Genomic DNA, 41,285 nt, shown 5'->3' on the forward strand with positions numbered 1-41,285 from the left:
CAGCATGCAATTCCCGCGTGACCCCGGCTCGGCCGGCGCTTAGAAACGCCGCCCAGGGTTCGCCATCGAGAGTGACATAGTGCTCCCCCTCCTTGAGTACCGCGTTGCCGTTGAGGCTTCCTAACGGCGCTGCCTGAGCAGGGGAGATGAATTGGCGTGGCGAGGCCTCGTCGGCATAGCCTTCGACCCGCTTGACGTTGGAGTAACCGATATCGAGGCCCACTACGTACGGAGCGGCGTTCTGGGATTTCTTACTCATGCATGCACTCGCTTGAAAGGGTTCGCAACGCGTCACGTCCCGCAATGGTCAGCCAGGCGTCCTGGAGGACGCCTGGCGCAAGCACGCCCTGGCAGGGCATTCGCCAACCCCAAACCGCCGCGCAGGCGTCCTGTAGGACGCCTACTGGTCAATTCGGGAGCACCTCGCTTCGCCCTCCTCTCTGTAGGCGTCCTGCAGGACGCCTACAGAGCACGTTGACCATTGCGGTGGGCAACGAGGCGTCCTACAGGACGCCTCGGACAAGAGTGCCTATTGCTTCTTTCCTTCTTTTCCCAATTCACGCCCTCAGTGGGCGCGAATTCGCTAAAGCCATGCTGATTGGGGTGCTTGAATGGCGGTATGCCCTATTGCAAGACATTCGTATGGGTTGTTTGTAAAGATCGGAGTTAACCAAACCGGACTTTTCCATACTTAATGACTATACAAACGGATGTATTGTTTTTTCACTGGTCTCGGCGTGATATCTCATCCAGCCATACTTAATGACAATACAAACGGATGTATTGGCTTCTTGAAATGTAGCAAAGCAGGTAACAAATCAGCCCTCCGAAGGCCTCTCAAAATGGTAGCTAAACGCAAGAAATTTCAGATCTCCACCGACATTGTCAATAGTATTGCCAATCTCAATGCTTCCCCAAAAAAAACAGCTCAGGGCTTTCCGTGGGAAGACTGGAAACGGTCATATTTCCCATACTTATTTACAACCTAAACGGATGTATTGTCTTGCTTCTCCTTATTGACAACCCAAACGGATGTATTGGCTTCGCCGATTCCATCCGCTAGACCAGGACGCTCCCATAGTTATTGACAATACAAACGGTTGTATTGGATTCCAAGAATAAGGCGGGATTGCTAATGGATTCGCCATACTTAATGACAATACAAACGGATGAATGGGTCTCGCGACTTAGTGCTCTTCAAAGTCAGATGTGCGCAGAAACCGCTTAAACCACCGTTCCGCCGATCCGCATGCTGAGTGACATCCGCCGAGTTTTTTACATACTTAATGACAATACAAATGGATGTAGTGTGATTCCTGTGGCCCGAACTCAGCTAAACGAGAAAAACCATATTTAATGACAATCTATACGTCCATATTGGTTCTCGTTAAAAAGCCGCTTTTATGACCCCCTTTTTCCAGTCGTTCGCTAATGACAACCCGAACGTCCTCCTTGTAAATAGATAGGATATGACAATGACCCCTTCAATCGACCCCCAAACCAGCAACGGCCTAATTTCCCGTCTTTATGGGCAGGCTATAACCTCATTGGATGAGGCCCATGAAGCCCTGCGTGATGAGGCTTTGCGGCTAAGGGACGAATACTTCCAAGCGGCCAAAGCCAGAGCCGATGGAAAAATCATCTATCGACTGATCGACGTGCGTGGCAATGGCAAGGGATCTGTGTCGATTGCCTGGTGCAAGGTCTATTTCTTCAACGGCGAGGGGGGGAAGAAAAAGCATGCACGCTCCCCAATCGCTAAGGGGTTGAGCCATTCCTATGCCGCCAGCACAGTCACGTTCGGAATGGAGACGTGGTTCGTCGAACTGTTCCATCTGTATGAGCCCAAGCTGGCCATAATCAGGGAGCAGCTCCTGAACCTTGGCAAGGTGCGAAAGCAATTGCTGATGCAGCAGCGCAAGGTGAACGCCAACCCGCCGGTTGCCTAGTTGCGTTTCCAGAAGTACCGGTACGGTGATCCTTTTCCAGACAGCAAGGACCGGTTTATGAAACGTCCACCAGAAATGGATCACCCCGTCATCGTCGATCGTGTCGACCTGGACATGTGGGCCGACCTCTACTTTCAAGCCTATTGCGGCCAGCCGAACGCGGTGGCGCTATCAGACTTTCTCAAGCAGCCCTACGCCTACCTGCACGAGGCCGGCCTCCTACAGGTAGATCAGCAAGAGCCGGAGTATCCAGTCTTGCTGCCGGTCCGCACGAACATCGCCCGGCAGATCCAGGATGAGTGGGCAGCGGAGCAAGAGACGAAGCTGGCGCGCAGCTCGGCGAGGCGCCATCTCACACTCATACGCGGTTCGATGCGCTGACACCGTGGTCGCCAGGGAGGTAACTGGAAAGGGGCCGGCAGCTTGCTGCCGGTAGCGGGGCCCCGGCGTCTGCCCATGTGAACGGTTCAACTCTGCCGGGCTGTGCGATCGACGACCGGCATCGGGTGTGAATTAACATCCAGTCAGCAGCCGCGAGTGCCATCCTCTCTCTCTCAGAGTTGGGGGAAGACAGATGGCGGTACGGTCCGTAGCGCGAACGACGGTGGGCACTGGCCTCGTGGCGGTGGCATTTGCCATTGTCTGCGAAGGTGCCCGATGGCTTCATGCAGCCAGAAATGGACTGCTACCTGCTGACCTCCCTGCGCCGTTTGATTCGGACCCTGTGATCGCCCTTCTCACCGCAGCCAGTTCCATCGCGACGCTGCTGCCTGGCTGCATACTCATTGCTCGCCACACCGGTTAGCTGAAATCAGGCACCAGCGTGCGATCACCTTCCTGAACGAAAGAATCTTTCGCTTCGTCTTCCCTGCCGTCCGTCGCTGTCAAGCTTGCTGGATCGTTCCTCCCTGATTACTGTCTATTTATACAGTACCCCTAAAGGAGGCCATCCCATGTCCATTTCTCCCCGTATCCCTCGTCTCTGTCACCGCTGTCCCGATCGCTCTGTTGAGTACCAGAAGGTCATGGCTTCAGGGATTGAGCAGGTGGGCCGCTATGGACATGCTTGGTGATGAGCAGGACAGCTTCGAACAGCAGCAGTCCCTGTTCCGTCCCACGGAGCTGACGTACTGCCGTAACCTCGTTGATCTGCTGACTGAAGAACTGGACCAGGTACGTCAGTGCCTGGGGCAAGCCCAACGCGCCAATCGCGTTCTGGTCGCTGAGCGGGATGTCCTGACGGCGGAGGTACAGCGCCACCGACTGCGCTACGTCCAATTCGTCCAAGAGGAAAACCAGCGCCACGTGCCCCGGGGTGACCGGCTCATTCCGGACGACCGCGACGATCCCCTCTCGCGTGCCCAGCGTCATATCCTGCGGCTAGAGTCGATGAACTCCGTCCTGCATGCAGATCTGTTCAAATTGCGTGCGCAGCTGCAGGTCATGCTCACCGAGCGCGGCAGCTCGCCGTCGGCGCCGACGGGGGTGCAGCATGGATAACGCGGCCACCAATGTCGTTGCGCTCGACTCTCTGCTCGACAGTCGCCGTGTGTGGCGCGGGCAAAGTCCGCATGTGGACGACGCCAGCACGCAGCCAACCGGACACTCGGCGCTCGATGCCCAACTGCCGCTCGGCGGGTGGCCTGATGCAGCGCTTACCGAAATCCTGAGCGCTCGACCGGGCCTAGGTGAGCTCACGCTCGTGTGGCCGACATTGGCACGCCTCACTGCCGCCGGCGAACGCGTCGTGCTGATCTCTCCCCCGTATCTGCTCTACCCGCACGCCTGGCTGCAGGCCGGCGTCGACCTCGGCCGGCTGAGCGTCATCCAGGTCCAGGGCAAGGACGTGCTGTGGGCCGCTGAGCAGTGCCTGCGCTCCGGTAGCTGTGGTGCGGTGCTCTGCTGGCCCAGCCGGGCGGACGATCGCGCGCTGCGCCGGCTGCAGGTGGCTGCCGAGACCGGACAGACCCTTGCCTTCGCGTTCCGCCACCAGCGGGAAGCGGTCAACGCGTCACCTGCAGCGCTGCGCCTGGTGCTTGAGGGTTCACCTCAGCAGTTGCGAGTGCTCAAGTGCCGCGGCGGCAATCCACCGGCAACGGCGCTTGCGCATCGGGTCTGGCATTGAGGGACGACTGCCATGAAATGGGCCTGCATTTTTTTCCCCCAGTTCGCGCTGGACGGTGTGCTGCGCAATTGTCCTGACCCGGACGAACCCCTGGTACTGCTCCACGGGCCGATACAACGCCGGATCATCAAGGCGGCGAACCCGGCGGCGTTGGCGCTCGGCCTCCGGCCGGAGATGACCTACACCGCTGCTCAGGCGATCTGCCCGCAGTTTGCGACGGTGGAGTACGACGAAGCGGCGCTACGGCGCCAGCACGAGCTGCTGGCGGCCTGGGCCTATGGGTTCAGCTCGCAGGTGAGCCTGCATTTCGCCGACGCCCTGGTGCTCGAGGTGCAGTCGAGCCTGCCGCTCTTCGGGCCCTGGCCAAGATTTGAAGCGCGCCTGCGCCAGGAGCTCACGGCGCTGGGCTTCGGCCACCGGATCACCCTTGCGCCCAATCCAGCCGCCGCCCGGGTACTGGCCAACGCCGGCGACAGCCTGGCAGTTCGGGATGAAGCAGGCCTTGCCAGCGCTATGCGCACGCTGCCGGTGGCGCTTCTGGGCTTCGAGCCGGAGATCGTCCAGGCCTTGAGTCGCATGGGGCTTCGGCAGCTCAGCCAGGTGTTGGCGCTGCCCCGGGCGCAGCTCGCCCGGCGCTTTCCGCTGAGTCTGCTCAATCACCTCGATCAGATGCTGGGCAGCAAGGTCCTGCCCCTGGAGTTTTTCCTGCCTCCGACCACCTTCAGGCTGCGGATCGAGCTCAACTTCGAAGTCGAGTCGACCCAGGCCCTGCTATTTCCCCTGCGTCGCTTGACCTCGGATCTGGCCACCTACCTCGCCGGCCGGGACATGGGCGCCCAACGCTTCACCCTGCGTCTCGAACACCGTGAGGCGCCGACAACCGAGATTGTCGTGGGTCTGCTGGCACCCGAGCGGGACCCTGCGCTGCTGTTCGAATTCGCCCGGGGGCGCCTGGAGCCTACCCAGGTGGTTGAACCGGTACTCGCGATCGGCCTGGTCGCTGACGAACTGCCCTCGTTCGTCCCTCAGCACCGCGGCCTGTTCGATGAACGTCCGCAACAGACCGTGAGTTGGGAGCAGCTGCGCGAGCGGCTTCGCTCTCGCCTGGGCGACGACGCGGTCTATGCGGTGGGCGCCCAAGGCGATCACCGGCCGGAGCGGGCCTGGCGGCGAGACACGCCTTCGCTGGCGCTCCAGGCATTGGGACCGAATCGGCGGCCAGGGTGGCTGCTACCGGCGCCGGAGCCCCTGGATGTCGATCAGTCACGGGTCCTGAGCGGGCCCGAGCGGATCGAGAGCGGGTGGTGGGACGGTGAGGATGCCCGTCGGGACTACTACGTGCTCGAGCTCGCCGACGGGCGTACGGCCTGGGCCTTCCAGTCGCCTGCGGAGGGGCCGGGCTGGTGGGTGCAGGGGTGGTTTGCGTGACACCCGGCTATGCGGAGCTGCACTGCCTGTCGAACTTCAGCTTCCAGCGCGGTGCTTCCAGCGTCGATCAGCTATTCGAGCGTGCCAGGGTCATGGGCTATGAGGCGTTGGCCATAACCGACGAATGCACTCTCGCCGGCATCGTCCGCGCCTGGCAGGCATCGGAGAAGCATGGCGTCCGGCTGATCGTGGGCGCGGAGTTCCAGGTCGCCCAGGGCCCCAAGCTCGTGCTGCTGGTGCAAGACCTGCAGGGCTACCAGCAGCTGTGCCGGCTGATCACCCTGGCCCGTCGGCGCGCGGACAAAGGCAGCTACCGCCTGCTGCGCGAGGACCTCGACCAGGTCGCCGGCCTTATCGCGCTCTGGGTACCGGAGCGCGACGCCGAGGCAGAGTCAGCGCGCTGGCTCTTGGAGGTGTTCCCCGGCCGGCTGTGGATTGCCGCCGAGCTCCACTTCGATCAAGACGACCAGGTGCGGCTGCAGCAGCTCCAGAGTCTGGGTGCGACCTTGGGCGTAGGGCTGGTGGCCGCCGGCGACGTGCACATGCACTGCCGCGGGCGCCGGGCCCTGCAGGACACCATCACCGCCATCCGCCATCACGTCCCGGTGGCGGAAGCTGGCCAGCTGCTCTTCCCGAACGGGGAGCGCCACCTACGAACCCGTGAGGCCTTGGCTAGGTGCTATCCGTCCGAGCTGCTGGAGGAGACCCTGCACATTGCCGAGCGCTGCACCTTCAACTTGGCGGAGCTCCGTTACCAATACCCCAGTGAGGTGGTACCCGAAGGACACACCGCCACCAGCTGGTTGCGTGTGCTCACTGAGGAGGGCTGCGCCTGGCGCTGGCCGGAAGGTCTGTCGCCTCGGCTACGTGCCCAGATCGAAAAAGAGCTGCAGCTGATCGCCGATAAGTCGTACGAGAGCTACTTCCTGACGGTGCACGACATCGTCCGCTTCGCACGGCAGCAGGGAATCCTCTGCCAAGGGCGCGGCTCGGCCGCGAACTCTGCCGTCTGTTTCGCCCTGGGCATCACCGAGCTGGATCCGACCCGGATCAACCTCCTGTTCGAGCGCTTCATCAGCCACGAGCGCGATGAGCCGCCGGACATCGACGTCGACTTCGAGCATGACCGCCGGGAAGAAGTCATCCAATACATCTTCCGCCGTTACGGCCGGCAGCGCGCCGCGCTCACCGCGGTGGTGTCCACCTATCACGCCGCAGGCGCTGTGCGGGACGTGGCCAAGGCCCTGGGCCTGCCTCCGGATCAAATCACCGCGCTGGCGGACTGCTGCGGCCGCTGGACGGACAACCTGCCGCCACCAGAGAGACTGCGCGAATCGGGCTTCGACCCTAATAGCCCCCTGCTCCACCGGATCCTGGTGCTCACCGGCGAGCTAATCGGTTTCCCGCGGCACCTGTCCCAGCACCCGGGCGGTTTCGTCATCGCCGACCAGACACTGGACACCCTGGTGCCGGTCGAGAACGCTGCCATGGAGGGCAGGACGGTGATTCAGTGGGACAAAGACGATCTCGACGCGATGGGCCTGCTCAAGGTCGACATCCTCGCCCTGGGCATGCTCAGCGCCCTACGCCGCTGCTTCGACCTGGTCAAAGGCTACCGAGGTGAGGAGCTGACCCTGGCTACCGTGCCTCAAGAGGACAAGCCGACCTACGCGATGATTAGTCGGGCCGATACGCTCGGGGTGTTCCAGATCGAGTCACGTGCCCAGATGGCCATGCTGCCGCGGCTGAAGCCACAGACCTTTTACGACCTGGTGATCGAGGTGGCCATCGTCCGCCCGGGCCCCATCCAGGGTGGCATGGTCCACCCGTACCTGCGCCGGCGGACCGGTCAGGAGGAGATCAGCTACCCGCCGGAGCTGGAGCGCGTCTTCGGCCGGACCCTGGGTGTCCCCTTGTTCCAGGAGCAGGTGATGGAGCTCGCCATCCTTGCCGCCGACTACACGCCGGGGGAAGCCGATCAGCTGCGCCGCAGCATGGCGGCCTGGAAGCGCCACGGCGGGCTTGAGCCGCACCGGCAGCGGCTCACCTCGCGCATGCTCGCCAACGGCTATACCGCGGAGTACGCCGCGGACATCTTTCGGCAGATCGAGGGGTTCGGCAGTTACGGCTTTCCCGAGTCCCACGCGGCCAGCTTCGCCCTGCTCACCTACGCCAGCTGCTGGCTCAAATGCCATGAGCCGGCAGCGTTCGCCGCGGCGCTGATCAACTCTTATCCCATGGGTTTCTACAGCCCCGACCAGATCCTACAGGACGCCCGGCGGCACCGGTTGCAGACCCTGCCGGTGGACGTGACCTGCAGCGACTGGGATTGCAGCCTCGAGCCTGTTGCTGAAAGCCCGCAGCCGGCGATCCGGATGGGCCTGCGGATGGTGCGAGGCCTCGCTGAGAAAGCCGGGCGCGCGGTTGAGCAGGCCCGCCGGCAGCGACCATTCCGCGACGTCACCGACCTGTGCCTGCGCGCAGGCCTCGATGCCAAGGCCCGGGAGTGCCTGGCGGATGCAGGTGCACTGAAGGGCTTAGCCGGGCACCGGTTCCAAGCACGCTGGGCGATGGCCGCAATCGAGCCGCAGCTGCCCCTATTCGCTGAGGGCGCTGTCGTTGAGGAGGAGATCCAGGAGCTAGTCGCCCCGACCGTGGGTGAGGACCTCTATTCGGACTATGCCTCCCTGGGTACCACCCTGGGGCCGCACCCGCTCACCTTGCTGCGGCCGGAGCTGTCGGCCCGGCGGCTGATGAGCTCGCATGAGCTGAAGGAGCGGCGTCATGGGCAGCCGGCCCGGGTTGCTGGCCTGGTGGTCGGCCGGCAGCGTCCAGGCACTGCCAGCGGCGTGACTTTCGTAACGCTTGAGGACGAGTACGGGATGGTGAACGTGGTGGTGTGGCGAACCCTGGCGGAGCGCCAGCGGCGGGAGCTGGTGGCGTCACAGTTGCTGCGAGTGGATGGAACGGTAGAGACGCGCGATGGCGTGCTGCACATTGTGGCCGGCCGCTTGGAGGACATCAGCGAGCTGCTGCAGGGTCTCGATACGCGAAGCCGAGATTTTCATTGACCGCATCTTCGATGCGGACAGGTCTCGAATAGGCAGAATGCGCGAGTGACGTGGAGCCGTAGGCGATGCTTCAAGGGCGGAAGTATACCGCCTGGGATACTTCCGCTATACCGCCTGGCGCGGGGTGTCTCCAGGGCATGTGAATCTTGCTTGCCCTGGTGGACTGCCAGGCGTGAAGCCTTGCTACTGAAGGCCTATAGGGTCTCGCCCGACCATCGCCATTCACGTGGCGCTTCCGCCTCCCCGTAGTTAGCAGCGAGCACGTCTGCGAGGTGAGACGGGGTGCAGGGCGTGTCGTACGTTGGCGCAGCCATCCAGCGCTCCAAGGCACTCTGCAGTTCGGCAAATTCATCGGCGCCGATGCCGTCGAAATCCTCAGGCCGGAAGATGTTGCCATCGACGGCCGTTGGGGTGAGGTCTGCGGACAGGAACATCGCCAGAGCACCATCCACCGGCGCAACGAACAGAGACTCGCTGTCGACTTTGGCAATGGTGCCGGCCGGCGCCGCAGCGAGGATCGGCGCCACCTGGTTCCAAACCACAAGTAGCTGCTGGAAGGCTGGGTCTTCGGCTCTGGAGTAATAGCGGTGGACGCACAGCTGTAGCGGCAGAGCCGGAGTCGAGGAGGTGTTGGGGGTCTGCATGGGAAGCTCCGTCAGCATCGTTGAATAATGCTGGCCAACGTCCCATAGGTCTTCAGATACGCAAGCCGCGTCGGGCCGCCGGCTCGGTTTGCGGATTCGGTGCTACATTCTGGAAGTACCCAGACCGAGATTAGTCTGGGAGCAACCAACCTAGAGCCTTTGCTGAAATGCAGCTGATAGCCAGAAGCCAAAGAAACTCTCGGACCTTAAATAAAGATCCACGACGCAAAGCAGAGCGATGCCACTCAGGGAAAGTAAACCCCTAAATCTGAATTACTCACTTTGATTACGCACCCACTCACTACTTAAGCAAAGTACCTAAGGAGCTTCCATGGCAGGATTACAGCCTTTACTTATTTTTAAGTCAGAAGTTGCTCGCGTGAATGAGCTTTATTGGTCGTCCGCCTATGCATATAATCGCACATCCAAAATTTTAAGTTTCCTGGAAAACAGCGGCAATTGCGGCTCCTCCGACCCTTTGGTCAAAGAAATTTGGGGTGCAAAAGAGTACGCACTGGATCGCGTGTCGAAAAAAAATCTGTCAGATTTTTCTGACATCTTGTTGGTAAAAAACCTCGAAGCATTGAGGACAAACTCAATTCTTCACTTATGTTCCGCCTTCGAGAATGCACTCTCTGGATATTATTTCTTGTGCTCTTTATACGACGGGCGTAAAGGTGATCCGAGCTATACTGGTGATGATGTCCCCGCACTCCTAAAAAACACCCCAATATTTGAAAGCCGCAAAAGGCAAATCTTAAAGATCCTGGATTCGCCGAGCTCTCCACTTAAAGGAAGGTACAAACAAAGATTAACGTTATTTAGCAGTACTTGGGGAGTCACGCTGTTCTCCGGCGTAAGCTCCACAAGGCTCCACGGGTATTATCAAACTCGTAATAAGATTGCGCATGATCAAGGACTAGGATCGCCGGACAATCCAGAGCACAGTGCTGCAGAGGTATTGAGTAACCGCGTTTTACTTACCGAGGCAAAATGGAAACGGATGATTCATGATTTCCAGGAAGTACTGGAATTCTTGGACGATCAGGTTTCACTCGGAGTTGTCAAAGACAAAGGGTTAGCACTAGCGGTTTATAGAACATTGCACCGAGATGGTCCTATGATGACTACAGATCTTATGAAAAAGCTATCTACGGAATGGCGTCTTGGGCAGATCCGAAAAGATCGGCTCAAGAAAATTGTTGAGGACCTCGGCGGAAAGTTTACTCAAGTGAGCGGAAACAATTTCCAAGCCTCCTTGTGAGTTTTTACAAATAACAGCCAGACGCAGTGGACTCGGTGTCGGCTTATGGTCGATAGCTGCCATCCGCTAAGGCCTGTTTTGGATCAATAGCAGCCCCTAGGCTGTGCCCATACCTTAGGGGCCATTCATGAGTTTTTCCGGAAGGTTCTGCAAGCGGTTGTAGCTATTTCAAACAGAAATCGGCATGGTCGCGTGAATCGCAACCAATAAGCGCAAAGTTATTGAAGTCTATAGCTGACGATTAAGGCATTCGCCGGCTTAGGGTCACCATTGTCGCGGCAACCGATACCCGCCAGATTCATTGACACCCTCCACGCCTCGTTGCAGCAGACTTCAGATCCCGTCGTATCCTGCGGTACCGGACCTGAACGGCTTCCACTCTTCCTCCGGCGCGCCGAGCTTGCAGATAGCCACGGTGACCTTCTGGCCAATGGCTGGGTCCGGCGGTTTGACGGCGAGGTGGCGGTAGGGGGTGTAGTCGGGCACCCACATACTGGAGCTCTGGCTCCGGTGGTATTCCCAGATGCCGTACCCGTTGACGGTACTCACCGAGCGCTCCAGGTTGATTACTCGACCACTTTCAAGATGGATCACCAGCATTGCGCACGCCTCACGAATTGAGGCGTGATGATACCGCGCGGTGCCGGGATGGCCGGTAGCAGGTCGTCAGGTGACGTAGAGTACGACTACAGATTACGGCTCGCCGCGCGTTGGGGTACCGTGCCGTCCGGCGCTGGCCGGTATCTGCCAGGCAGCAGGCGTGGCAGACGACTACAGATTCTGGCCGGCGGGACAGGCGTAGGAAATGAACTCGCCGCCCACCCACTCCTTGCCCATCTCGCCCGGTACCAAGGGGATGCCCAGCGTCGCGAAAACCGGCCGAGCACCGACACATTCCTGGACGTACAGGACGGTGTACGCATAGCCCTTGGCATCCGCGATTTCCGCCAGTTCGTTGATGGACACGAAGTGGTCAGACTGGAACGAGTAGTCGAGGCAGGAACAGCCATGGCCATCGATCTTTCGCGGCCGGGCGTCTGGGGCAGCAAAGCGTTTGAAGGCGGTGGCCAAGGTGTTGTCCCGGGCGACCCTGTCCTTGAAGTCGAGGTAGCACAGGAGCGAACAATTCCCGTACCAGAGCGCCTTGATCTGGAAACCCTGGCGCCAGTTGACCCAGCCTACCTGGCTGGTGATCTGCGGGCTCCACTTCGGAAGTTGTTCCACCGCGGCTTTGAGCTGTTCAACCGGTACCATGTTCGGGTCTCCATCAGGTGATGGCCTACCCTCTCACCGATCCGGAAAACGCAAGGCCTGCCGTGGTCCGGCTGGTGCCATGCCGCTAGACTGGCATGTGCTGCAGATGCTGTGAGTTGCGATGAAGATCTGGACGGATGAGATGATTGCCCTGCTCGGCACCGAGAGCGATACCGCCCTGGGCGACCGGTGGGGTATGTCGCGCATGACCGTGGCGCGCAAGCGGCAGACGCTGGCCATCGCGCCCTACGACCTGAAGCAGGGCGGCTTCCAGCGCGAGACGCTGTTCCGGTGGAGCCCGGAGAACCTCGCCCTCCTTGGACAGGAACCCGATGCGACCGTCGCCAGGCGGCTCGGCATCAGCCGGCGCGCGGTCTACCTGATGCGCCTGCGCCAGGGCCTGGCCCCGGCGAAGCGGGCACCGCGGGTGCACAGTCTGCCCCCGGAGGCCGTGCCGCTACTGGGCAAGTTGCGAGACGCCGAGCTGGCTCACCGGTTCGGGATTCCTGACGATTTGGTGTACCGCGAACGCAAACGGCGCGGCATTCCAAAGCTGCACGTCGAACAGCCTCTGAGCGAAGCGCTACTGGCTGAGCTGGGCACCGATAGCGACCGGGCAATTGGCTTGAGGCACGGCCTGCACTACAGCAAGGTGAGAGAGCTGCGCCTGAAGCGCCAGATTCCTGCGTATAAGCGACCCAACCGCAAGAAGATGGCCGCCGGCGGTAGCGCCACTGTCGGTGGCCACCGTCGCTAGCCCGCCGCCGCTTATAGCCGCCTTTCGCTCCTCTGTCCGCTTCTGCCCCGCATAGACCCTGCCCCTCATCCGCACCGCCGCTACACTCCCGCGTCGGCGTCACCGGCAGTACGGAAACGCAACAGCGCCCGCCCGGTGATACCGGACCTTCCCCCTTACAACGGATCTGAGACCTCATATGCTTCGGCAGCTAGCAGTAGCCCTTGCGTTGACCCTCCCTACCCTCTCCTTCGCTGAAACGATCGACTGCCGCGTGGTGGGCGTGCACGACGGTGACACCCTGACGTGCCTGACCACCGCCAAGCAGCAGATCAAGGTTCGGCTTGCGGAGATCGACACCCCTGAGAGCAAACAGCCCTACGGCAACCGCGCCCAGCAATCCTTGGCGGCCATGGTCTTTTCGAAGGCTGTCCGCCTGGACGTCCAGGACACTGACCGATACGGCCGGCGGGTGGCCCGCGTGTACCAGGGCAATACGGACGTGAATGCCGAGCAGGTGCGCCAGGGTGCCGCGTGGGTCTATCGCCAATACCTGAAGGATCGATCGCTGCTGGACCTGGAAGCACAGGCCAAGGCGCAGAAGCGTGGCCTGTGGGCGCTACCGGAGGCGGAGCGGGTACCGCCGTGGGAGTGGCGCCACGCCGCGCGTGATCAGCGTCAAGACGCGCAAGCTGGAGAGGGCGAGCCGCCGGCGGCAGTACCGCCGAAGCGACCCACGTCCTTTTCTCAGTTTGGCGGATCGGAGGGCGCCATCGCCGCGGGATCCTTCAGCTGCACACCGCTAAAGGCCTGCAGGCAGATGGCGAGCTGTGCGGAGGCGAAGTACCAGCTGCAGCACTGTGGCAACAGCCGGATCGATGGCGACCACGACGGTGTGCCGTGCGAAGCCATCTGCCGGTAGTTGGTGACTAGCGGGCCCGGATCGGGCCTTCGCCCGGATGCTTCGCGGTATGGGCCGCGATCAGTTGGTCGAGGAGGGCGACGACGTCCGGACGGCTGAGCAGCTCACGCCCCACGACCGCTGCCGGCTTGAACACGCGGCCGGCCTTGCGGGTGTTCCAGTCACCGATCATCACGTGGATGCCCTGCACCTGGCCTACCGGGGGAAGCATGCCCCAGGTCTTGGTGTGGCTGGCATAGTTCAGCAGGGCGCCCGCGAGCTCTTCGTGCAGCGCCAGGCGAGCCGCGTGATCCTTGGCCGCCTCGTAGTTGGTCAAGGCGTATTGCAGCACGTCCCACGCTTGGATGCCCTTGGGCAATGGCAGCCCACCACGCTGACACGCGGCGCGGTAGCCCTCGACCGAGAGCTGTGTGACCAACCGGGCGCCGTGCTCCGGATTCACCGAATAGATCCAGACCGGCACCGTGTTGGTGGGGTTGCCCTGCACCACCGCGTTCCAGTCCGCCTGCTGGGTGGCCGCCTCGAAGCGCTTTCTCTCTGCTTTCTTGATGTCGTCCATTACCAGGCCCCCTACTCGTCCAATCCAGTATCGCCGGCGCCTTTCCACAGCCGCTCTGCGACCTGGCGGATCAGCACGAGATCGTCCTGTGTGCTTGCCGAGTCGGGTAGGTGACCGATGAACGCCAGCTGCGCGACTTCGCGGCAGAAGTCCGGGCGCGAATAACCGGATGCCAGTAGGCCCTGGTAGGAATTTTTTCCGAGCAGCCGCTCGGCCGCGGCGTCGAAGTGTTTCTGTGTTGCCATGTTCCGAATGCCTCGAGAGTTGTGAGAGATCCGTTGCACGCTATCGAGAATTTGAAAAATGCAACTCGGTACCGGCTGCGGCTCGATGCAAGCCGCGCAGGCGCCGGTTGCCACTCCTGGCAGCACAAGTTGGGTTCGCCCTCGGCCAATCCCTGGGGTCTAGCCATCCAGTATCGGGGGTTGTGGCATCCAGGGCCCCCAAAAAAGGCCGCCGGGGCGGCCTCATGTGTAGGGCCTGATTTCACGTAACGGCTACTTATCGGAAGTCGGCGGTGTTACGGCCAAATAGTAATGTCGCGATCCAGCCAGATAGAAATGTCCCGATCACGTATGGCAGCTAGCCTAGCGGCTTTGCAGCCGATGCGGAGCGATCAGGATGTCAGCCTACGAGCGGATCACGATGAGCCTACGCGAAGTCGATCGCCTCAAGGTCATCCAGGCGGTGACCGAGGGTTTCCTTACGCCCACACGCGCTGCCCAGCGCCTGCAGCTGACAACACGGCAGGTTCACCGCCTGGTGCAGCGTTACCGGGACACCGGCGTATCAGGGCTGATCTCTAGAAAGCGCGGCCAGCCCAGCAATCACCAGTTGCGTCCCGGCCTTGAGCGGCGCGCCGTCACCCTGATCCGCACGCATTACCAGGATTTCGGTCCCACGCTTGCTGCCGAGAAACTGGCCGAGTGCCACGGCTTGCGTCTAGCCAAGGAAACGGTTCGGCGCATCATGATGGATGCCGGCTTGTGGACGCCGCGTCGGGCACGACCGCCTAAGGTGTACCAGCCACGTAATCGCCGAGCTTGCCTCGGCGAGCTGATCCAGATTGATGGCAGCGATCATCGCTGGTTCGAGGATCGTGCGCCGGCGTGCACCCTCTTGGTCTACATCGACGACGCCACCAGTCGCCTGATGCACCTGGCGTTCACCCGTAGCGAATCGACCTTCAGCTACTTCCAGGCCACCCGTGCCTATCTGGAACACCATGGCAAGCCTGTCGCCCTCTACAGCGACAAGGCCAGCGTGTTCCGGGTCAATAGCAAGGATGCCCAGGGCGGTGCTGGTCACACGCATTTCGCTCGGGCCATGTTCGAGCTGAACATCGATACTTTCTGCGCCAACTCCAGCCAGGCCAAGGGGCGCGTCGAGCGTGCCCATCTCACCCTGCAGGATCGCCTGGTCAAGGAGCTGCGACTACGAAATCTCAGCACTGTCGAGGCGGCGAACGCCTATCTGCCGTTGTTCATGGCTGATTACAACCGGCGCTTCGCCAAACCGGCCCGCTCTGATTTCGATGCCCACCGCGCAGTACGTGACGACGAGGACCTGACTCTAGTCTTGACGTGGCGAGAGCCGCGTCGAGTGTCGAAAAGCCTAACGCTGCAATACGACAAGCGCCTCTATGTTCTGCACGATACGCCGCAAACCCGAGCATTGGCTGGCCGCTACGTAGAGATCTATCACTACCCGGACGGCCGGATCGAGGTGCGATCGGAAGGCGCTGCCTTGCCTTACGGCATTCTCGATCAGCTGCCTGAGGTCAACCAAGGCGCTATCGTCGAGAACAAACGGCTGGGGCACGTCTTGCAAGTGGCGCAACTGATGCAAGAGCAGCGCGACAATCGGCGCTCTCATTCGGTACCTGGCAATCCAAGGCCTACTAAAGCCCAACGCTCAGAGCCGGCGAAGAAAAAAGCAAAAGAGTTGATGCCAGAGGACCTCCTAGCTGCTCTTCACAAAAGCCCACTACCAAAGCGTAACCGTCATGCGTCAGTCGATTAGCGCTGAGGGCCTGGCCGCCCTGGTTGCAGCCGGGGCCGCTTGGGATGTGCGTGCTAGTCCAGGCCCTGAAGGGCACGGATGGCAGCTACAGGTGCGCTACAGCAAAGAAAGCCGACATTTTCCTCTCCGCTCCCGGCGCGAATTGGTGAGGGTGTTTCGGTCATTGAATGCGCTCAACCGGTACGCGCAAAGTGTTGGAATACGCAGGTATAGGGTGGAGAACTAGGGGACTCGGCTGCCAACCCAGGGAGCGACCGGGGAGACCTGCCTTTGCATTCGCGGTCACTTCGGCCGGATAAGCACCTTCCAAAGGCTCGAATACATCTGTAAATTCGAATATTCGAAATCACAGATATAAAGGCTGCCCATGTACCTTCAGCCGCACACCTTTTTCAAATGCCTCGGTGACGAAACCCGAGCCCGGATCATGCTCATGCTCGCCGCTGAGGGCGAGCTATGCGTTTGCGAATTGATTTGGGCGCTCGACGATAGCCAGCCGAAGGTCTCTCGCCACCTGGCTCAACTCCGCGTCTGCGGTTTGCTGGAGGATCGCCGTCAAGGTCAGTGGATCTATTACCGCATTCATCCCGAGCTGCCTCAATGGGCAATGGAAGTGCTCCAGGCAACGCTCGAGGCGAACCGCTCTTGGCTTGGCGAAGATCAGGGCCGCCTTGCTTCGATGGAAGGTCGTCCGGTACGCCGGGTTTCCTGTTGCTAAGTGACTTCGGAGACCTGACATGCTGTTGGCAATTTCAATTTTTCTCATCACGCTGGTGCTGGTGATCTGGCAACCTCGCGGGCTTGGCGTGGGCTGGAGCGCGTCGGCTGGAGCGATACTCGCCTTGCTGACGGGTGTGGTTATGCTCAGCGACATTCCATTGGTCTGGCACATCGTGTGGAACGCCACCGCGACGTTCATCGCGGTCATCATCATCAGCCTTCTGCTGGATGAGGCGGGCTTTTTCGAGTGGGCTGCACTTCACGTGGCTCGCTGGGGCCAGGGCAGCGGTGCGCGCCTGTTTGTGCTCATGGTGCTCCTCGGGGCAGCCGTCTCAGCGCTATTTGCCAACGATGGCGCAGCCTTGATTCTGACCCCCATCGTCATCGCGATGCTGACTGCGCTGCGCTTCAGTCCGGCAGCAACCCTGGCTTTCGTTATGGCCGCTGGGTTCATTGCCGACACGGCCAGCCTGCCCCTGGTTGTCTCAAACCTGGTGAACATCGTCTCCGCGGATTTCTTCGACATAGGGTTCGCTCGATACGCCTCGATCATGTGGCCGGTGAATCTGGTAAGCGTAGTGGCGACCCTGGGGATGCTCTGGTGGTTCTATCGAAAAGAGGTGCCACCTTCGTATTCACCGGAGGTGCTACGCCGACCAGAGCAGGCGATCAGGGATCGCCCTACGTTTATTGCTGGCTGGTGGGTGCTGTTGCTCCTACTGGTCGGCTTGTTCGCTCTTGAGCCGCTTGGCATTCCTATCAGCGCTGTTGCCGCCGCCTGTGCGTTAGTGCTGCTGATCATTGCAACGAAGGGTCATGTGATCTCGACACGTAAGGTGTTGCTAAATGCGCCCTGGCAGGTCGTGCTGTTCTCACTTGGCATGTACCTAGTGATCTATGGGTTGAAAAATGCCGGGCTGACGGAGGGGCTCAGCTCGTTGCTTGCCACCTTTGCCGATCATGGCCTGTGGGCTGCCACGTTGGGCACCGGCTTCACCGCTGCGCTGCTGTCCTCTGTCATGAACAACATGCCCAGCGTGCTGATCGGCGCTTTGTCGATCCAGGGCAGTGGCGTGACCGGACTGGTGCATGAAGCCATGGTGTACGCCAACGTCATTGGCTGCGACCTGGGCCCGAAGATCACGCCTATTGGCAGTCTGGCAACGCTGCTGTGGTTGCATGTCTTGGCTCAGAAAAACATCCGCATTACCTGGGGTTACTACTTCAAGGTTGGCTGTGTCCTCACCTTTCCCATTCTGCTCACGACGCTGGCAGCCCTTGCCGTGCGTTTGAGCATCACTGCTTAGGAGTCACCTTATGAAGATCCTGTTCATGTGTACGGCCAATAGCTGCCGCAGCGTTCTTTCCGAAGGGTTGTTCAACCAGATGGCGCCGGCCGGCTTTACGGCTATCAGTTCGGGAAGCTTCCCGAGTGGCAAACTCAATCCACGAGCGGTAAGCACTTTGCAAGGCTTGGGCATCGACACGTCGGGCCTGTACAGCAAGGGATCTGAGGTGTTCGCCGACACTCCCCCCGATATCGTCATCACCGTATGTGACAAGGCTGGCGGTGAACCTTGCCCGGTGTATTTTGGCCCAGCCATTAAGAGCCACTGGGGACTATCTGACCCCTCCGATGTAGAAGGCAGCGATGAGGCTATCCAGGCCGCTTTCGACGCAACTGTTGAGCACATCAAAAGGCGATTCGCAGCATTCTTCGCGCTGGATCTAGTAGCGCTTCAGGGCGCGGAGCTGAAGCAGGCGCTGGATCGGATCGGAGCACTGTGATGAGCGATTTAGAGATGGAATCTGCCGAGACCTTGCCGGCCCTCGATTTGTCGCTGCTGGATCTGCCCAGCACAAACAGGTTGGGGCTTTCAGACACCTCTGATACCAAGCCACGAATCCTTCTACTCTATGGGTCGAACAGGGAGCGTTCATTCAGCCGCCTGCTGACGCAAGAGGCCGCACGTCTGCTCCAGCTCATGGGCGCCGAGACCGTGATCTTTGATCCATCCGGGCTACCACTCCCCGATGACGCACCGGTCGACCACCCCAAGGTGCAAGAGCTGCGCGACCTGGTGCTCTGGTCAGAGGGGCAGGTGTGGTGTTCGCCGGAACGTCACGGCGCCATGTCTGCGGTACTCAAGGCGCAAATCGACTGGATTCCCCTGACCCTGGGCGCCGTACGGCCCACGCAGGGCAAGACACTCGCCGTCATGCAGGTTTCCGGTGGCTCTCAGTCGTTCAACACGGTGAACCAGATGCGGATTCTCGGGCGGTGGATGCGCATGCTGACCATCCCGAATCAGTCGTCTGTGCCGAAGGCTTATCTAGAGTTCGACGACGCGGACCGAATGAAGCCTTCCGCGTATTACGACCGTGTGGTCGATGTGATGGAGGAATTGGTGAAGTTTACTTTGCTGGTTCGTGGCCGTGAGGATTACCTCGTTGATCGCTACTCGGAGCGAAAAGAAAGCGCGGACGCTTTATCGGCCAGGGTCAATCAGCGCTCTATCTAGCCCCGAGCGAATGGAATGATCGCTGGGCGCTAACCAAGCTAGCCCAGCGCAACGGCAGAAACTGAGTCCAGGTCTGTTCGACTGACCTCTTGTTTTGACATTTCTACTTGGCCGGCGCAACGACATCTGTACTGAGCCTTGAAACGGCGTGTTACGGCCAAGTAGTAATGTCGCGATCCAGCCAAATAGAAATGTCCCGATCACCTGTGGTCGCTAGCCTACCGGCTTTGCTAGCGATACGGAGCGATCAGGATGTCAGCCCACGAGCGGATCACGATGAGCCTACGCGAAGTAGATCGTCTCAAGGTCATCCAGGCGGTGACCGAGGGTTTTATCACGCCTACCCGCGCTGCCCAGCGGCTGCAGCTGACAACACGGCAGGTTCACTGCCTTGTGCAGCGTTACCGGGACACCGGCGTATCAGGGCTGATCTCCAGAACGCGCGGCCAGCCCAGCAATCACCAGTTGCGTCCCAAAGCGCAACCGTCATGCGTCAGTCGATTAGCGCTGAGGGCCTGGCCGCCCTAGTTGCAGCCGGGGCCGCTTGGGATGTGCGTGCTACTCCAGGCCCTGAGGGGCATGGATGGCAGCTACAGGTACGCTACAGCAAAGAAAGCCGACATTTTCCTCTCCGCTCCCGGCGCGAATTGGTGAGAGTGTTTCGGTCGCTCGACGCGCTCAATAGGTATGCACAGAGCGTTGGGATACGGGGCTTCAGAGTAGAAAGCTGAAATGGGTGCTCATGCTGCTGCTCAGTGTCTCCCTGCAGAGTTCGGATATATCCAATGTGGGCTCAAGGCTCACTAGTCCTAATAGGCCCTGGGGTATGGAAAGAACAATCCGCTAGCCCTTGCAGAATACCGCAGGACTCGATGGGGCGCGCTCCACCGCACCTTTCACGTAAGGCAGTCATGTGCTGCTTTAGCTGCAGTAATGCCACGATCCGCGCCTCCACCTGCTGGAGATGGGAATCCAGCAGCGCGTTGACCTCGCTACAGTCCTGCTTTGGGTTTTCGCGCAGGCCCTGCAGGGCACGAATCTCGGCATGCGTCATGTCCAGCGTGCGGCAGTGCAGAACGAACTGCAATTGCTCAAGTGTGCCTTGCTGTACAACCGGTAATTCCCGGCGCTACGTGCTGGCTCCGACAACAGCCCTTCCTTCTCGAAGTAGCGGATGGTCACAACTTCGCATCCTGTGAGCCGGGCTAGCTCCCCAATCCTCATGTCCACTTCGGCCGCCTTGAGTGCTTGACTCTATAGTAACTATAGGGATTGTAATGCTCCCCATTCAACGGTGAAAGTGGGGGCTGACATGAGCGATTGCGGATCAAAGGGGTGCGGTTGCAGCTCGGCTGCGTCAGGCCCTCTTCTTACGCCCGAACCGACGGCCAGCGCCCTGGCCGAGGCTAGGGAAGCTCACTACCTTATTCAGAATATGGACTGCCCCACAGAGGAAGCGCTCATTCGGCGCAAGCTGGGGGGCTTGTCCGGCGTTGTCGGCTTGGAATTCAACCTGATGAAGCGCACGCTGATCGTACGGCACAACCTGCCTTCGCTGACCCCATTGGAAGAAGCCTTGTCAGCGGTCGGTATGCAGGCGGTGCGTCAGGGAGACGACCCGAGCACGCAGATTACCCGTCTTGGCATAGCCCAGATGGATTGCCCTACCGAAGAGACCCTGATTCGGAAAAAGCTCACCCTTCTTCCTGGTGTAGTTGATCTGGACTTCAATCTGATGCAGCGCACATTGACTGTGCGTCATACCGCCAGCGCGCTAGCCAAGGTACTCGATGCGATCCAGTCGCTAGGCTTCGAAGCTCAGGAGCTGGACACCCAGAATTATCGCACTCCACCATCAAGGGCCTATAGCGACTCGACGCCGTGGCTGCCGCTCGGCTTCTCTCTTGCTGCTGCAATAGCCGCTGAGGGCATGTACTGGTATCTAGGTGGCAATCATTGGTCGGTCCTGGTACTGGCGTTGATTGCCATCTCCCTGGGTGGGTTGTCCACTTACAAAAAGGGCTGGATAGCGCTTAAGAACCGCAATCTCAACATGAACGCCCTAATGTCGATTGCCGTCACCGGGGCCATGTTGATCGGCCATTGGCCGGAAGCGGCGATGGTGATGGTGTTATTCGCCCTCGCCGAGGTCATTGAGGCCAAATCGCTGGATCGTGCCCGCAATGCCATCCGGGACCTACTCGATCTAGCCCCCGAACAAGCCACGGTGCAGCAGCCTGACGGTACTTGGCTCGATGTGGAGGCCAAGCAGGTCGCTATCGGTAGCCGGGTGCGGGTGCGGCCGGGCGAGCGCATCGCGCTCGATGGTGTGCTGCTAGAGGGCGGCTCCACCGTGAGCCAAGCGCCGATCACTGGGGAAAGCCTTCCCGTTGAAAAGGCCCCCGGCGATCCGGTCTATGCCGGCACTATCAACGAGTCTGGATCCTTCGAATATCGCGTCACGGCGGTGGCCGGCAACTCCACCTTGGCACGCATCATCCAAATGGTGGAAGAGGCGCAAGGCAGCCGCGCTCCAACCCAGCGCTTCGTCGATCAATTCGCCCGCTGGTATACGCCTGCCGTTTTCGTGCTAGCAATTGCCGTGGCGGTACTACCTCCCCTGCTTCTGGGCGCAGCTTGGATGGATTGGCTCTATCGGGCCCTGATTCTGCTGGTGGTGGCCTGCCCCTGCGCCTTGGTCATTTCCACTCCGGTCACCATCGTCAGCGGACTGGCTGCCGCAGCACGCCAAGGCATCCTCATCAAGGGTGGCGTTTATCTGGAGGATGGTCGCAAGCTGCGGTGGCTAGCCTTGGACAAGACCGGCACGCTCACCCACGGCAAACCCGAGCAGACCGACGCTATCTCCTTGAACAGCGCCTTGACCGATAGCAGTCGCAGCATTGCAGCGAGTCTCGCTAGCCGCTCTGACCATCCGGTATCCAAAGCCATCGCGAAAGCCGCCGTTGGCGACGGTGTGGTGCTGCGAGAGGTCGGGGAGTTTGCCGCGCTGCCTGGCCAGGGCGTACGCGGTGTGATCGATGGACAGACCTATCATCTTGGAAACCATCGAATGGTCGACGAATTGAGGGGGTGCTCCTCGGACCTGAAACAGCGCATCACGGCGCTCGAAAGCGAGGGCAAGACCGTGGTGATGCTGGTAGGGGCTGACGATGTACTGGCGATCTTCGCTGTCGCCGACACCATCAAGGACAGCAGCCGCAATGCGATAGCCGAGCTGCATGCGCTGGGTATCCAGACCGTGATCCTGACGGGCGATAATCCACATACCGCCCAAGCGATTGCTGCTCAGGCCGGAATAGATCGCGCCCAAGGTAACCTGCTACCGGCCGACAAGCTGCGCGAAGTCGAACAGCTTGCCCAGTCCAGTAAGGTCGGCATGGTAGGAGACGGTATCAACGATGCCCCGGCATTGGCACGCGCCGACATTGGCTTTGCGATGGGGGCTGCGGGCACCGACACGGCCATCGAGACAGCAGACGTGGCCCTCATGGACGATGATCTGCGCAAGATTCCAACCTTTGTGAAGCTCTCTCGCGCCACCGCTCAGGTGCTCTTGCAAAACATCGTGCTTGCACTTGGCCTAAAAGCCGCTTTTTTGCTGCTGACCTTCACTGGGCAAGCAACCATGTGGATGGCCGTATTCGCCGATATGGGAGCCAGCCTCTTGGTAGTGGGCAACGGGCTAAGGTTGCTGCGCCAATAAGCTGGCATTCCTCGTTGATGACCGGGAGGGTTTGAAAGGTGTCCCACGGCAAATCCTCGCGCCAATCACAACTGCAGTTACTGGGTTACCCAGCCTTCGGGCAGGCCGTAAGGTCTGCTTCAGCACCTCGATCGTTTCGGGCGAGATAAGCAGCTTCATGGGCAGGGGTATGTGTACATTCGTATATGCGTAAAAACGAATAAACAGGTTGCCCGAGTATCCTCGCGCTGCTTGCTGCATTGGAAGACGTTGTAGTTCGTCTGCAGAAAGACGCTGGTCGGGAAGTCCTGCATATGCAGCCCTGTCTATAACAGCTCCGGGTTAGTTATTGACATGTCTACGCTGCCATATCGACCAGCATCGTGCTCACACCTATCTATTGGTGGGGGAACAAAGCGCTTCCGCTTCGCCTTGTTCATCAAAGTTGGTTACGGGCGTAATTGCTGGAGGAAATGTCAGCGTGAAGCGCGTCATTCCATTATGAGATTCGGCCTGCACCAGGCCCCGGTGAGAAATCATAATCGCGCGGACGATCGCCAACCCTAATCCACTGCCGCCTGTAGGTTGATCGCCAGCCCGGTAAAAGCGATTGAAGACATTCGATAACTCATCCGGATCTATGGGAGATCCTTGGTTTATCACAGCTGCCCATCCACCACCTTCCTCTTGCGCGCCAAGCTCTACTATCACAGCCGTTCTTGGATAAGCGTGGCGAATAGCGTTTGATAGCAGGTTCGATAGCGCACGCTGGATCATCAACTTGTCGCCCTCGACTTGAAGCTGTCCTTTGACTACTAGCTCTATTTCGCGCGCTTCGGCATAAGCCTCAAACAGGCTACAGACCTTAAGTGTCTCTTGCTCGACGGCCACTTGGCTCAGTGAGGTTAGCGGTTCGTGGCTGTCCAGACGCGCGAGGAGGAGCATGTCCGCGACAATACGGCTCAAGCGGTCCAGTTCGTCTAGGGAGTCCTCCAAGGCCTTTTGATACGTGGCCTCGTCACGCTTCCGGCTAAGTACCATCTGCGTTCGACCTATGAGGATCCCGAGCGGGGCGCGCAATTCATGGGCAACGTCGTCTGCAAAGCGGTCTAGTTGCTGCACGCCCGTATTGAGGCGCTCCAACATCGTGTTCAGCGCGATGGCTAGATCAGCTACTTCTGCAGGCAGATTGGTGTCATCCACTCGCAATGTCAGCTGCCGGGTAGTAATCGCACGGGCAGTACGGCGGAAGTGGCGTAACGGCGCAAGGCCCTGATAACCCGTCCACCACGCCGCGGCGCCAATCAGCAGTAGCAGAATCGGCAGACTTATCAAGGCTGCACGTAGGAAAGCATCCAACAAAAATCTATCACTGCTGCGGTCCTGGCTGAGCAGTAGCTGTAGTGGAGGCAGCGATGGGATGGTCAGGCTAGTCCGGATAGTTAATAGATCGTGGCCGTCATCAGAATGCCAGGCCAACGTCTGGGCGTCTGGCCAACGGCCCGGCCGTAGCTCATCGGCATAGGCATGGGAGCCAAGCCCATACAGGGGTGTGTCCTCTTCCGCCGAAAGCACGGTGACCGACAGCTCATCGTGGCCGAGCAGAGCGTCAGCTAGTACGTGCTGCCAAGGCGCTTTGGTAGGATTTGCAGGACGCTCTTCCAGGCTGTGCTGGATCTGCCCTAATTTGGCTTGCAGCTGGTCAACAGCACGCTTATCAAGCTCCCGCTCTAGAACGCTGTACACCATAACGACCAAGATGATAGCCAGCAGCAAGCCCACGCTCGTGACGATCATCCCCAGGCGCAGGGCGAGGCTCATGGGTCTCATGAACGGCGCTCCATCACGTAGCCAACGCCTCGTACTGTATGGATAAGCGCCTCCCCGAAGGGCTCATCGACCTTCATCCGCAAGCGTCGAACGGCGACTTCCACCACATTGGTGTCACAGTCGAAATTCATGTCCCAAACGCGCGAGATGATCTCGGTGCGGGAGAGCACTTCGCCCTGGCGTTGCATGAGCAGGTGAAGCAGCGCGAATTCCTTGCTGGTCAAGTCGATGCGCTGGTCCCCGCGAAACGCACGATGGCGAAAGGGATGCAGCTCAAGATCGGCCAGGTGCAGGGTATCACTGACCACTCGCGTTTCGCCGCGTCTGAGCAACGCGCGGATGCGGGCGAGCAACTCCGGAAACTCGAACGGCTTGGTCAGATAGTCGTCAGCGCCGGCGTCCAGTCCTCGGACGCGCTCGCTGGTTCGGCTCTGGCCCGTTAGGAGCATCACGCGGGTCTGCTTGCGTCGCCGCAGCAATTCCAGGACCTCCAGACCGTCCATAGTCGGCAGATTAATGTCCAGCAGGATCAGGTCGTAATCCTGCTGCAGAGCCAGATGCAGACCATCAATCCCGGTCGCGGCGCGATCAACCACATAGCCATTCTCCGTGAGGCCTTGCTGCAGATAATCCGCGGCGCGGGCTTCGTCTTCCACTATCAGTAAGCGCATCGTCTGTATCAGTCGTGTCGAGGATGTTGCGGAGGCTGAAGCCTGTAGCCGCTAGAGAGTCAAGCGATCAAGCGTGCCGGTATACCTGGACGGCGGCAACTTCCTTACAGCTTTGTAATGTTGGCGTCACCGGAGCGATAGGTGGCGCTCCCTAGAGTCGGCTCCGCTATCACGCGACGATCTCTTCGAACGTCGCGCCTTCTGCACAGGAGTCGCTGCAGTGCCGTTATCCCTTCCATGTCGATATCCCGCCCCATGGCGCCTGATGGGTCTGGCGCTGGGGCTAGGTCTGCTGCTCGCCGGCGGACCGGTCCAGGCCTCATCGCTGACCCTGGAGCAGGCGCTGGCCCAGGCCCTGCGCGACAATCCCGACTACCTGGCGGCCCGCCAGGAGACCGCCGCGGCCGCAGGTGCACGGCAGCAGGCAGGCCTCCTGCCCAACCCGGAACTCGCCTTCGAGGTCGAGGACACGCGCTCTGCCAGTCAGACGCGCAGTCTCACGCTCACCCAGCCCTTTGAACTGGGTGGCAAGCGCGCCGCCCGGGTGGCGGTGGCCGAGGCCAACGCTGGCGTGGTCAATGCGGACCTCGAGGCGCGACGCTATGCCCTCCGGGCGGACGTCATCCAGAGTTTTTACGAGTTGTTACTGGCCGCTGAAGGGGTGCGGCTCGCCGAGCAATCGCAGGCACTGGCACAGCGCAGCCTGGACAGCTCAGGGGCGCAAATTCGAGCGGGCAAGATTTCACCGGTATCGGGTACCCGCGCGGAGGTAGAACAGGTCACCCAGCGGCTGGAGCTGAGACGCGCACTGCAGCAGCGTGACAACGCGCGGGTGAGTCTTGCCCGCCAATTGGGTGTCTCCGTGACAGAGCTCGGTGAGCCGGTCGGTGACCTGGATCGTCTGCCCGCACCTCCCGGCGAAGCCCTACTGCTGCAGGCGATCCGCCAGACACCGGCGATGCTCAAGGCGCGGCGGCAGGTAGCCGCCGGGGATGCCGACGTCGATCTGCAGCGCAGCCAGCGCTATCCGGACGTGCGGGTGAGCCTGGGCAGCCAATACGACGAGCTCGAGGGGGAGCGGGTCAATCTGGTGGGCTTCTCGCTCCCGCTACCGCTCTTCGATCGCAACCAGGGCAACCTGCTCGCCGCGTCCAGTCGCGCTGACCAGGCCCGGGATCTACAGCGAGCGACCGAGCTGCAGATCCAGGCCGAAACCCTGCAGGCACTGCGCGACTGGCGTAGTGCATCAGCTGACGTCGACGACTTGCGCAACCGGGTTTTGCCGGCGGGCCAGCGTACGGTCGATGACCTAACTCGCGGCTTCTCGCTGGGACGTTTTGCCCAGCTGGATGTGCTGGAAGCCCAGCGCGCCCTCATTGCCGCTAGGGGGCAGTACCTGCTCTCTCAACGTGCGCAGATCAATGCCTGGGCCCGCCTCGAACGCCTCCACGGCCCGCTCTTCACCTCCCCATGACGCTACAGATCCCGGTAATAAATCGGGTGCGGAGTTCTTGCATGACCATGACTTCATTCAGGCCGAGACTGCTGCGGCCGCTGCTGATTGCAGTAATTGGCGGTGGGCTGCCATTCAGTACCATTCAGGCGGGTACCGGTCACGACCACCCCGAACCCGCTGCCCCCCTAACGAAATCGGCAGATGCCAAGGCTGAGGCGACCCAGCCTCGCCCTGATCTGGACGAAGGCAAAGACGGCCATGACGCGAACGAGGGCGCCCATGGCGACGGCGAAGAGACGCATGCCGAAGGCGAAGTCGAGCTGAGCGCAGAGCAGATTCGAGCAGCCGGCATCGAAACCCAGGTGGTCACGCCGGTGAGCGTTGGCGCCTCTTTGAGTCTTCCGGGCGAGATTCGCTTCGATGAAGATCGTACCGCTCACGTGGTGTCCCGTACGCCCGGCGTCGTCGAGGAGGTGAAGGCGAATCTTGGAGACCGGGTGCGCAAGGGACAGGTGCTAGCAGTCATTGCCAGCGAGCAGCTTTCCGAGGTGCGCAGCGAGCTGGCGACCGCGCAGCAGCGGCTGCAACTGGCGCGCACCCTGTATGCCCGCGAGCAGAACCTCTGGCAGGAGCGGATCAGCGCCGAGCAGGATCTACTGCAGGCGCGGCAGACACTGCAGGAAGCCGAGATTGCTGTACGCAACGCCCGTCAAAAAGCACAGGCCTTGGGTGGAGCAGCCTCCGCTCAGGGCGGCAGTCGCTACCAGCTGCGCGCGCCCTTCGACGGCGTGGTGGTGGAGAAGCACCTGGTCCTGGGTGAGCGGGTGGACGAAGCCAGCAACCTCTTCACGCTCACCGACCTGTCCCGCGTCTGGGCCACGTTCGCCGTTCCTGCGCGTGACCTCGATCGAGTCACCGTTGGCCGAAAGGTGGAGGTACTCGCGGGTGAGCTGGATAGCCGCACCGAGGGCACCGTGGCGCATGTTGGCAATCTGCTGGGCGAACAGACCCGGGCGGCGACCGCGCGCGTCACCCTAGCCAATCCGGCGGGCGCCTGGCGCCCGGGTCTGTTCGTTACGGTGCGGCTCGATGACGAGCGACAGGCCAAGGTACTTGGCGTGCCCAATGGCGCCGTGCATGTCGTGGAGGATCGCACCGTGGTGTTCGTCCGGACGGCAGACGGCTTTCAGGCGACACCCGTGGTCACCGGGGTCCGGGACGGTGAGCGCACAGAGATTCGTCAGGGCTTGAGCGCCGGCCAGGTAGTGGCCGACCGCGGCAGCTTCATTCTCAAGTCGGAACTGGGCAAGGGCTCGGCCGAGCACTCCCACTAAGGGCGCATCATGTTCGAACGTATTCTTCGCTTCGCCATTGAGCAGCGCTGGTTGGTGCTGCTTGCCACGCTCGGCATCGCTGCACTCGGGATCTACAGCTATCGCCACCTGCCCATCGATGCGGTGCCGGACATCACCAACGTCCAGGTGCAGATCAATGCAGAAGTACCGGGCGCCTCGCCGCTGGAGGTCGAGCAGCGGGTCACCTATCCGCTGGAAACAGCCATGGCCGGCCTGCCGGGACTGGACCGGACCCGTTCGTTGTCGCGTTCGGGCTTTGCCCAGATCAGCGTCATTTTCGCCGATGGGACGGATCTGTACTTCGCTCGCCAGCAGGTGAGCGAGCGCCTCCAGGGTGCGCGCGAAGCCCTGCCAGAGGGTGTGGAGGTCAACCTGGGTCCGCTGTCCACGGGGCTTGGGGAAATCTTCCTCTGGACGGTGAAGGCCGCGCCCCAGGCGCGCCGCGCTGACGGCGAAGCCTATACGCTCACCGATCTGCGGGAGATCCAGGACTGGATCGTCAAACCCCAGTTGCGCACCGTGCCCGGGGTGGCGGAAGTCAACACCATTGGCGGCTATGCCAAGGAGTATCAGATCGCGCCCGATCCCAAACGGCTGGCAGGCTATCGCATCACCCTAGAGCAATTGGCGATGGCGCTCGAGCGGAACAACGCCAATGTCGGCGCCGGTTTCATCGAGCGCGCCGGGGAGCAGCTGGTGATTCGGGTACCGGGGCAGCTCGCCTCCGTCGAGGATATCGCCACCATCGTGCTCGCTACCGTGGACGGTACTCCGGTACGGATCCGGGATGTGGCCACGGTCGGGGTCGGGCAGGAGTCACGCTCCGGAGCAGCTACCGAAAATGGCGAAGAGGCGGTGCTTGGCACCGTCTTCATGCGGGTGGGTGAGAACAGCCGCGAGGTGGCCCTGGCAGTGGCCGAGCGCCTGGCGCAGATCAACCGCAACCTGCCGGAAGGCGTGCAGGCGGTCGCCGTGTACGACCGCACCACGCTAGTGGACAAGGCGATCGCTACGGTACGCAAGAATCTTGTGGAGGGTGCGCTGCTGGTCATCGCCGTGCTCTTCGTCTTCCTCGGCAATCTGCGCGCGGCGCTGATCACCGCGCTGGTGATCCCGCTGTCGATGCTCTTCACCTTCAGCGGCATGGCCGCGAATCGGGTCAGCGCCAACTTGATGAGTCTGGGTGCGCTCGACTTCGGCATCATCGTCGATGGCGCCGTGGTGATCGTGGAGAATGCCATTCGCCGGCTGGCTCATGCCCAGGAACGGCACGGTCGGGCGCTCGATCGCCGGGAGCGCTTCCAGGAAGTGTTCGCCGCCGCCCGCGAGGCGCGGAGACCCCTCATCTTCGGGCAGCTGATCATCATGGTGGTCTATCTGCCGGTGTTCGCCCTGACGGGTGTGGAAGGCAAGATGTTCCATCCCATGGCCTTTACCGTGGTGATCGCCTTGGTGGGCGCCATGCTGCTGTCCATCACCTTCGTCCCTGCGGCCGTGGCGCTGTTCGTCACGGGTCGCGTGCAGGAAAAGGACAATCGACTGATGAGCGCGGCGCGGCGCGGCTATGCCGTCGCGCTGGATGCAGCCATGCGCCGGCGGCCACTGGTGTTCGCCGGCGCTGGCCTGAGCGTGGTGCTGACGGTGCTGCTGGCGCTGCGCCTGGGCAGTGAATTCGTACCCAGCTTGAGCGAGGGTGATTTCGCGCTGCAGGCGCTAAGGGTGCCCGGTACCGGCCTGGGGCAATCGGTGGATATGCAGCAACGCCTGGAGCGCTCCATCCTGGATCAGGTACCCGAGGTGGAGCGGGTATTCGCGAGGACCGGCACCGCCGAGATCGCCGCGGATCCGATGCCGCCGAACATCTCCGACAGCTATGTGATGCTCAAGCCGCAGGCGCAGTGGCCTGATCCAGGCAAGTCTCGCGAGCAGCTGATGGCTGAGCTGGAAGCAGCGGCTGCGCGTGTACCCGGTAGCAATTACGAGCTGTCGCAACCGATCCAGCTGAGGTTCAACGAGTTGATTTCCGGGGTGCGCAGCGATGTGGCGGTCAAGGTCTTCGGCGATGACATGGCGGTGCTGAACAAGACCGCTGCGGACATCGCCAGGGTGTTGCAGAAGGTCACCGGCGCTGCCGAGGTGAAGGTGGAGCAGACCAGTGGGCTGCCGCTGCTGAGTGTGCAGATCGATCGTGAGCGAGCCGCACGCTACGGCCTCAATGTCGGCGACATCCAGGATGTGATTGCCACGGCGCTCGGCGGACGCAAGGCCGGCACGCTCTTCGAGGGCGATCGCCGCTTCGATCTGATGATCCGCCTCCCGGAAACCCTGCGCAGCGATCCGGCGGTGCTGGCGCGGTTGCCCATTCCATTGCCAGCGGTGGAAGGCCGCGTCGAGTTCATTCCCCTGGCCGATGTGGCGCGCCTGGAAACGGTGCTGGGGCCGAATCAGATCAGCCGAGAAGACGGCAAGCGCCTGGTGATCGTCAGTGCCAATGTGCGCGATCGGGACCTGGGTAGCTTCGTGGCGGATGCCACTGCCGCCATCACGGACCAGGTGCGAATTCCCGCAGGCTACTGGACCAGTTGGGGCGGCCAATTCGAGCAGTTGCAGGCCGCCGCCGCCCGCCTGCAACTCGTGGTGCCGGTGGCCTTGCTGCTGGTGTTCGTGCTGCTGTTCATGATGTTCGGCAATCTGCGCGACGGCCTCGTGGTCTTTACCGGCATTCCCTTCGCCTTGACGGGCGGGGTATTGGCGTTGTGGTTGCGGGACATTCCCTTGTCGATCTCGGCCGGTGTGGGCTTCATCGCACTGTCGGGCGTCGCAGTGCTCAATGGCTTGGTGATGGTCTCCTTCATCCGTGGCCTGCTGGAGGAGGGCAAGCCGCTGGATATCGCCGTGCGCGAGGGCGCGCTGGTCCGCCTGCGGCCGGTGCTGATGACTGCGCTGGTGGCCTCGTTGGGCTTCATTCCCATGGCCTTGGCCACCGGCACCGGGGCGGAGGTACAACGCCCGCTAGCGACCGTGGTGATCGGCGGCATCCTGTCCTCCACTGCCCTGACACTGCTGGTCTTGCCTGCGCTCTACCACAGCGTCCTGCGCCGTCGCGAACAGCCCCCGGCAGGATGACAGGATTGTAATGCGCGGCTCATCCTGGCGTTAGCCGCGCCCCTCTAGAGTGGCTCTCATACCCACGCTGCACTCTAGAAGGAGAAACACCATGACGTTCCTTAAAATTGCCCTGTTTGCCGCCACCCTCGCCGTTGCGAACCTCAGCTATGCCGCAGACGGCAGCGAGCGCTCGATCTCGCACAACCAAGATTTCCGCGATAGCCAGGCGGCGCTCCAGGAGCATCGAGAGATGCATGAAACGCTGGCACAGGAAGGGCGTCAGCCAGATAAAGCATCCAACGTCAAAGCGACCAACTGAGACTACGCATCTGTTTGGCCGTAGACGATCGATGCCGCGCATCTGAGGCTCGAACAGAAAGCGCCATGTGGCGCTTTCTGCATACCTAAAAATATACTGCCCTGGAAAAACAGCTTCACCGGCACCACTTGCCCCCCTTTTGCCCGCGCTCCACCTCCCTACCCAGTCGCCCCGCGCGCGCGACAGTAGGAAAAGGAAAACTCGAGCCAGAATCTAAAGCTTTAGAAAAAACCGCGGCCCAGCTCAACTTCGAACGCGGAGGTAGGCGAGGCGAATGTTTTAATTGCTTTCAGGCACTCATCTTCCCCTTGTAGCAAGTTGAGCAGCCCGAATCGAACACCACCTACCACCACCCAGCGCGTTGAACGTTGCTACCGTGACCTGCACAGTGGACGTTTGCGCCTGGGCACTTTCGTCAGCGGTCCACAACAAGATTACTGCGCCGGTGAGACAGACATTTCTACTTAGTCACCAGAGCGACATTTCTATTTAGCCTTGACACGCCTTGCGGCGGTACTGGGTCTTGAAGCACCCCAGCGCATCGGTGCCGAGCGCGGCCAGCTCGGCGTCCCTCACAGTCCGGCGCTCCAGCTGCCCTGCCGCCTCCAGGCGCTCGCAGCGGTAGGAGGGCCTATTGATCGACGCGTGCCGGACGTCGAACCAGCCCTCTTGGGGCAGGTTTTTCAGCGCGGCCAGGTCGGCAGCGGTCAACGGTTTCATGGGGACTCCTGCCGGCTGCGCCGGGGTTGGGTGGGTGGTGGAGAGGGTTCAGCCTTCGCGCAGGGGGAGCATCAGCTGGACCTCCTGACTCTCGATGCCGAGCAGCAACATGCGGGTCTCGGTGGTCATTCCGGAATTGTTGTCGTAGGCCAATTTCACCAACGTCTCCAGGGCCACGGAATTGTCCACGAACGTCTCCGCATCCTCGTCCGTAGCGGTGCCCTGCAGGCGCTTATCGCGGTATCGCTCGGCGACGATCAGACAGTCTTGGGCCATCTGCAGGATGGTTTTTTCGAGCTGTGGAATATCCACGATTGCGGCGGTAGTGGTGCCCATGGCTAGATCCTCGCCGGCAGCGCCGGGGTGGTGGTGGGGAGGGTTCTGAAATCTGGTCAGCCGCATTCGGCGCGTACCAGGTGGGCAAATCGGTTAAAGACGTGCGCGCTCTCTATTTCACAGATACCCGCTACCCGCGCGCGCTCGGCTTTCTCGGCCTTGTTCAGGCCGCCGCCGGGCAGGGCCTTGTGGTAGCTCTTTGCATCTCCTGGATTACGCTCACTCGTAGGATTTTAGCAGTCGGGACAAGCCCTCGGGTTCTATCCCCCATCCCTCCCCCAGCGTGAAAGTCGGGCGACCGTGAAAACGATCAACCTTGCCCATGCTGACACTCATGGCTTCACCGGTGACTCCATGGAAATCGCTAGAGTCGTCATAGTCGACGGAGATCTCCGCGTCGTATCGCTGGAGGAGGTCTCGTAGTTCGGTGAGGAATGCAATCCGTGTGGTGTGATCCATCAGTTCGACTCCTGTACCCTCGCCCTGGGCCTGCTGCCCGGCTTTGCCTTTGACCTGGGGATCCTCGACGAGGCGCACAAGACAGCCGGCGCCGCCGGCCGGCGCAACAGCTTCGCGCTGAACGATCACCCTACCCTGCGCATCGACAGGCGCCTTTTCCTCACTGCGACGCCGTTGGCCATCGCTGAGGAGGAAGGCCCCGCCTGTACCGGGCCCACCTACTCCATGACGGACGAGGCCGTCTTCGGTCCCGTCGCCTACGAGCTCAGCTACTCCGCCGCTGTCGCCGCGGGAATCATCTGCGATTTTCGCGTCATCATTTCCGTGGAGGAAGCGGACGACGAGCAGCTCGCCGAAGCGCTGGACGATGAGGAGCGCCGCTACGCGGTGCATGCCCAGGAGTTGCTGCGGGCGATGACCGACGTCGGCGCCCGCAAAGCCTTCGCCTTCTACTCGCGGATCTCGCAGTCGAAGCGCTTCGCGACGGCGCTGCGGGAAGCCGTCGGCGAGGGCGAGTTCTGGGCGCGCCACATCGATGGCTCGTTCCCCTCGTGGCAGCGCACGCGGTTGCTGCACCAGTACGGCCGGGCCCCGCGCGCAGCGCTGTCGTGCGCACGCTGCCTGGCTGAGGGGGTAGACGTGCCGGATACCGATCTGGTCGCCTTCATGCACCGGCGGGAAAGCCACGTCGACATCGTCCAGGCACTCGGCCGCGCCGTGCGCAAGGCGCCGGGCAAGCGCTACGGCTATGTCCTGATACCCCTGCGCCTGAAGCGGAGCTCCGGCGAGTCCCTCATCCAGGCCGTGGCGCGCAGCGACATGTCCACGGTCTGGCGGACCCTGGCGGCGCTTGCCGAGCAGGACGACGCCATGCTCAACGAGGTGCAGCGCGCCGCGGTGGACCAGGGCGAAACCGGACAGCCCGCCTCCCCCGACTGGTTCAACAAGCTGCACGTCATCGCGCCTGCTGGCCGTCCCGACGCCGGCGCCTGGGCCGCCAGCCTCAAGGCTGTGCTTTCAACGGAGCTCGTTGGGCGGATCGCCGGCAGCTGGCCGCACTTTTACGGGCTCCTGCGCGCGTTCGTGACTGACCGCGGCCACGCCCGGGTCGCGCGCAGCTATCGCACACCGGGTGGGCACACCCTGGGCGCCTGGTGCTCACGCCAGCGCGCGCTCCACCGGCTAGGCCGGCTTGCGCCTAACCGTGCCGAGCAGCTGGAGGCCATCGGTTTCGAGTTCGATCCGCGAGAGCATGCCTGGGAGCGAGGGTACGAAGCCTTGCGCAGCTATCTGGCTGACACTGGATCGCCCTCCCCCGCCGTCGACGTCGTCACCGCAGACGGGCTCGCCCTGGGCCACTGGTGCAGCGAGCAGCGCAAGGCCTATCGCCTCGGCCGGCTGGCGCCGCGGAAGAAGCAGCTGCTTGAGGCCCTGGGCTTCATCCTGAGCCCCTTCGACGACGCCTGGGAGAAACGGTATCAGGCGCTGGTGGCGTTCAAGGAGGAGCATGGCCACCTGCGCGTTGCTCAGCGCCAGGTGCTGGTAGACGGTACGGATCTGGCCGACTGGTGCCGGAACCAACGCAGCCGTCAGATCGACCTGTCCAGGCGTGATCGGCTGGCCGCCCTAGGCTTCGACTTCGACGCTGGCGTGCTGGATGCCCGCTGGGAAGCCGCCTATACCGCGCTGGAGGAATTTGGCGCACGGCAAGGCCATGTGAATGTGCCGCTAGACTTCGTGCTGCCTGATGGGACAGCGCTCGGTACCTGGGTAGGGAATCAGCGCGCGCGCTACCGCGACGGCCAAATGGAGCAGCAGCGAATTGAGCTTCTGAACCAGCTGGGTTTTGTGTGGGAGATGTTCGGTGCGGCCTTCGACCAAGGCCTACGGCACCTGGAGCAGTTCAAGGCCGCACATGGCCACTGCAATGTACCGATCGCCTACATGACCATCGACGGTTACAAGCTCGGCAGGTGGTGCTCCAACCAGCGCACGCGGCTGAAGGACAAACCGGACGATCCGGATCACGGCAGGCTGCTGGCCGCTGGATTTTCCTTCGATCCTGCGGAAGCTGCATGGCAGCAGCACTATGCAGCGCTCCAAGACTACCTGGCCGCTAATGCCGGCGGCTCAGTACCGGTGAAACACGTGACCGCCGACAGGCTGCGACTGGGCTCGTGGGTATCCCGACAGAAAACCCTGCTGAAGGCCGGCAAGCTGGCCGATGCGAAGCAAGCCGCGCTGCGCGGATTGGGCGTTTTCTAGTAGTAGCCTTAGCAGCGAGATAGCTCACACCTGCCGGCAGCCTTTTATGGCTCACGTTTAAAGGTAGAACGCTGGAGCTCCCGAATGGCCTCACCAATACCGTATCCGCGGTCGTGTACGCACTTACGCACTTACGCACTTACGTATGCATGCGCTTACCAGCATAGGGATGGCCTCGCTTTCAAAATTTCAACAGCCGAGGTACACGCCCTGACGTGTGCAGATCATTTTCTAACAGGAGCCGTGGCTTCCAGCAAATCCGGGATTCACGTGCGATCTCAGATGCGTAGCGCTTAAGTGCGTACCTGCCTAAGCACGCACTTAAGCATTTAAGTGAGCATCTAGCTCATTTCGATAATGGAGTGTTGATGCCGCTGCCAAGGGCACACGCTATCCCCGAGTGATTACCCAAGCACCCAAGCACCCAAGCACCCAAGCACCCAAGCACCCAAGCACCCAAGCACCCAAGCACCCAAGCACCCAAGCACCCAAGCACCCAAGCTTGTGCAGTGGTCGCCATTCTTGCAAGCGTATTGACCACCCGCCTCTATGAGAACGACGAACGTGCCCCCCCGCAGCAATCCCGGTGCAGGCACCGTTACCAAGAGGCGCCCTAACGATGCTCGTTATGGCTTACATCTACCAAGCCTCACCAGTCAGCTACTTCCGACTTCCGCCCTAAAATACCGCTTCTGGCACAGATGCTTAAATAAGCAAATGCTTGGTTACGCAATCAGAGGGCATCGATACGGGGGGCGTCATAGCTGATTTGCTCCAAGCGCCCAAGCGCCTACATAGAAATCGCCAGAGAGCACATGGGTATTTAAGCATTTAAGCGTTTAAGCGCATGAGCGCGCAAGCGCTTACCTACGCACGGATATGCTTGAGCGTGCGAGCATGCAAACGTATACTCAGGTAATCTACTTGCATGAACGCTTGCGTAAGCACGTACGTAAGCAAATGAGCAAACACGCGCCTAAGCGGGCGGGCGCGTACTTAAGGAGATCTCTGGTGAAAACAGTGGTGATTGCGTCGAGGAAAGGCGGTGTTGGTAAGACCACTACGACGGAAGTCCTGGGAGTGGAGCTGGCCCGCCGTGGAAATCGGGTAATGCTGATAGATACGGATCCGCAAGGCAGCCTTACCGAATGGTGGCAAGAGCGTGAAATTGAAGAGCCGCAAATGTCAAACGTCCCATACGAGAGCTTAGGGGCGGCACTCAGCGTGCTGGAAGGGGAGGGGTATAACTACGTCCTCATTGACACACCTCCTGAGTCTAACGACGTTATCACTGCGACTGTAAAATTCGCTGACCTCGTGATCATTCCCGTCAAAGCAGGCCCACACGATTTGCGTGCAGTAAGGCAGACGCTGACGTTGGTGAAGGATGAGAACAAGCCCTTTGTGTTCCTTCTGAACGAAGTGACGCTCAACACGAACATTACTAAAGACGTGATGGTGGCCCTGTCTCAGCACGGCAAGCTTTGCCCACCGATGCCGCGCCGAACCATCATGGTCGAAGCCGGTATTGACGGTAGGGTACCGCAGGAGCTTCGACCAAGCTGCTCGGCAGCGCGGGACATCAGAAAGCTGTGCGACTACATTTTGGAAGAGTTAGAATCCCAGCAAGCACGTGCTTAAGTGCTTGCTCACGCACTTAAGCACGTGCGCACATGTTTAAGTATTTGCAAAGAAGGTAAGACCCAATGGCTCGCACTCCTCGAGATCTCGGCTCAATGCTCAACACCTCCAAAGCGGCGGAGCCTGTTACATCTGCAGCTCCGTCAGTACCCAGCGTTACTCAGAGCAACCCGGTGGCTATACAGCATACGACAGAGGACGCTGCTCCAGCAGCGAAAGCTGGGCAAAACAGAACGCTCAGCGTGAAGTGCGATGCTGACCGATACAGGAAACTTCAGTTGGCGCGTATCGACCTAGGGCTGACCGGCCAGGACATCTTCATCGAAGCTTTCGATCTTTGGTGCGAGAAATACGGGCGATAGACCGCATGTTGCCTGAAGGCGATGTCTGGCATGCGATATCTCATCGCTTCTGCCAGACATCATGAAATAGGTCAGCTCAAGCTGATGCATATCCTCAGCGCCGACACCTTCAGTCACAGCGGTGAGCGTCTCAAGCTTGTTGGCCGTGGTAGTCTGATAGCTTCGTAAGACGTGATTCACCAACCGGTGTGTCTAGCGCTAGCCAGCAGCCACATTTAGGATCCCATCCTCATAGCCCCCCAGGACTGGTTCTGATAGGTGTATTGCGATTCGCTGCTAGCGTTCCGCGCGCTACTGCGGCACGAGATCATCAAAACCGCTAAAACCCTGATGGAAAGCTGGTATTCGTGATAGGCGAGGGCGGGGCTACTGTGCATTGTGGCTAATTAGCTGCGTGACGCATCCATCAGGTACTGATCGAACAGATCTGGTCGTTACTTGCTAAACCTATAACGTCGCGCACCTCAGCTAGCCAACCTGGTCGTGCCAGCTTTTCTTGGATACGTGCAAAGCTACCGAGACCTCGATCAGTGAGGTACCTCAGTGCCCTAGGATCAATATTCGGTACTTAGCACAATGCCGACGGCGAGTAAGTGGACGTGCCCAAGGTGTCGTGCAGCTTCGTGGTCAACATCGGCGACCTGATGATGCAGTGGACCAACGACCGCTGGGTCTCAACCCTGCACCGGGTGGTGAATCCACCGGCGGATGCGGTTGCGACACCCGCCGCCAGTCCCTGGTGTTCTTCCATCAGCCCAACTACGACACCCTCATCGAATGCCTGCCCGGTTGCGCCACGCCCGGCACGCCGCCGCGTCATGCGCCCATCACCTCGGGCGACCACCTGAGATCCAAGTTCGTCAAGCAGACCACCTTTGGCGGTACTCAGACCGGCGTGCGGGTGGCCTGATGCCGAGTCTTTCCTACGTCAACGTCTTCGCCCAGGACGTGGTGGCCCTGAGCGGCTTCTACCAGCGGGTGTTCGGCTTCCCGGAGATCGAGGCGATCCGCTCGCCGATCTTTCGCGGCCTGGACACCGGCAAGACCGCCATCGGCTTCAATGCGCCGGAAGCCTATGAACTGCTGGGGCTGGGCGAATTCGCCGGCAGTGAAGGCTGCCGCTTCCTGCTCAACCTGGAGGTGGACAGCCGCGCCGAGGTGGATCTTCTGGTGCCAGTGGCCGAGGCCGCCGGTGCGCGCCTGGTGAAGGCGCCCTACGAAACCTACTACTACTGGTACCAGGCGGTGCTGCTGGACCCGGAAGGCAACGCGTTCCGCATCGACCACATGTTGTAGACAAGATTAAGGACGAGATGATGCTGAGCAGGGCTGTATGCCTGTGACATCAATGAATTTGGTGATCGGTGCCCTTGAGCAGAAGGTGATCACGTGCCATCTGGGAAGCTTGCTGTTTTGTGTGTGGGGCAACGTCGACTTTAGAACCGGGCGCATAGCGCTAGTACGGCGCTCTTTTAGGTGTATTCCCATCCGGATTACAGCGTTTAGGTAGTTGATCTAGGGTCTTAACAAGGTCTCGATGGTTTGCAAAGCCGGTTGGATCCCCTGGACCTGCTGTCGACGAATATCTCGTTTGGCTGCCATCCGGTGGAATGGGTAGGTGCGCAGACGACGTACACGACGGTCACCACACAGGCTACGGTCCCTCAGCCGTGATCTGTAGTCGATTGCATATCACTGTCTATGCCAAGGCGAGCTTATCCACAGCGGCTAGCCCTTTAAGAGCTTTTTAGATCTTTATTTCTTGTTTTTCTCTTGTTTTTAAGACGCTGGAAGCCGCGCCGGCAAAGGGTTCCAAGGGGGGTATCGACTACAGAATCCGGTAATGCGACTAGGCATTACGGCTGACGCGACTACGAATTCCGGGTCGGTCGACTACAGATTCCGGCAGTCACGACTACGGATGCCGGCTGTTATCCACTGGTGAGCAGTACCACCTGCTACAAATTGCGGCTGTCCAGATGCACAGCGCTAGCACGAAGGCGATAAAACGCGGGTTAAGTTCGCTCCTCCTCGAGGCGTTCAATGTGAAAACCGCAAGAAAAACCTTATAAGTTTCTGATTTTAAACGATAAAATCTGAAATCATGCCTGTCCGAGGCGCGCTTGTAGGTTGCACCTGCCATCCTCATCAAATGCTTCGTACCAATGGCGAGACAATGCGTCCATCATGTCTAGCGACTACAAATTCCGGTAGTCATCGCGGCAATACTTCTCGGTCAACGACTACAGATTACGGCTTAGCCGTCCTCTAACCTGCTGAAACGACTACAGATTCCGGTATCCCATACCGCTGGATCGAGTAGCCCTCCACCTCACGACTACAAATTACGGCACCAAACAGACGCTTAGAGAGCAAAAAATCGTTTTGCTCGGCTGATCGACTACGGATTACGGCTGTTTAAGGGCTGACCCATCCTAATGACTACAGATTGCGGCATAGGCGCAGCTAGGCGCCTACTCCGCGGTTCGAGCACGGTCACCGCCCAGATGATACGACTACAGATTACGGTACCCGGCCGCTCAGACCCATCAGTGCGAGCCTTGAACACGTGTCGACCATGCAATGCGACTACAGATTACGGTAGTGGAGCGGTCAGACCCGCCATGCCGCACCAATGGGATTTCTCAGGTGGGTGTTGCGACTACAAATTACGGTACAAACGCCTCTCAGCAGGCCTCTCGGTAGCACGCTACGCTCGCTCAGATCGATCCGACTACAAATTACGGTACTCGCGTGTCCGCTCGGACGATGTTTTACTACTTGCCAATGCGTCTCTTCGAGACGACTACAACTTGACTCTGCCTGATCGCCAAGGCAGTTGATTGTCGCGCGGAAAGCGCGCCGTGCGGGCTTTTGACTCTTTTTTCGCTTGACCCGGTATCGACTACAGGGACGGGCGCTAGCAGGGTTTAAAGGCTTTCTACCAGGTCCCTCCATGTCAAAGGTATCCACCTCCGTTCCTGATCAGGCTGACCCTCGGCCGATTCGGGTAACGAAGTCAAATACGCTCATCACAGCGTCGTATCGGCTTACCCTCAACGAGCAGAGGCTGATTTTGGCTGCGATAAGCCAAATCGATCCTCGGAAAGGGATGCCGAAGAAAATTTCTGTGTCCGCGCTGCTCTATTCAGAGATATACGGTGTGCAGCTTCGTCATGCCTACGAGCAGATGAAGGAGACGGCCGACGTTCTGTTTGAGCGCGAGGTGAAGACCTTCGATGGGTCTGCAGTGGAACGCAAGCGCTGGGTCGATGCTGCGCGCTACATCGCTGGCGAGGGGAGGGTGGAGCTGTCCTTCACGATCCACGTTATGCCGTACCTATCCCGGCTTCACACCAAGCTCACCAGCTATGACCTGCGCCGAGTCGCACGTCTCGACTCTACTCACTCGTTTCGGCTCTTTGAGATGCTCATGCAGTTCAAGAAAACCGGATGGGCATACATCGAGATCGAGACACTCAGGACCGCTTTAGGGCTTTCTGATGCCTACCAGCGCTTCAACAATCTCCGCCAGCGCGTGATTGATCCTGCTGTGGAAGAGCTGCGTACCAAGAGTAGATTGGATGTCACCTACGAGCTAAAGCGTGAGGCGAGAAGAGTCGTCGCGATCAAATTCATGTTCAAAGATCTTGCCCAGCAACTGCCGCTAAACCTAGGTGACGAGGAGCTTGTACCCCTGACCGAAATTGACCTGCCAGAGGATCCTAGTCTCCTACTGGCGTCCGCTTTCGAGGACTTGAGTGAGGACGATCCGAACTTCACTTTTCCTATCGAGGTAGATGAGTCTGGTCACCAATGATGATAGTGCCTGTGGCGTATT

Annotated in this window: 34 protein-coding genes and 3 pseudogenes; 25 read left to right on the top strand and 12 right to left on the bottom strand. The window is 60.5% G+C overall.

Going from position 1 to position 41,285, the window contains the following annotated elements; genetic code table 11:
- Positions 1-259: pseudogene (locus C722_RS25335) on the bottom strand (hypothetical protein); the annotation flags it as partial.
- Positions 260-1,475: 1,216 nt separating this feature from the next.
- Here C722_RS25335 and mobI point away from each other — a divergent pair.
- The 6 genes from mobI (at position 1,476) to C722_RS0123410 (ending at position 8,573) form a co-directional block, all read left to right on the top strand.
- Positions 1,476-1,949 carry a conjugative transfer protein MobI(A/C) gene (gene mobI, locus C722_RS0123385; RefSeq protein ID WP_017642837.1) on the top strand — a complete coding sequence of 158 codons (474 nt, stop codon included), beginning with the start codon at positions 1,476-1,478 and terminating at the stop codon, positions 1,947-1,949.
- Between the two features lie 57 nt (positions 1,950-2,006).
- Entirely contained in the window at positions 2,007-2,330 is a 324-nt protein-coding gene (locus tag C722_RS0123390; protein ID WP_026084055.1) for a hypothetical protein, read from the top strand.
- A gap of 675 nt (positions 2,331-3,005) precedes the next feature.
- Entirely contained in the window at positions 3,006-3,449 is a 444-nt protein-coding gene (locus C722_RS0123395; protein ID WP_017642839.1) for a hypothetical protein, read from the top strand.
- The gene (gene imuA, locus C722_RS0123400; protein ID WP_017642840.1) at positions 3,442-4,074 is read left to right on the top strand and encodes a translesion DNA synthesis-associated protein ImuA; all 633 of its coding nucleotides are present in this window, start codon (positions 3,442-3,444) and stop codon (positions 4,072-4,074) included. The genes C722_RS0123395 and imuA overlap by 8 nt, the downstream gene beginning before the upstream one ends.
- 12 nt (positions 4,075-4,086) lie before the next feature.
- Positions 4,087-5,502 (top strand): DNA polymerase Y family protein, encoded by a 1,416-nt coding sequence (locus C722_RS0123405; protein ID WP_017642841.1) that lies wholly within the window; start codon positions 4,087-4,089, stop codon positions 5,500-5,502.
- On the top strand, positions 5,499-8,573 hold the full coding sequence (locus C722_RS0123410) for an error-prone DNA polymerase (RefSeq protein ID WP_017642842.1): 3,075 nt from the start codon (positions 5,499-5,501) through the stop codon (positions 8,571-8,573). Before C722_RS0123405 ends, C722_RS0123410 begins: the two co-directional genes overlap by 4 nt.
- Before the next feature lie 194 nt (positions 8,574-8,767).
- Here the strand turns inward: C722_RS0123410 and C722_RS0123415 are convergent, their stop codons facing one another.
- Entirely contained in the window at positions 8,768-9,217 is a 450-nt protein-coding gene (locus tag C722_RS0123415) for a hypothetical protein (protein WP_017642843.1), read from the bottom strand.
- Between the two features lie 331 nt (positions 9,218-9,548).
- Between C722_RS0123415 and C722_RS26355 the strand changes: the two genes are divergently transcribed.
- On the top strand, positions 9,549-10,481 hold the full coding sequence (locus tag C722_RS26355; RefSeq protein WP_157225869.1) for a hypothetical protein: 933 nt from the start codon (positions 9,549-9,551) through the stop codon (positions 10,479-10,481).
- Between the two features lie 333 nt (positions 10,482-10,814).
- Here the strand turns inward: C722_RS26355 and C722_RS0123425 are convergent, their stop codons facing one another.
- Both C722_RS0123425 and C722_RS0123430 read right to left on the bottom strand, forming a co-directional pair.
- A complete protein-coding gene (locus C722_RS0123425; RefSeq protein ID WP_017642845.1) occupies positions 10,815-11,081 on the bottom strand; it encodes a hypothetical protein in 267 nt (88 codons plus the stop codon).
- A 171-nt stretch (positions 11,082-11,252) separates the two neighbouring features.
- Positions 11,253-11,735: a hypothetical protein gene (locus C722_RS0123430; protein ID WP_017642846.1), complete on the bottom strand. Its 483-nt coding sequence runs from the start codon at positions 11,733-11,735 to the stop codon at positions 11,253-11,255.
- Between the two features lie 121 nt (positions 11,736-11,856).
- Between C722_RS0123430 and C722_RS0123435 the strand changes: the two genes are divergently transcribed.
- A complete protein-coding gene (locus C722_RS0123435) occupies positions 11,857-12,492 on the top strand; it encodes a hypothetical protein (protein ID WP_017642847.1) in 636 nt (211 codons plus the stop codon).
- A 208-nt stretch (positions 12,493-12,700) separates the two neighbouring features.
- Positions 12,701-13,393, top strand: coding sequence for a thermonuclease family protein (locus C722_RS0123440; RefSeq protein ID WP_256204567.1), 693 nt, complete (start codon positions 12,701-12,703; stop codon positions 13,391-13,393).
- 7 nt (positions 13,394-13,400) lie between these two features.
- Here C722_RS0123440 and C722_RS0123445 read toward each other — a convergent pair whose 3' ends face one another.
- Positions 13,401-13,952, bottom strand: coding sequence for a hypothetical protein (locus C722_RS0123445; RefSeq protein WP_007162501.1), 552 nt, complete (start codon positions 13,950-13,952; stop codon positions 13,401-13,403).
- An 11-nt stretch (positions 13,953-13,963) separates the two neighbouring features.
- Entirely contained in the window at positions 13,964-14,197 is a 234-nt protein-coding gene (locus C722_RS0123450; protein WP_007162502.1) for a hypothetical protein, read from the bottom strand.
- A 376-nt stretch (positions 14,198-14,573) separates the two neighbouring features.
- On the opposite strand from C722_RS0123450, the gene C722_RS0123455 reads away from it, so the two are divergent.
- The 6 genes from C722_RS0123455 (at position 14,574) to C722_RS25965 (ending at position 19,744) form a co-directional block, all read left to right on the top strand.
- Entirely contained in the window at positions 14,574-15,974 is a 1,401-nt protein-coding gene (locus tag C722_RS0123455; RefSeq protein WP_007162503.1) for an ISNCY family transposase, read from the top strand.
- A 367-nt stretch (positions 15,975-16,341) separates the two neighbouring features.
- Positions 16,342-16,692, top strand: coding sequence for a metalloregulator ArsR/SmtB family transcription factor (locus C722_RS0123460; RefSeq protein ID WP_007162504.1), 351 nt, complete (start codon positions 16,342-16,344; stop codon positions 16,690-16,692).
- Between the two features lie 19 nt (positions 16,693-16,711).
- Entirely contained in the window at positions 16,712-18,001 is a 1,290-nt protein-coding gene (locus tag C722_RS0123465; RefSeq protein ID WP_007162505.1) for an arsenic transporter, read from the top strand.
- A 10-nt stretch (positions 18,002-18,011) separates the two neighbouring features.
- Entirely contained in the window at positions 18,012-18,482 is a 471-nt protein-coding gene (locus tag C722_RS0123470; RefSeq protein WP_007162506.1) for an arsenate reductase ArsC, read from the top strand.
- Positions 18,483-18,496: 14 nt separating this feature from the next.
- Entirely contained in the window at positions 18,497-19,216 is a 720-nt protein-coding gene (arsH, locus tag C722_RS0123475; RefSeq protein WP_371099832.1) for an arsenical resistance protein ArsH, read from the top strand.
- Positions 19,217-19,492: 276 nt separating this feature from the next.
- Positions 19,493-19,744: a helix-turn-helix domain-containing protein gene (locus C722_RS25965; RefSeq protein WP_231893101.1), complete on the top strand. Its 252-nt coding sequence runs from the start codon at positions 19,493-19,495 to the stop codon at positions 19,742-19,744.
- A gap of 265 nt (positions 19,745-20,009) precedes the next feature.
- Here C722_RS25965 and cadR read toward each other — a convergent pair.
- Positions 20,010-20,446, bottom strand: a pseudogene (gene cadR / locus C722_RS25970) (Cd(II)/Pb(II)-responsive transcriptional regulator).
- An 82-nt stretch (positions 20,447-20,528) separates the two neighbouring features.
- Here cadR and C722_RS0123485 point away from each other — a divergent pair.
- The gene (locus C722_RS0123485) at positions 20,529-22,943 is read left to right on the top strand and encodes a heavy metal translocating P-type ATPase (RefSeq protein WP_026084056.1); all 2,415 of its coding nucleotides are present in this window, start codon (positions 20,529-20,531) and stop codon (positions 22,941-22,943) included.
- Positions 22,944-23,315: 372 nt separating this feature from the next.
- Here the strand turns inward: C722_RS0123485 and C722_RS0123490 are convergent, their stop codons facing one another.
- Positions 23,316-24,743 (bottom strand): heavy metal sensor histidine kinase, encoded by a 1,428-nt coding sequence (locus C722_RS0123490; protein ID WP_169887035.1) that lies wholly within the window; start codon positions 24,741-24,743, stop codon positions 23,316-23,318.
- A gap of 5 nt (positions 24,744-24,748) precedes the next feature.
- On the bottom strand, positions 24,749-25,423 hold the full coding sequence (locus tag C722_RS0123495; RefSeq protein WP_007162511.1) for a heavy metal response regulator transcription factor: 675 nt from the start codon (positions 25,421-25,423) through the stop codon (positions 24,749-24,751).
- Positions 25,424-25,688: 265 nt separating this feature from the next.
- Here C722_RS0123495 and C722_RS0123500 point away from each other — a divergent pair, with 265 nt between their 5' ends.
- The 4 genes from C722_RS0123500 to C722_RS0123515 all read left to right on the top strand — a co-directional run bounded on the left by C722_RS0123500 (position 25,689) and on the right by C722_RS0123515 (position 31,661).
- Complete coding sequence (locus tag C722_RS0123500; RefSeq protein WP_007162512.1) at positions 25,689-26,897, top strand: TolC family protein; 1,209 nt, start codon at positions 25,689-25,691, stop codon at positions 26,895-26,897.
- 47 nt (positions 26,898-26,944) lie between these two features.
- A complete protein-coding gene (locus C722_RS25345) occupies positions 26,945-28,213 on the top strand; it encodes an efflux RND transporter periplasmic adaptor subunit (protein ID WP_371099833.1) in 1,269 nt (422 codons plus the stop codon).
- Positions 28,214-28,222: 9 nt separating this feature from the next.
- The gene (locus C722_RS0123510; protein WP_007162515.1) at positions 28,223-31,360 is read left to right on the top strand and encodes an efflux RND transporter permease subunit; all 3,138 of its coding nucleotides are present in this window, start codon (positions 28,223-28,225) and stop codon (positions 31,358-31,360) included.
- A 91-nt stretch (positions 31,361-31,451) separates the two neighbouring features.
- The gene (locus tag C722_RS0123515) at positions 31,452-31,661 is read left to right on the top strand and encodes a hypothetical protein (protein WP_017642849.1); all 210 of its coding nucleotides are present in this window, start codon (positions 31,452-31,454) and stop codon (positions 31,659-31,661) included.
- A 489-nt stretch (positions 31,662-32,150) separates the two neighbouring features.
- Here the strand turns inward: C722_RS0123515 and C722_RS0123520 are convergent, their stop codons facing one another.
- The 3 genes from C722_RS0123520 to C722_RS0123530 all read right to left on the bottom strand — a co-directional run bounded on the left by C722_RS0123520 (position 32,151) and on the right by C722_RS0123530 (position 33,176).
- On the bottom strand, positions 32,151-32,381 hold the full coding sequence (locus C722_RS0123520) for a hypothetical protein (protein ID WP_017642850.1): 231 nt from the start codon (positions 32,379-32,381) through the stop codon (positions 32,151-32,153).
- A gap of 48 nt (positions 32,382-32,429) precedes the next feature.
- Positions 32,430-32,717 (bottom strand): hypothetical protein, encoded by a 288-nt coding sequence (locus tag C722_RS0123525; RefSeq protein ID WP_017642851.1) that lies wholly within the window; start codon positions 32,715-32,717, stop codon positions 32,430-32,432.
- Positions 32,718-32,936: 219 nt separating this feature from the next.
- Positions 32,937-33,176, bottom strand: coding sequence for a hypothetical protein (locus tag C722_RS0123530; protein ID WP_017642852.1), 240 nt, complete (start codon positions 33,174-33,176; stop codon positions 32,937-32,939).
- Between C722_RS0123530 and C722_RS0123535 the strand changes: the two genes are divergently transcribed.
- The 5 genes and pseudogenes from C722_RS0123535 (at position 33,168) to C722_RS0123565 (ending at position 41,264) form a co-directional block, all read left to right on the top strand.
- Positions 33,168-35,441, top strand: coding sequence for a helicase associated domain-containing protein (locus C722_RS0123535; protein WP_017642853.1), 2,274 nt, complete (start codon positions 33,168-33,170; stop codon positions 35,439-35,441). The two genes, C722_RS0123530 and C722_RS0123535, sit on opposite strands and share 9 nt — an antisense overlap.
- Positions 35,442-36,452: 1,011 nt before the next feature.
- A complete protein-coding gene (locus C722_RS0123540; RefSeq protein WP_026084058.1) occupies positions 36,453-37,082 on the top strand; it encodes a ParA family protein in 630 nt (209 codons plus the stop codon).
- A 955-nt stretch (positions 37,083-38,037) separates the two neighbouring features.
- Positions 38,038-38,354, top strand: a pseudogene (locus C722_RS0123555) (2OG-Fe(II) oxygenase family protein); the annotation flags it as partial.
- Entirely contained in the window at positions 38,354-38,740 is a 387-nt protein-coding gene (locus C722_RS0123560) for a VOC family protein (RefSeq protein WP_007163057.1), read from the top strand. The pseudogene C722_RS0123555 and the gene C722_RS0123560, both read left to right, overlap by 1 nt.
- A 1,660-nt stretch (positions 38,741-40,400) precedes the next feature.
- Positions 40,401-41,264 carry a replication initiation protein gene (locus C722_RS0123565; protein ID WP_017642855.1) on the top strand — a complete coding sequence of 288 codons (864 nt, stop codon included), beginning with the start codon at positions 40,401-40,403 and terminating at the stop codon, positions 41,262-41,264.
- Positions 41,265-41,285: the final 21 nt, after the last annotated feature.

This window comes from Pseudomonas sp. 313, assembly GCF_000316965.1.
Taxonomy (GTDB): domain Bacteria; phylum Pseudomonadota; class Gammaproteobacteria; order Pseudomonadales; family Pseudomonadaceae; genus Chryseomonas; species Chryseomonas benzopyrenica.

What these genes read in the sequence shown, in the direction of transcription:
- C722_RS0123430 (WP_017642846.1), bottom strand. Translation starts at nt 11,735, where the DNA reads ATGGTACCGGTTGAACAGCTCAAAGCCGCGGTGGAACAACTTCCGAAG.
- C722_RS0123515 (WP_017642849.1), top strand. Translation starts at nt 31,452, where the DNA reads ATGACGTTCCTTAAAATTGCCCTGTTTGCCGCCACCCTCGCCGTTGCG.
- C722_RS0123455 (WP_007162503.1), top strand. Translation starts at nt 14,574, where the DNA reads ATGTCAGCCTACGAGCGGATCACGATGAGCCTACGCGAAGTCGATCGC.
- C722_RS25345 (WP_371099833.1), top strand. Translation starts at nt 26,945, where the DNA reads ATGACTTCATTCAGGCCGAGACTGCTGCGGCCGCTGCTGATTGCAGTA.
- C722_RS0123530 (WP_017642852.1), bottom strand. Translation starts at nt 33,176, where the DNA reads ATGGATCACACCACACGGATTGCATTCCTCACCGAACTACGAGACCTC.
- C722_RS0123425 (WP_017642845.1), bottom strand. Translation starts at nt 11,081, where the DNA reads ATGCTGGTGATCCATCTTGAAAGTGGTCGAGTAATCAACCTGGAGCGC.
- C722_RS0123465 (WP_007162505.1), top strand. Translation starts at nt 16,712, where the DNA reads ATGCTGTTGGCAATTTCAATTTTTCTCATCACGCTGGTGCTGGTGATC.
- C722_RS0123390 (WP_026084055.1), top strand. Translation starts at nt 2,007, where the DNA reads ATGAAACGTCCACCAGAAATGGATCACCCCGTCATCGTCGATCGTGTC.
- C722_RS0123520 (WP_017642850.1), bottom strand. Translation starts at nt 32,381, where the DNA reads ATGAAACCGTTGACCGCTGCCGACCTGGCCGCGCTGAAAAACCTGCCC.
- mobI (WP_017642837.1), top strand. Translation starts at nt 1,476, where the DNA reads ATGACCCCTTCAATCGACCCCCAAACCAGCAACGGCCTAATTTCCCGT.
- C722_RS0123405 (WP_017642841.1), top strand. Translation starts at nt 4,087, where the DNA reads ATGAAATGGGCCTGCATTTTTTTCCCCCAGTTCGCGCTGGACGGTGTG.
- C722_RS0123490 (WP_169887035.1), bottom strand. Translation starts at nt 24,743, where the DNA reads ATGAGCCTCGCCCTGCGCCTGGGGATGATCGTCACGAGCGTGGGCTTG.
- C722_RS0123495 (WP_007162511.1), bottom strand. Translation starts at nt 25,423, where the DNA reads ATGCGCTTACTGATAGTGGAAGACGAAGCCCGCGCCGCGGATTATCTG.
- C722_RS0123485 (WP_026084056.1), top strand. Translation starts at nt 20,529, where the DNA reads ATGAGCGATTGCGGATCAAAGGGGTGCGGTTGCAGCTCGGCTGCGTCA.
- imuA (WP_017642840.1), top strand. Translation starts at nt 3,442, where the DNA reads ATGGATAACGCGGCCACCAATGTCGTTGCGCTCGACTCTCTGCTCGAC.
- C722_RS0123500 (WP_007162512.1), top strand. Translation starts at nt 25,689, where the DNA reads ATGGGTCTGGCGCTGGGGCTAGGTCTGCTGCTCGCCGGCGGACCGGTC.
- C722_RS0123560 (WP_007163057.1), top strand. Translation starts at nt 38,354, where the DNA reads ATGCCGAGTCTTTCCTACGTCAACGTCTTCGCCCAGGACGTGGTGGCC.
- C722_RS26355 (WP_157225869.1), top strand. Translation starts at nt 9,549, where the DNA reads ATGGCAGGATTACAGCCTTTACTTATTTTTAAGTCAGAAGTTGCTCGC.
- C722_RS0123415 (WP_017642843.1), bottom strand. Translation starts at nt 9,217, where the DNA reads ATGCAGACCCCCAACACCTCCTCGACTCCGGCTCTGCCGCTACAGCTG.
- C722_RS0123395 (WP_017642839.1), top strand. Translation starts at nt 3,006, where the DNA reads ATGGACATGCTTGGTGATGAGCAGGACAGCTTCGAACAGCAGCAGTCC.
- C722_RS0123460 (WP_007162504.1), top strand. Translation starts at nt 16,342, where the DNA reads ATGTACCTTCAGCCGCACACCTTTTTCAAATGCCTCGGTGACGAAACC.
- C722_RS0123510 (WP_007162515.1), top strand. Translation starts at nt 28,223, where the DNA reads ATGTTCGAACGTATTCTTCGCTTCGCCATTGAGCAGCGCTGGTTGGTG.
- C722_RS0123450 (WP_007162502.1), bottom strand. Translation starts at nt 14,197, where the DNA reads ATGGCAACACAGAAACACTTCGACGCCGCGGCCGAGCGGCTGCTCGGA.
- C722_RS0123445 (WP_007162501.1), bottom strand. Translation starts at nt 13,952, where the DNA reads ATGGACGACATCAAGAAAGCAGAGAGAAAGCGCTTCGAGGCGGCCACC.
- arsH (WP_371099832.1), top strand. Translation starts at nt 18,497, where the DNA reads ATGGAATCTGCCGAGACCTTGCCGGCCCTCGATTTGTCGCTGCTGGAT.
- C722_RS0123435 (WP_017642847.1), top strand. Translation starts at nt 11,857, where the DNA reads ATGAAGATCTGGACGGATGAGATGATTGCCCTGCTCGGCACCGAGAGC.
- C722_RS0123470 (WP_007162506.1), top strand. Translation starts at nt 18,012, where the DNA reads ATGAAGATCCTGTTCATGTGTACGGCCAATAGCTGCCGCAGCGTTCTT.
- C722_RS25965 (WP_231893101.1), top strand. Translation starts at nt 19,493, where the DNA reads ATGAGCCTACGCGAAGTAGATCGTCTCAAGGTCATCCAGGCGGTGACC.
- C722_RS0123565 (WP_017642855.1), top strand. Translation starts at nt 40,401, where the DNA reads ATGTCAAAGGTATCCACCTCCGTTCCTGATCAGGCTGACCCTCGGCCG.
- C722_RS0123525 (WP_017642851.1), bottom strand. Translation starts at nt 32,717, where the DNA reads ATGGGCACCACTACCGCCGCAATCGTGGATATTCCACAGCTCGAAAAA.